Consider the following 57,429-nt stretch of genomic DNA (forward strand, 5'->3'; position numbering starts at 1 on the left):
GCGCCATGGCCCCGGCGGGGTCTCCCGGCCGGGGTGCGGCAGCGCCGCCAGCACGTGAGCCAGGTGGTGCGAGGTGCTCCACGCCGCCCAGTTGCTGGCCGACCCGGCTCCCGCGCCGCGCCGGGCACGCCGGACGAGTTCGTGGTCGCCCCACGAGAAGTCGGCCCCGGCGGCGGGCCAGTGCGGCGCCGACACCAGCGCCCGGCACAGGTCCGCGAACCGGTCGTCGCCCCGCCCGCCCCGCCGGGACCAGCGGTACACCCACCAGGCGTCGTCTGTCGTGTAGCGCACCGTCGGCAGCCGGTCGCCCGGCTGGTCGGCGCCCGGCACCGCCGAGCCGACCCCGTAGTCGCCGTACCCGACGTCGAGGTCGGCCAGCCGGAGCCAGAGCCGCCAGTCCCAGCGGTCGAGGCGTACCGGCTCGTCGGTGGGGAGGCGGGCCAGCGACGGCGGCATCCCGCCGGCCGCCACGCTGACCGAGCGCCAGGCGTGCCGGCACGCCCAATCCCGCAGCCGGCGCAGCCGCGGCTCGGCCACCCGCACGTCCGCGGCGCAGCACACGTCCCCGGCGTCGAGGAGCAGGTCGCACTGCTCGGGGTCCAGGCGGGTGAACCGCCAGATCCGCTCCACCGCCGCCGTGGCCGCGTCCGGCCCGGCCCGGTCCCGGCCGACGCGCAGCCGGACCAGCGCCCGGTGGGCGTGGGCCCGGGCCGCCGCACCGTGCGCCACCAGCCGCCGGTCGCTGTCGCCGAGCCCGACCACCGGCACCAGCGGTACGCCCCAGCGAACCAGCTCGGTCTGCGGGGCGTCGGGCAGGTCGGTGACGTCGACGCCCGGGAGCAGCCCGGCGGGCAGCCGACCGAGGACGTCCAGTGTGTACGGATCGAGGACGGAGACCTGGAGGACCGGGGCGAGCAGTGGGGCGACCACGTCGTCGAGATGACCGAGCGCCTCCAGCTCGCCCCGCCGGTTGGCGAGGATGGGGCGGTAGACCGGTTCCGCCGCCCGGCCCTCGTGGGCGGGCACCATACCCCAATGTAGCCAGACATCGGTGTTCGTCACAGGGCCGATCGGACGCGACGCGTCGGGCCGACGCCGCCGCCCCGCGACCGGGGGCGGCGGCACCGGTTCAGTCGTCGTCGCCGGAGTCGTCCTCGTCGTCGTCCTTGTCGTCGTCCTCGTCCTTGTCGTCATCGTCGTCGACGGGCTCCTGCTCGGCCTTGACCACCGTGCCGTTGTCCCGGTCGACGTCGATCTCGTGCTCGGTCTGCCCGACGACGATCTCGACGCTCCACACCGGGCGGTCGTTCTCCCGCTCGGCCTCGATCTCGACGACCTCGCCACCGCCCGCCCGGGCCAGTGCGATCTCCCGGGCCCGCTGCTCGGACACGGCGTCCCCGCCGGACGCCGGGGCGCCGCTGCCCGACGGCGTGGCGCTGCCCGACGGCGTGCCGGGGGCCGCCGACGTGCCGCCGGTCGCCGGCGCGGTGCCGGGGGCGCCGGTCGGGGCGCCGCCCGGGGTCGCGGGGGTGCTCGGGGCGGTCGTCGCGGCGGCCAGCGTGGTCGCCCGGGCCGGGCCGCCGTCGGCAGCCGCGAGGCCGAGGGTCGCACCGGCCACGGCGAGCGCGGCAACGCCGCCGACCGACGCCAGGATCAGGGGATTGCGCTTCATCTCGGTTCGCCTTTCCTCGGTTTCGTTTACGAGGATCGCGTCCGGCCGGATAGCGCCACGCTGCCCGAACGCTAAGCCCGGGTTAAGCCTCGCCCGGAGCAGGGCCTGGGCGGGGGTCAGGGCCTGGGCGGGGGTCAGGGCCTCGGCGGGGGTCAGGGCTTCGGCGGGCCGAGTTCCAGCCGCACCTCGGCGCCGCCGGAGGGCGATTCGTGAAGGGTGAGGCGACCGCCGGTGGCCTGGGCGGCGCGACGGGCGATGTCCAGGCCGAGCCCCGTGGAGCCGGCGGTGCTCGCGCCCCGGCCGACGGTGTCGGGCGGGATGCCCGGCCCCTCGTCCGCCACGGTCAGCGTGACCCGGCCCGCCTCGGCCACGAGCCGGACGGCGAACGCGGTGCCGTCGGGGGTGTGCGCGAAGACGTTGCCGAGCAGGGCGTCCACCGCCGCCGCCAACTCGTCGGCGGGTACGCCCACCGGCAGCGGCCCCGGCGCCAGGTCGAGGGTGACGGCGCGTCCGGTGTCCTCGGCCAGCACCGACCAGAACGCCACCCGCTCGGCCACCACGGCGGCCGCGTCGGCGGCGGCCGCCCCGGCTGTCGGCGCCCGCCACCGGGCCTGCCGGATCAGGCCGGTGACCGCGCGTTCCAGCCCGTCCACCGCCGCCGTCACCCGGGCCGCGTCCTGCGGGTCCCGCAGCGACTCGGCCTCCAGCCGCAGCGCGGTCAGCGGGGTGCGCAGGCGGTGCGACAGGTCCGCGACCTCCTCGCGTTCCTGCACCAGCAGCACCTGGATCCGATTGGCGAGGTGGTTGAGGGCGCCGGCCACCTCACGCAGCTCGGGCGGCCCGGCGGGCGTGACGCGTGCGTCCAGTTCGGCGTTCGCGAGGCGGTGCGACACGGCGGAGAGTTCGCCGATCGGCCGGACCAGGGTACGGGCCAGCCGGTCGGCGACGGCCAGCCCGATCAGCACCAGGAGCACGCCCAGCAGGGCCAGGACCAGCCAGGACCGGGTCACCCCGGCGGTCAGCTCCGCCGGCGGGACGATCGTCCGGATCACGCCGGTGCCGTCCGGGCGGCCCTGCACGGCGATGACCACCTCGCGTCCGCGCTCCGACTCGGCGGTGAGGCTCTGCCCCCGGGCCGCCAGCGCCACGGCGGGCGTCCGGAGGGCGGGGGCGCCGAGCACGGTGCCGTCGGGCAGGAACACGCTGACCGGCCGGTCGGACTCCGCGGCCAGTTGCTCGACGGTCAGCCGGATCGTGGCGGTGTCGGCGGTGCCGACGACGGTCACGAGGCTCTGCGCGTCGGCCGTGGCCCGCACGGTCGCCCGGTCCTCGGCGACGGTACGCACCAGCAACGCCAGCGGCACCAGGAAGGCGACCAGGGTGAGGACGCTGACCGCGGCCACCAGCAGCGCCAGCCGGGCCCTCACCCGGCGCTCCCGGGCACGTCCAGCCGGACCCCGACGCCCCGAACGGTGTGCAGGTAGCGGGGTGCCTGCGCGCTCTCCCCGAGCTTGCGGCGCAGCCAGGACAGGTGCACGTCCACGGTCTTGTCGGCGCCGCCGTACGGGATCTGCCACACCTCGGCGAGCAGTTCCCGCTTGGTCACCACCCGGCCCGGCCGGCCCGCCAGGTGGTGCAGCAGGTCGAACTCGCGCGGCGTCAGCTCGACGGGCTCGCCGTCCAGGGTGACCTGCCGGGACCGGGGATCGACCCGCAGCCCGCCGACCACGAGCGCCGGGTCCTCGGGCGCCGGGCCCGCCCCGCGGCGCAGCACCGCCCGGATCCGCGCGTCGAGCTGCGCCGCCGTGAACGGCTTGACCACGTAGTCGTCGGCCCCGGCGTCGAGCACCCGGACGATCTCGGTCTCATCGTCGCGCGCGGTGGCCACGATCACCGGTACGACGCTGACCGCGCGCAGCATGCGCAGCAGCTCCCGGCCGTCCAGGTCGGGCAGTCCCAGATCCAGCACGACGAGGTCGGGCCGGTCGTCGAGCGCGTCGCGCAAACCGGCCATCGCCGTCGAGGCGGCCGCCACCGCGTGTCCCCGTTCGCGCAGGGCCCGCAACAGCGGCGTACGGATCGTCAGGTCGTCCTCGATGAGCAGCAGGCGGGCCACAGGTGGCAGGCTATCCGCCGCGCGACGTCCCGGCCCGGGTCTTAACCGTCCCTTAGCCTCGTCCGGGGCTCGGCCCAGCCGGGGATCGGGGACACTCGGTGGATGCGCCGCCGTTCGCTTCTCGCCGTCGCCGGCTGGCTGGTCACCGCCGTCGTCGCCACCCTGATCGGGGTGGCCGCGATCAGGTGGGTGGGGGAGAGCATCGCCGGCACCCCGGGCGGGGTGCTCAGCCAGGAGGAGGTCGAGCGCGCCCTGGCCGCGCCCGCGCCGACCACTCCGGGTGCGGGGCCGACGTCGACGGCGTCGGCGGGCTCCGCGCCGCAGGGGGAGCGCAGGGCGTTCGCCACGCGGGGCGGCACCGCGGTCGCCGAGTGCGGGCCGGACGGGGTACGGCTGGTCTCCTGGGCGCCGGCGCAGGGCTACCGCGTCTCCGACTTCGACCGGGGGCCGGACGACGACGTGGAGGTCGCGTTCACCGGGCCGGCCGGCGAGTTCGAGCTGAAGGTCCGCTGCGTCGGTCGGGAGCCCGTGGCGGCCGACGACGACTGAGCCGGCGTCGACCGGAGGCCGTGGCGACCGGCTCGGCGCCGGCCCGGCCGGGCACCGCCGCGTGGCGAGAGTTTCCGCAGGTCAGCGTGGGTGGTGCGGCGCGGCGACTGTCCATGATCGGACATGCGCGCGAGTGGCCGCCGGCGCTCGGCGCGACATACGTTCGACCACAAAGGGTGCCGATCGGCGCTGATCCCCCTCAGTCAGCCAACTACCTCGTCGCGACCCTGCCAGGGGCCGGAGAGGAAGGACCGCGATGCCCAGCCCCAGATCCCGGCACCCCACCGCGGCGCAGCCCGAACCGGGGGACGGCGACGCCGCCCTCGCCGACGCGGAGGCGACCACCTGCGCCACCGTCGGCCTGCCCGCCACCGCCCGGGTGCTCTTCGCCGTGGTCAACGCCAAGGGCGGCCTGGTCCGGGGGCTCGGCGTGGCCGCGGCCGGCCGGTTGGGCACCGGGATGTACCAGGTCGTGTTCGACCAGGACGTGACGGCCGCCGGCTACGTCGCCACGCTGGGCCTGCCCGGCAGTTCGGGCGTCGCGCCCCCGGGAGAGATCGCGGTCGCCGGGCGCACCGGCATCCCCAACGCGGTCTTCGTCTCCACCTTCGCCAGCGACGGCCGGCCCGCCGACCGCCCATTCCACCTGGCCGTACTGGCCTGACCCCCACCCCGCCCCTCGCCCCGCCCTCGCCCCCGCTCGATTCCGCGATCTTGCACTTATGGCCCCCGTTATGCGCGATTTACCCACTTTGTCGGGGCGGTAAGTGCAAGATCGCCGGCGCGAGGGCGCGAGGGCGCGAGGGCGCGAGGGCGCGAGGGCGCGAGGGCGTGAGGGCGTGAGGGCGTGAGGGCGCGAGGGCGTGAGGGCGTGAGGGCGTGAGGGCGTGAGGGCGTGAGGGCGTGAGGGCGCGTGCCTGGTGGGCGGTGTTGGCGGCGGACATGAGCGCGCGGCGCCGCTGGAGATCCGGTGGGATCCGCAACGTCGCCGCGCTCTGGCCGTCTCCCACCGCCGCAGCCGTACGGCGGTACGTCGGCGGGGACCTGGCTCGACCGGCGCCCTGCGCCCGTCCCCCTGTCGATCCCCGCTCACCGGGACGGCAAACCTCGGATCAGTGGGGAATTCCACCATCTGCGTGTCCCGGCGTGGCGTGCCGCCGAAGCGGGTATGTGCGTCGGCATGGAGCATTTCACGATCGCGACCGTCGCCGAGAAGAGCCCGGATTTCCGGCGGGTGCTGTGGACCGGTGAGCACACCCAGCTGGTGATCATGACGATCCCGCCGGGCGGCGAGATCGGCGAGGAGGTCCACGAGGGCATCGACCAGATCCTCACCTTCGTCAGCGGCAGCGGCGAGGCCAGGGTGGCCGGGGAGAAGCGCGAGGTCGTCCAGGGCGACCTGGTGGTGGTGCCGGCCGGCACGAAGCACAACTTCGTCAACACCGGCCCGAACCCCCTGGTGCTCTACACCGTCTACGGCCCGCCGGAGCACGCCGACCAGGCGGTGCACCGCACCAAGGAGGAGGCCGACGCGGCGGAGGAGGCGGGCGAGGACGAGCCGCCGACCTCCTGACCGGTCGGCGCGGCCCGTCCGTACTGAGGCAGGCGGAACCGGGTACCCGCAGCGGGTGGACCAGCCGGCGATCTCCGACTACGGATTCCTCTCCGACTGCCGCTCGGGTGCCCTGGTCGGCCGGGACGGCTCGATCGACTGGTGGTGCCCGGACCGGTTCGACGCTCCGTCCGTCTTCGGTCGGCTGCTGGACCCGATGGCCGGGCACTGGCGGCTGGCGCCCGTCGCCGCCGGGCTGCCGGGGCACCGGGCGGAGCGGGCGTACGTCGCCGACACGCTGGTGTTGCGCACCGTGCACCACACCCCGGAGGGCAGCGTCGCGGTCACCGACGCGCTCGCCGCCGAGCTCGGCGCCCGGGGCCACGAGCTGGGGATGAACTCGCCGGCGGTGCTGCTGCGGGTCGTGGAGGGGCTTACCGGGCGGGTGCGGATGTCCCTGGACTTCTGCCCCCGCCCGGAGTACGGCCTGCTCACGCCCTACCTGCACGCGCAGCTCGACGGCGGGGTCCTCGCGGCGGCCGGGCCGGTGGTGCTGACCCTGCGCGGCGACGGGATCCCGCTGCCCGTCGACCGGGACCGGGCCCGGCAGGACTTCGAGGTCGAGGCCGGGCAGGTGGTCGGCTTCGACGCGGCGTACGGGCGGGCGTACGGGGCGGCGCCGGTCCGGCTCGACCCGGTGGCCGCGCTCGCCGAGACCGTGCGGGCGTGGCAGGCGTACCGGGAGTCGCACCGCTACGACGGCCGCTACCGCGATCAGGTCCGGCACAGCGCGACGGTGCTCACCGGCCTCACGTACGCCCGCAGCGGTGCGGTCGTCGCGGCCCCGACCACGTCGCTGCCGGAGCGCATCGGCGGCGACCGCAACTACGACTACCGCTACTCGTGGCTGCGCGACTTCGCGATGACCCTGCGGGCGTTCTGGGTGGCGGCCTGCCCGGCCGAGGCGTCGCGCCTGTTCGCCTGGGCGGCCCGCTCGATCGGCCGGGTCGGCCCCGACACCGTGCCGGTGCTCTTCGGTCTGGAGGGCGAGCGCGACGTCTCCGAGTACGCGTGCGCGCACCTGCGCGGCCACGCCGACAGCCGCCCGGTGCGGATCGGCAACGACGCCTGGCAGCAGCGTCAGCTCGACGTGCCCGGCGAGGTGCTCGCGGCGGTCTCGCTGCTGCGCGACCACCTCGGCGAGACGCTCGACGGGGAGCTGCGCGAGATGGTGCTCGGGCTGGCCGAGCAGGTGGCCGCCACCTGGCACCTTCCCGACCGGGGCATCTGGGAGACGCGGGACGCCGACCGGCACTACCTGACGTCGAAGGTGCTCTGCTGGGTGGCGATGGACCGCGCGGTGACGCTCGCGCCCCGGCTCGGCGACCGGGCCGACCCGCGGCGCTGGGCGGCGATCCGCGACGAGATCCGGGCCGCGGTGCTGCGGGAGGGCTGGAACGAGCGGGTCGGCGCGTACACGGGGGCGTTCGGCTCGCCCGAGCTGGACGCCTCGGCGCTGCTGCTGCCGCTGGTGCGTTTCCTGCCGGCGACCGACCCCCGGATGCGGGCCACCATCGAGGCGGTCGAGCGCGGGCTGGGCAGCGGCGACGGTCTCGTCCGGCGGTGGGACACGGATCCGGCCGGCTTCCTGCCCTGCTCGTTCTGGCTGGTGGAGTGCCTGGTCATGGCCGGCGAGCGGGGCCGCGCCGAGGCGCTCTTCGAGCGGGTGCTGGGGCACGCCAACGACGTCGGCCTGTTCAGCGAGCAGATCGACCCACGCACCGGCGCGCAGCTCGGCAACACCCCGCAGGCGCTGTCGCACATCGGCCTGATCAACGCCGCCTGGCGCCTGACCGACCCCGCCACCGCCTGACCGGGCGTGGGCGGCTCAGGCCGGCAGCACCGGCACACCACCGCCTGACCGGGCTTGGGCGGCTCAGGCCGGCAGCACCGGCACGTCGGCGACGTCGACGGTCTCCGGGTACTTCACCCCGGCCCCGGTGTTGAGCACCACCACCCGCTCGCCGGCGCGGATCCAGCCGCCGGCGCGCAGGTGCCTGGCGGCGGTCAGGCAGGCGGCCCCCTCCGGGCAGAGCAGCAGCCCCTCCCGGGCGGCGAAGTTCCGCAGGTCGGCCAGGATCTCGGCGTCGTCGACCGCGATCGCGGTGCCGGCGCTGGCCCGCAGCGCGTCGAGGATCAGCTCGTCGCCGAGCGGGGCCGGCACGGTGATGCCGTACGCCACCGTGCGCGCGTCGGCCCAGGGTCGCGCCCGCTCCTCCCCGGCGGCGAAGGCGCGGACGATCGGCGCGCAGCCGGTCGACTGCACCGCGACGAGGCGGGGCGGCCGGTCGGAGATCCAGCCCAGCTCGCGCAGCTCGTGCAGCGCCTTCTGGATGCCGATCAGGCCGACGCCGCCCCCGGTGGGATAGATGATGACGTCCGGCACCTGCCAGCCGAGCTGCTCGACGATCTCGTACCCCATGGTCTTCTTGCCCTCGAGCCGGTACGGCTCGCGCAGGGTGCCGGCGTCGAAGACCGCGCCGCCGGACTCGGCGACCAGCTCGGCGACGTGCCGCCCGGCGTCGCTGATCAGCCCGTCGACCAGGCGCAGGTCGGCCCCGGCGGCCACGCACTCGCGGCGGCAGATGGCGGGGGCGTCCAGCGGCATCACGATCGTCGCGCCCAGCCCGGCCCGCGCCGCGTAGGTGGCCCAGGCGGCGCCCGCGTTGCCGTTGGTGGGCATGGCGATGCGCTCCACGCCCAGCTCGCGGGCCCGGCTGACGCCGACGGCCGCGCCGCGCGCCTTGAACGAGCCGGTCGGGGTCAGCCCCTCGTCCTTGACCATCAGGTCCGCCACGCCGATCTCGGCGCCGTAGGCCGGGGCGCGCAGCAGCGGCGTCCAGCCCTCGCCGAGCGTGGTCTCGTGCCGCGGGTCGGCCACCGGCAGCAGTTCCCGGTAGCGCCACAGGTCGGCCGGGCGCAGCGGGAACCGTTCCGGGGTGAGCACCTTCGCCACCGCCGCCAGGTCGTAGCGCGCCAGCAGCGGCGAGCCGCAGTCGCAGAGGTTGGTCGGCGTGCCGGCGTCGTGCTCGCGCCCGCAGCGCGGGCACTCCAGGTGGGTCAGGTACACGCTGCTCCTCGTCGTCTCAGCTCGTGTCTCGGCCCGCGTCGATGCTCAGCCAGCGCCGGCTGCGGCGGCCGGGCTCGTAGGCCGAGTCCAGCCGCTTCGCCACGACGCCGTGCAACCCCTGCTCCCGCCCGGCCCGCAGGGCCTCCGGGCCCGCGCCGGGAAACCAGGGCGGAGTCTGCCAGTGCGGGCCGGCGAGCGCCAGGGAGTCGAGCAGCTCCCGGCGCTGCGCGTAGGGCAGGTCCGTGCTGGTCACGCCCTCCAGCCAGAGCAGGTCGAAGATCAGGAACTGCGCGTCCGGGGTACGGCGGCCGCCGCGGGCCGGGCGCACCCGGCCGGCGGTGTCGATGCGGACCAGCACGCCGTCCAGCACGGCCTCCGTCGGGGCCAACTCCTCGGCCATCTCGCGCAGCCAGGGGTACGTCCCGGAGATGTCCTCGTCGTCCTCCGAGAGCAGCCGCAGCCGGCCCCCGGAGACGTACGCGACCGCGCGCAGCCCGTCCCAGCGCAGCTCGTAGCCCCACTCGGCCCGGTCCCTCGGGAGCTTCGCCGCGCGGGTGGGACGCATCGGGCGGACCAGCTCGGGCATGCTCGTCCAGCCCTCCGGCGGCGGGTCGGTGCGCCGGACCATCCAGTCCCGGCCGCCCTTCCCGCCGGCGGCGAAGAGGACGTACCGCCCGGCGGTGCGCTCCCCGTCGAGCACGACGATCACCTCGTCGTCGCGCCACTTCTCCAGGCGGTAGGTGCCCCGGTCGTGGATGGTCATCCGGCCGCCGCCGTACTCGCCGGCCGGGATCTCGCCGTGGAAGTCCAGGTATTCCATCGGGTGGTCCTCGGTGTGCACGGCGAGGTGGTTGCGCCCGGTGTCGCGGGGCAGCCCGCGCGGCACCGCCCAGGAGGCGAGCACGCCCTCGTGCTCCAGCCGCAGGTCCCAGTGCAGGCTGCGGGCGTGGTGCTGCTGGATGACGAACCGGGCCGTGCCGTCGGCGGGTCTCTTCCGCCGCGGGGGGCGCTTCGGCACGGGCTCCGGGGTGCGTGCCGCGTCCCGTTTGCGCCGGTACTCCTCCAGCCGGTCAGCCACCCCCGTATTCTCCGGCACACCGCGCCCGTCCGCCGCCCGCCGGCGCTCCCGGCTTGTCGGCCGCCGCTCCGACCGGCTCGTCGGCCCGGCGGCCGGCGCGCGGGGTCCGGTGGCTGTGCCGGATCGGCGGAGCATGTCGGCGGCCAGCACGGGTAGACGGCGGCATGGACCACGAGGAGCAGCCCACGGTCACGCTCCCCGGCGAGGTGCGGATGCCCCTGCTCGGCTTCGGCACGTGGCAGGCCACCGGCCAGGCCGGGTACGACGCCGTGCTCGCCGCGCTGGACGCCGGCTACCGGCACGTCGACACCGCCACGATGTACGGCAACGAGGAGGAGGTCGGCCGGGCGGTCCGGGAGAGCGGGCTGCGCCGCGAGGACGTCTTCGTCACCACCAAACTTCCGCCGGACCGGGTCGGCCGGGAGCGGGAGACCATCGAGGCGAGCCTGACCGCGCTCGGCATCGACCACGTCGACCTGTGGCTGGTCCACTGGCCGCCGTCGAACCCCGCCGACGGGATCCCGGTGTGGCGGGAGATGCTCGCCGCCCGCGACGAGGGGCTCGCGCGGGCGGTGGGGGTGAGCAACTACAGCACCGCCCAGATCGACGAGCTGATCCAGGCGACGGAGGAGAACCCGGCCGTCAACCAGATCCGGTGGAGCCCGTCGCTGTACGACCGGCAGCGACACCGGGAACACCGGGACCGGGGCGTGGTGCTGGAGGGCTACAGCCCGTTCAAGACCAGCGACCTCGCCGACCCGGTGCTGACCCGCATCGCCGCCGCGCACGGCGTCTCCCCGGCGCAGGTGGTGCTCCGCTGGCACGTCGACCACGAGATCGTGGTCATCCCCAAGTCGGTGACACCGGAACGGATCCGCGTCAACGCCGACATCTTCCACTTCTCGCTGACGGCGGAGGAGATGCGCGACATCGACGCCCTCGGCAACCCCTGAGCCACCCCTGCCTGTCCCGGCGGCCACCACCGCGAGCCGGCCGGTGGCCGGACCCGGGCCCGCCACCGCGCGACCCGTGCCCGCCGCTCCGCCGCGCGCCGGGCCGCGCTCCGCCGCGCACCGTGCCCGCCGGTCCACCCCGCACCGGGCCGGACCGGCGTTGCCAAATTCCTTCAGTCTGAATAGGGACGATGAAGGGTATCGACATAGACGCCCGTAACGATATATCGTGCGCGTCACTGATCCACCGATCAGTCGGACCCCTCCGCCCCTCGCTGAAGGAGCCCCATGAACGCGTCACGACCCGCCCGCCTGCGCCGCCGCAGGCTGCTGGGCATGTCGGCCCTCATGGCCACCGCGGTGGCCGTCGCCGCCAAGCCCGCCGCGGCCAGCGCCGCGCCGCTCGCCGCGCCGAAGGCAGAGTGCCTCGCCGACCTGCTCGGAGAGGACGCCTGATGGCCACGATTCCCTGGCTGGTGGACGTCCTGCGGGGGGCCGGCGTCCAGGTCGTCGTCGAGGGCGACTGGCTCAACCGGATGCGCCCGGGTGACTTCAACCCGATCGGGGTGCTCTGGCACCACACCGCCGCCACCTCCAGCGCCACCAACCCGCACCCGGCGCTGAACATCTGCATCAACGGCCGTTCCGACCTGCCCGGCCCGCTCTGCCAGGCCCTGGTCGACTACCACGGCGTCTTCCACGTCATCTCCGCCGGCCGCTGCAACCACGCCGGCACCGCCCGCGCCAGCGGGCCGATCCCGGCCGGCGACGGCAACACCATGCTGATCGGCTGGGAGATCGACTACAACGGTGTCAACCAGGAGATGACGGCGGCGCAGTACAACGCGTCGATCGCCGCCACCGCCGCCGTTCTCAAGCGCCTCGGCAAGGACTCCAGCTATGCCCGGGGGCACCGCGAGACCAGCACCAGCGGCAAGATCGACCCGTCCTTCATCGACCTGAACACGATGCGCGCCGACGTCGCCGCGAAGATGGGCAGCGGCACCCCCACGTGGAGCTCCATCGTGGACAACTCCACCGCGGGCCGGTTCACCGCCAGCGCCAACTGGGGCACCTCGACGTATTCGGCCCAGCGCTACGGGGCCGACTACCGCTTCGCGGACCCGGTCGCCGCGAGCGACGCCGCCTGGTACAAGTTCAACGTCCCGGCGACAGCCAACTACCGGGTCGACGCCTGGTGGCCGGCCGTCAGCGGCTACAACTCCGCCACGCCCTACATCGTCTCCACCACGACCGGCAACCGGACGATCACCGTCGACCAGCGGGCGACCGGTGGGCAGTGGCGCACGCTCGGCACCTTCACGCTGCCGGCGGGCGACGCCAACCGGGTCGCCGTCAGCCGGTGGAGCTCCGCCGCCGGCCTGATCATCGCCGACGCCGTCCGCCTCACCCGGGTCTGACCGCCGGTCCGACCCGCACGACGCCCGCCAGGCTCCGGGGGTGGCCTGGCGGGCGTCGCGCGGACGGGTCCCGCCGGGGAGTGGAAGCTCGACGGGCGGCCGGCCGTCCTGCGCGACCAGGTCGAGCAGGCGCTGCGCCGGCTGCGCGTCGAGCGGATCGAGCTGCTCCAGCTGCACCGCGTCGATCCGGATACGCCGCTCGCCGACCAGCTCGGCACGCTGCGGGACCTGCGGGACGAAGGCAAGATCGGCCGGATCGGGCTGTCCGAGGCCACCGTCGACGAACTCGGCCAGGCACGGGAGATCGTCGACATCGCGAGCGTGCAGAACCACTACAACGTGCTCGACCGCGAGCACGAGCCCGTCCTCGCGTCCTGCGCGGCGGCCGGGATCGCGTTCCTGCCGTGGCGGCCCGTCGCCTGGGGGAAGGCGGGGGCGACGGCCGAGGTCGCCGCCGTGGCGGGGGAACTCGACGCGACCCCCACGCAGGTCGCGCTCGCCTGGCTCCTCGGCCACTCTCCGGTCGTTCTCCCGATCCCGGGGACCGCGCGGATGGATCACCTGGAGGAGAACCTCGCCGCGGAACGTCTCCACCTGCCGGCCGCCCACCGCGACCGCCTCGACCGGCTCTCCGCGCCGGCGTAGCGACGCGCCGGCACGGGCCGGTGCGAAGGACGGGCGCCTGGCTGGCGTCCGGATCGCCGGACGCCAGCCAGGCCCGCCCGCGGCCGTCGCACGTGCCGCGGACCCCCGACGCGCCGCACCGCCGCCGCCGGCGGGCGGCCCGCCGCGTCCGCGTGGGTCAGGAGCGCGAGCAGGCGACCCCGTTGAGGGTGAAGCTGCTCGGGGACGAGTACGCCCCGCTCAGCGTGCCCTGGTAGCCGAAGCTGGCCGTGCCGCCCGGGGCGAGCGTGCCGTTCCAGCTGATGTTGCGGGCGGTGACCGCCGACCCGCTCTGGCTCACCGTGGCGTTCCACGAGCTGGTGATCTGCTGCCCGGCGGGCAGGTTGTAGTTCAGGGTCCAGCCGGTGATCGTGCTCGACCCGGTGTTGGTGACCTGCACGTCGGCGGTGAAGCCGTTGTTCCACGAGTTCGGCGTGTACTTCACGGCGCACCCGCTGCCGCCCGGCGGCGGCGTGCTGGGCGGGGGAGTGGTCGGCGGCGGGGTGGTCGGGTTGCCGCCGCCGTTGACCGCCGCGCTGAACGAGGTCACGGCGAGGCCGGCGCCGCCCTGCCACGGCTCGAAGCCGGCCTGGATGCTGGTCAGGTACCAGGAGCTGGTGATCGCGCCCCGGTTGCGGGTGTCGGCGATGAACGCCAGCAGGTTGAGGTTGGCGCTGCTGATCGCCGACGGGGCCAGGTACGAGATGACGTTGTTGGAGCCGTTGCTGCCCCGCCACACCTCCCAGCTCCGCCCGTCGATGGTGGCGGTGCCGACCGGGGAGCCGATGGGCTGGATCGGGCCCTGCCGGTTGAGCCAGATCATGATCTCCATCTGGTTCACCCCGTCGCGCTTCGGGGAGGGGTCCAGCCAGATGTCGTACGAGGCGTTGTAGACGGCGTTGCTGACGTACCGGTAGGAGATGCTGCTGGTGGCGCTGCTGATCTGGCTGACCTGGATCGGCAGGTTGGTGCCGGGGGAGCAGTTGGTGTAGTGGCAGCCCAGGAAGATCGACGGGTACGCCGTCGGCGCGCCGTTGGTGGGGTTGCTGCCGTTCTGGGTGGTGATCTCGAAGCCGCTGTCGGTGACGTTGATGCACTGCTGGGCGGTGGTGCCCCAGCGGTTGTTCTGCACCACGTAGCGGCCCTGGACGGTGGTGGAGCCGTACTGCTCGCAGATCAGGGTGTCGGCGCTGGCGGTGCCGCCGAGGGCCACGGCGACGATCGTGCCGGCGGCCACCACGGCGGCCGCCGCGAGGGCCCGGAGTGGACGTTTCATGACGCTCCTTGCTTCGGCGTGGAGACGCCGGACGGGTCGGACGGATCGGTTCGGGAGCGCTCCCACGTTCGCCGACACATTTACATCTCTGAAACCCTCGCGCAACGGGGCCGGGGTAATAGGGTGGAAAGTGAGGTTTGTCACGCACGAGCCCGACGGTGGGCAGTCGGTGGCCGAGCGCCGCATCCGCCGCCCCCGAGGAATGTTTCAGATGGGACGATTGACTCTGGTGTGCGCTGATTGCGCCGAGTAGTGTCTTGCCTCCAACGCGTGCCGAATCCCTCCGGAGGCGTACACCACCATGGGTGGCTCCCCCCTGCGCATCCTCGTCGTCGGCGCGGGCATCGCCGGTCTGGCCGTGGCCCGGGCGCTGCGGATGGTGGGCTTCCGGCCCGACGTCACCGAGAAGCTCCCCCCGGGCGAGAACGCCGATACGGGGCTCTACCTCCCCGGCAACGCCGCCCGGGCGCTGCGCCGGCTCGACCTCGACGGGCCGGTCCGGCCGCTCGGGCAGGTCATCCACCGACAGCGGTTCCTCGACGCCGCCGGCGCGCCGCTGTGCGACGTCGACCTGGACGCGCTCTGGGCCGGCGTCGGCGAGTGCCGGGCCCTGCCCCGGGCGGAACTGCACCGGGTGCTGCTCACCGGCGCCGGCGGGGCCGTCCGGCACGGCGCGGAGGTGCGCACCATCGACCTGCTGCCGCAGACCGTCGGCGTCACCTTCGTCGACGGCACCGCCACCGAGTACGACCTGGTGGTCGGCGCCGACGGGCCGCGCTCCTCCATCCGGGCCCTCGCCGCGCTCGGCGGCCCGCCCAGCCCCGCCGGCCAGGTCGTCTACCGCGCCGTCGTGCGCGGCGGCCCCCGGCTCGCGGAGTGGACCGCCCTGCTCGGCCAGCGCGCCGGCTTCCTCGTCGTGCCGCTGGGCGCCGGCCGCCTGCACTGCTACGCCGACGAGGCCGGCACCACCCCGCCGGCCGACCCCGTGGCCCGGCTGCGCGAGCTCTTCGGCGACTACGGCGGGCCGGTGCCCGAGGTGCTGGAGGCGCTGGAGCGGGTGCACGTCGGGGTCACCGAGGAGGTGGAACTGGGACGCTGGTTCCGGGGACGGGTGCTCCTCGTCGGCGACGCCGCGCACGCCACCGCCCCGACCCTGTCCCAGGGCGCGGCGATGGCGCTGGAGGACGCCGTCGTGCTCGCCGAGTCGCTGCGGGCGGCCGGCAGCGTCGAGGCCGCGCTGACGGCGTACGAGAGTCGTCGTCGCCCGCGTACGCGATGGGTGCGGGACCGGACCCGGGACCGCAACCGGACCCGGGACGTGCCGCCGGCGCTGCGCGACCCCCTGCTGCGCGGGCGCGGCGACCGCATCTTCGGCGAGCACTACCGGCTGCTGCTCGGCCCGCTGTGACGCCCGCGCCCGGAAGCGCTCCGGCACGGGGTGCGGCAGGCTACCCGACCACCCCACGCGGCGTGGTCACCTGCAGGGGACTATCCTCCTTGCGGATGACGGCCCGCAGATAACCAGCGCGTGCCGAGCGGGACAACCCAGAACCGGAGGCCACTCGTGACCACCGTCGCACCCAAGCCGGTCGTGACCCGGCCCTGGCCGGTCCGAGCGCCGGTCAAGGGGTCGGCCATCGCGCGGCTGCTGCGGACCACGGACGCGAAGCAGATCGGGATCATGTACATGGTCACCGCGTTCGTGTTCTTCATGATCGGCGGCCTGATGGCCCTGATCATGCGGGCCGAGCTGGCCCGACCCGGGCTGCAGTTCCTGTCGCCCGAGCAGTACAACCAGCTCTTCACCATGCACGGCACCGTCATGCTGCTGTTCTTCGCGACGCCGATCGTGTTCGCCTTCGCGAACTACGTGGTGCCGCTGCAGATCGGCGCGCCCGACGTGTCGTTCCCCCGGCTGAACAGCTTCGCCTACTGGCTGTTCCTCTTCGGCGGCTCGATGACGATGGTCGGGTTCCTCACCCCCGGTGGCGCCGCCGACTTCGGCTGGACCGCCTACGCGCCGCTGAGCGGCGTCGAGCACTCCCCGGGCGTCGGCGCCAACCTGTGGGTGATCGGTCTGGTCATCTCCGGTCTGGGTTCGATCCTCGGCGCGGTCAACCTGATCACCACGATCCTGACCCTGCGCGCGCCGGGCATGACCATGTTCCGGATGCCGATCTTCACCTGGAACATGCTGGTCACCAGCCTCCTGGTGATCCTGGTCTTCCCGCTGCTGGCCGCCGCGCTCCTGGCGCTGGCCGCGGACCGCATCCTCGGCGCCCACGTCTACGACCCGGCGACCGGCGGGCCGATGCTCTACCAGCACCTCTTCTGGTTCTTCGGCCACCCCGAGGTGTACATCATCGCGCTGCCGTTCTTCGGCATCGTCAGCGAGATCATCCCGGTCTTCTCCCGCAAGCCGATCTTCGGCTACAAGGGCCTGGTCGCCGCCACCATCGCCATCGCGGGCCTGTCGATGAGCGTCTGGGCGCACCACATGTTCGCCACCGGCCAGGTGCTGCTGCCCTTCTTCAGCTTCCTGAGCTACCTGATCGCCGTGCCGACCGGTATGAAGTTCTTCAACTGGATCGGCACCATGTGGCGGGGCCAGGTCAGCTTCGAGACGCCGATGCTCTTCTCGCTCGGCTTCCTGGTGACCTTCCTCTTCGGTGGTCTCACCGGCGTGCTGCTCGCCAGCCCGCCGCTCGACTTCCACCTGCACGACTCGTACTTCGTGGTGGCGCACTTCCACTACGTGCTCTTCGGCACGATTGTGTTCGCCGTCTTCGCCGGCATCTACTTCTGGTTCCCGAAGATGTTCGGCCGGATGCTCGACGAGCGGCTGGGCAAGGTGCACTTCTGGCTGACCATGATCGGCTTCCACACCACGTTCCTGGTGCAGCACTGGCTGGGCAACGAGGGCATGCCGCGCCGGTACGCCGACTACCTGCCCTCCGACGGCTTCACCACGCTGAACATGATCTCCACGATCGGCGCGTTCATCACCGGTATCTCGACGCTGCCGTTCATCTGGAACTGCTGGAAGTCGTACAAGGCCGGGCCGGTCGTCGAGGTCGACGACCCGTGGGGCCACGGCAACTCGCTGGAGTGGGCGACCAGCTCCCCGCCCCCGCTGCGGAACTTCGACCGGATGCCGCGGATCCGCTCCGAGCGGCCGGCCTTCGACCTCAAGTTCCCGGAGCTGGCCGCCGGGCAGTCCCTGGCCGGCCCGCCGGAGGGCGGTGCCAAGCCGCTGACCAGCGAGTCCGACGGCGGCGCGAGCTACCGGGAGGACACCGCCTCCGACATCGACCGGCACTGACGCTCCGCATCACGTACGACGGGCGCCACCCCCACCGGGGGTCGGCGCCCGTCGCCGTCCCCGCCTCCTGCGCGCACTCCTACCCCCTCTCCGCGCTCTCCGCGCTCCGCGCTCTCGCCGGTCCGCCAGCAATTTCGGGGAAACTGCCGCTTCGATGCCTGCTGAGGCAGCAGCTTCCCTGATGTTGTGACATTGCTTGGGGCGGACGCGGGGGCGTCGGACGGGCCCGGGTCGAGGTGGGCTGTCGGGGTGGGACCGGGGTGGAACCCTCCGAGGGTGGCGGCTCGGATGGGAGCCGGGCGGCAGGGGCGAGCTGATGGCCTTGCGAAGGCCCGAGGGCGGCGGATCGCGTGGCGCCCGGCGCGTGGCGTGGGCAGGCCGCCGGCGCGCACGGCCGGGGGTGAGCGGCTGCGGACTCCTCGGGTGGCCAGAGCGCCTGGCACGGCCCGTCCGGCCCGGCCCGTAGGGGCGCTGCGTCGAGTGGGTCGGGCGGGAGTCCGGCCGGTGCGGTGCGGGTCGGGGTGGCGTCAGCCGACGGCGGGGGCCAGGTCCGGCTCGGCCGGAACCGGCGCGGCGGCGCGGCGGCGGCGCAGCTCGATCGGGAGCACGGCCAGCGCCACCAGCGCGCCGATCGCGCCGGTGACCGCGAAGCCCCAGGCCGGCGCGGAGGCGTCGATCACGGCGCCGGCGAGCGGGGCGCCCACCGCGATCCCGACGGTCACCGCCGAGCCGTGCAGGCCCATCGCCTCGCCGCGTACGGAGGCGGGGGCGAGCCGGCTCACCTCGTCGGCGGTGGCCGCGAGGGTCGGCGCGCAGAGCGCCCCGGCGGGGATCAGCGCGAGGCAGAGCAGCCACCAGTGTGCCCCGCCCAGCCCGACCGGGATGGTGCAGAGGCTGAGCGCGGCCATCAGGACCAGCGGCGAGAACGAGCGGCGGACGGCCCCGTACGCGAAGCCGCCGACCAGCGAGGCGACCGCCCAGACGGCGAGGACGGCGCCCGTCCACCCGACGTCGCCGCTCTCCCGGAGCACGGCGACCACGGCGACGTCGGTGCCGCCCAGCACCAGCGTGCCGGCGGTGCTGATCGCCAGCACGGCGAGCAGCCGCGGGGTGAGCCACGCCCGGCGCGGCACCTTCGGCTGGGGCCCCGCCGGCTCGCCGCCGCCCCGGGTGGGCGGATTGAGCACCCAGAACGCGATGCCGGCGGCGACGATTCCCGCGCCGACCAGGTAGAGGGTGGTGCGGGCGGAGATGGCGGTGACCGCCGCCACGGCGAGCGCGGGGCCGACCATGAACGACAGCTCCACCGACATCGAGTCCAGGGCGTACGCGGGGCGGCGCCGCTCCGGCGGCACCAGCGCGGCGACGGACTGCCGCACCACCGAGAAGATCGGCAGGGCCAGCGAGCCGGCGAGGAACGCGGCCGGCAGCAGCAGCGGGTAGGGCAGCATCGGCGCGGTGGACCAGAAGAGCGCCTCGACGATCCCGGTGAGCACGAGCACCGGTCGCAGCCCGTGCCGGTCGATCAGGCGGCCGAGCAGCGGACCGCCGATCGCGGCGCCCACGGTGATGGCCGCGCCGACGAGCCCGGCCGCCCCGTAGCCGCGCCCGAGGTCGAGCACGACGTAGAACGTCAGGGTCACCCCGGTCGCGGTGAGCGGGATGCGGGCGAGCACCGACACCAGCAGCAGCGAACGGAGACCGGGCAGGGCGAGCGCCTCCCGGTAAGGCTTCAGGTTCATGTCGGTGCGTACCTCCGCCGGACATCCTCGACCCGGGGTACGACACCCGCCAACGAATTACCGCCTCATGCGGCCCTGATCACAGGCTCCCCGCGCAGCGTGACGCCGGCGCCCTCCATCGCCCGCAACGCCACGTCGGTGGTCTCCGGCGCGACGCCGGCGGTCAGGTCCAGCAGCACGGTGGTGGCGAAGCCCTCCCGGGCGGCGTCGAGGGCGGTGGCCCGCACGCAGTGGTCGGTGGCGATGCCGACCAGTTCGACCGTGTCCACCCCGTGCCGGCGCAGCCAGTCGGCCAGGCACTCGCCGTCGTCGGCGTGCCCCTCGAAGCCCGAGTACGCCGCCGCGTGCTCGCCCTTGTGGAAGATCGCCTCGATCCGGTCGGTCGCCAGCTCCGGGTGGAACTCGGAGCCCGGGGTGCCCACCACGCAGTGCCGCGGCCAGGAGTCCACGAAGTCCGGCGGGTCGCCGAAGTGCGCCCCCGGGTCCACGTGGTAGTCCTTCGTCGCCACCACGTGGTCCCAGCGGCCCGGTTCGGCCGCGAGCAGCCGGGTGACGCCGGCCGCCACGCCGGCCCCACCGCCGACGGCCAGCGAGCCGCCCTCGCAGAAGTCGTTCTGCACGTCCACGATGATCAGCGCGTTACCCACCGGAGTGTTCCTTTCAGTCGGCCGGTACGACCGTGACCGGGATGGCCGGGTCGCCGGCGGAAAGCTTCAGCCCCTCCCAGGGGATGGAGATCAGACACTGTCGCAGGTGCTCCCGCGACTCGTCGAGGGTCGGGCCGTCGACCGGCTCGCCGCCGACCAGGAAGGGGCGCTGCAACAGGCGGTCGTTGGGCCGCCGGTCCGGCACGCCCTGCGGCACGATGACCTCCTCGGTGGCGGTGCCGGTCGGCTTGTGCCGGCGGACGGCCACCTTCCGGCCGCCGATGGTGGACTTGTGCTCGGAGCGCTTGACCACCGCGCGCCCGTCGACCTCGACCAGCTTGTAGACCAGCCCGGCGGTGGGCGCGCCGGAGCCGGTGACCACGGCGGTGCCGGCGCCGTACATGTCGACGGGCTCGGCGGCGAGGGCGGCGATGGCGTACTCGTCGAGGTCGCCGGAGACGATGATCTTCGTCTCGGTGGCGCCGAGCGAGTCGAGCAGCTCGCGGGACTGCTGGGCGATCACGGCGAGGTCGCCGGAGTCGATCCGTACCGCCCGCAGGTCGGGCCCGGCCACGGCGATGGCGTTGCGGATGCCCTGGCTGATGTCGTACGTGTCGACGAGCAGCGTCGTCTCCTTGCCCAGCGTGGCGACCTGGGAGGCGAACGCGGCCCGCTCGTCGTCGTGCAGCAGGGTGAACGCGTGCGCGGCGGTGCCGGCGGTCGGGATGCCGTACCGCTGCCCGGCGGCGAGGTTGGAGGTGAACCGGAACCCGGCCAGGTACGCGGCCCGCGCCGCGGCCACCGCCGCCTCCTCGTGCGCCCGCCGGGAGCCCATCTCGATGAGGGTCCGGCCGCGGGCCGCGGTGACCATCCGCGCGGCGGCGGCGGCCACGGCGCTGTCGTAGTTGAGCACCGAGAGCACCAGTGTCTCCAGCACCACGCACTCGGCGAAGCCGCCGGAGACGGTGAGGATCGGCGAGCCGGGGAAGAACAGCTCGCCCTCGGCGTAGCCGTCGACGTCGCCGGTGAAGCGGTAGTCACGCAGCCAGGCGGCGGCCTGCTCGTCGACGACCCCGGTGCGGAGCAGGAAGTCGATCTCGTCGGCGTCGAAGCGGAAGTCGCGGATCATCTCGATCAGCCGGCCGGTGCCGGCGACCACCCCGTAGCGCCGGCCGGCGGGCAGCCGCCGGTTGAACACCTCGAAGACGCAGCGGCGGTCGGCGGTGCCGTCCCGCAGGGCGGCGCTGACCATGGTCAGCTCGTAGTGGTCGGTCAGCAGCGCGGGGCGAAGGGTGCTCACCGCCCCAGCCTAGAGTTCAGCCCGACTCGTCGCCCTCGTGGCCCGGGATCGCCCGCAGGGCGGACCGCAACTCGGCCCGGCCGGCCACGCCGAGCTTGCTGTAGATCCGCTGGAGGTGGTTCTCCACGGTGCGGGCGGAGAGGTAGAGCCGCTCGGCGATGACCCGGCTGGTCACGCCGTCCGCCGCCAGCCGGGCCACCTGCCACTCGCGCTCGGTCAGCGCGGGCGCCCCGGCCTGCAACGCCGGCGTACGGAGCAGGTCGCAGCGGCCGAGCAGGGCGGCGAGGCGTTCCCGGGCCGCGGCCGCCGACGGCGACCGCTGCCGGCGCAGCCGGTCCAGGGCGGCGGCGGTCGCCTCCGCCGCGTACACCCTCAGGTCCAGCGCCTCGAAGCCATCGGCCACCGCCAGCAACTCCTCGGCGGAGTCGCCCGCGGCGGCCCGGGCGTGCCGGGCCAGCAGCGGCGGCAGGTCGCCGTCGACCCGCTCGGAGAGCTCGGCCAGCCGCTGCGCGACGGTGCGCCGGCTGCCGTCGGAGCAGGTCGGACCGACCGGGGCGGACGCCCGGCCCAGCCGGACCAGGTCGTGCAGCACGTGCACCTCGTGACCGGCGAAGCCGTCCGCCCGGAGCCGGTCGGCCAGCGCGCCGAGGTGCTTGGCGGCGCCGGGCACGTCGCCGCCGACGGCGAGCACCGCCCCCCGGGCCTGCTCCAGCCACGGGTAGAGCACGGCCATGCCGGGGGCGTGGGTGCGGTCGGCCTCCGCCATCGCGTCGGCCGCCTGCGCGGCGTCGCCGCGCAGCGCCGCCGCCTGGGCCCGCTCGGCCTGGGCCAGCCCCGCGTAGACCCGGCTGGTGGCGAGGACCGCGCACGCCTCGAGGCTGGTCCGCAGCGCCGCGTCGCTCTGGCCGCGCAGCCGGGCCGCGTACGCCTGGAGGATGGCCAGGTAGCCGGTGCCGAGCCGGAAGTCGCCGGCGCCGGCCAGGTCGGCGAACTCGTCGGCCACGATCGCGTCGATGCCGGCGAGGTCGCCGGCGAGCGCCAGCCTCGTGCCCCGGGCGAGCTCCAGGGCCAGTTGCAGGTACGGCATGTCGGCCCGCCAGCGGCCCGCCTCGGCCTGCACCTGGTTGACGGCGGTGGCGCTGCGGTGCAGCTGCCCCTGCGCCGCCTGGAGGTAGGCGATGGTGCTGCGCGCGAGCTCCCGGGCCGAGACGCTGGCCGCCGGCCGGTCCAGCACCGTCTGCCCGAGCCGCAGGGCGAGCGCGGTGTCCAGCCGGTGCAGCCGCATGATGCCCTCGAAGGCCAGCACCCGCGCCTGGTCGGCGGAGTCCTCCAGGGCCGCCCTGCGGGCCGCGATCTCCTCCACGGTGGACTCTCGGCTGAGGCCCCAGTAGCTGACCATGCCCCGTACCGTCAGCCAGCGGCTCAGCCGCCGGTCGCACCGGATGTCGGTGGCGACGGCGTCGAGGACCTCGATCGCCTCGTCCGGGCGGTCGGCGAACATCAGGATGGTGGCCAGCAGCTCCGCGGCGTCGAAGCCGCCGCCGGCGTCCAGCGCCGCGCGGGCCAGCCGGGTCGCCAGCGGCACGTCGTAGCGGGCGAACGCCTGCCCGGCCGCGTCGAGCAGCAGGGCCGGGTTCTGCGCGGTGCCGGAGTCGAGCCGCCACACGGCCACCCGGAGCAGGTCGTCGCGGCGCCGCTTGCCGACCTGCTCCAGCAGCTCGGCGAGGCGCGCCTGCAGCCGCCGGGTCCGGCTGACCGGGCAGCGGCGGCGCATCACCTCGCCGTAGAGCGGGTGCGCCAGCCGCACGTTCGCCCGCCGGTCGTCGTGGACCACGACGATCAGCCCCCGCTCCTCGGCGTGTTCCACGTCCGTCGGGTCGACGGCCTGGTTGAGCAGGTGCAGGCCGAGCGGCTCGCCGAAGGCGACAAGCTCGACCACCGCCCGGACGCCCGGGGTGAGCTGCCCGACCCGCGTGTCGATCAGGTCGGTCAGGTTGGGCGCCAGCTCCAGCCGGCCCGTCCACTTCCAGATCCCGTACGTGCGGGTCAGCTCGCCGCGGTCGGCGGCGAAGACCAGCTCCCGCAGCAGCAGCGGGTTGCCCGCGGAGAGGCGGCCCAGCCGGTCGGCGGAGGTGGCGTCGACCGGGCCGTCGAGGATCTCGGAGAGCAGCCGGGTGGTCTCGGCGGGCGGCAGCGGGTTCAGCTCGACGTGGTCGACGAGGTCGTCGGTCCACAGGGCCCGGATCGGCAGCGGGATCTGCTCGCCGTCGCGCAGCGTGCCGATCACCGTGGCGTTCTCGGCGCGGGCGACCAGGTGCACCAGCGCGGCCGACGGCGGGTCGAGCAGGTGCGCGTCGTCGATCGCCAGGACGATCCGGCGGCCGGCGGCCTGTTGTTGCAGCACGTCGACCGCCCAGCGCAGGATGCCGGCGGGGGACAGGCCCTGCGGCTGCTCGGCCGGGAGCACCTGGACCAGCCCGCCGAACGGCAGCGCGGCCGTGGTGGCGCTCGCCGCGATCCACCAGACCGCGTGGCTGTCGCGGGACAGCGCCGCCACCCCCTCGCGCAGCAGGCGGCTCTTGCCGATGCCCGCGCTCCCGCTGAAGAAGAGGCCCCGTCCCTCCGCGCCGGTCACCGCCGACAACAGACGGTTGAGCTCATCCGCCCGGCCGACGAAACTCCACCGACTCATCGAGGCAGCATATCCATCGAAACCCGTCCGCGCTTGTACCGTCACGCAGCGAAGTTGAGTAACCTCGCAGTTACTGCTGAGTATTCGAAGTGTTCGGGTAGGGGCCCTGATCGGCCGTACTCTTCCGGCATCCGGGTGTCGTCACCGGACAATTCCACGCGGCCGCTGCCGGCCGCCTGCCACGGGAGGCCGCTCGCGAATGATGCCGGGTCCTCTCCCCGCGGTCGACGTGCCCGACGACACGGCCGGCGCCGCGAAGCGACCCCACCGGGGCCCCCTGCCGACCAGGCTCGGTGTGACGGAGCCGGGGCCGGAGGAGCCGCTGGCCGTGCTCGCCGTCGGCCCGGCCGGCGGGGGCCGGCCGGAGGTGCTCGCCGGCGTGCTCCGGCTGGAGCCCGCCATGCTGGCCGTTCCCGCCGGCAGCTGGCTGGTCGTACGGCGCTCCCGCGTGCCGACCCGGGCGGCCTACGTGCCCGGCTACCGCCAGCCCCACTCCTACGGCGCCGACCGGTTCGCCGCCGGCCCGGCGCTGGCGCGCCCGCCGCGCCGCGTCGAGCTGAGCCTGCCCGAGCCGCTGCTGCGGCACTTCAGCCTCGTCGACACACCGGACACCGGCGCGCTCGGGGTGGCCGGCATCCGGCTGCTGCTCGACGCGGCGGGCCGGTCCGGCGCGGTGCTCTTCGTGATCGCCGCCGACCAGGCCTTCACCGCCGTCGAGCTGAACCTGCTCGCCGAGGTGGCCCGCGCCCGGGTGGAGGTCTTCTTCGCGGTCACCCCGGGCCCGGCCGGGTGGGCACCGGTTCCCGAGGCGGCGACGACGGAGGGCACGGGGGCGTCCGTCGCGCCGGCCGGGCCGGGTGCCGGCGCGGCCCGGGTGGACCCGGTCGCGGTCACCGTCGAGGCGCACCGGGCGGCCCTGCTGGCCGCCGTGCCGGCGCTCGCCCGGGCGCGCTGGTTCCCGGTGGCCGACGGCGACGGGGCCGACCTGCGCCGGGCCCTGGTGGGCTGGGCCGCCGAGGAAGGGCTGCGGCGGGCCAGCGTCGACCCGCCGGTGCTGCCCGGGGCGCACGGCCGGGTGCCGGTGGCCGCCGACCCGGGCGACTGGTCCGAGCGGCTCGACCGGCAGGCCCGCACCTGCGCCCAGCGCATCCGCCAGCACCTCGCCCTGGAGTTGGCGAACACCCACCTCCGGGTGGTGCGGGAGATCGTCCACGGCGACGGCTGCGCCGGCATGCCGCAGCTGCTCGACCGGGAGATGGAGGCGTTGTCGCTGCTGGCCACGGCCCAGTGCGACCACGCGGTCGACCGGCTCGTCGAGGAGGCCGCCGGCCGGGTCCTGGGCGCGCCGCTGTCCGAGGGCGTCCGCCGGCGCCTCCGCTTCGCGGTGCGCTGGGGCCTGACCGACCATGGCGGCGGTCCCGAGCTGGACCGCGTCCTGCTGGTGACCAGCACCGGGGGCGTGGCCGGGCTGACCGGCGCCGGCGCGAGCGACGCCCTGGCGAGCTGCCCGGGCGCCGAGCGTGCCGAGGTGCTCCCGCCCGTCGCGGTGGCCCTCTCGGGCGGCTGCTGGCAGCATTGGCGCAGCCCCGGCAACCATGATCCCAACGCCGCCCGGGCCTGGGCCCAGCGCGCGCTGCGCGAGGTCGAGCTGGAGCTGTCCCGGGAGGTGTCCCGGCGGCTCGACGTGGTCCGCCTGTCGCTGGACGGGGTGCTTGCCGATGCGGTCGACCACGGCATCCTGCTCGCCTGAGGGCGAGCGGGTCGCCCCTGCCGCCGGTCCCGCCCGGGGGTCGGTGCGGGCCGCCTCCGACGCGCCCGACCAGGCCGGACGCGGCGAACCGCGGCAGGCCGGCGTTCCGGTTCCTCGGTTCGCCGGGTCCGGTGGCACGATGGGGGGCATGGCGGCTCCGCAGGTTGCACCGGTCGAGACGCCGGACACCGATGAGGTGCCGGCGTCCGACCGGCCGTGGGTGACGATCGTGTGGGACGACCCGGTCAACCTCATGACCTACGTGACGTGGGTGTTCCAGAAGCTCTTCGGCTACAGCCGGGAGCGGGCGGAGGAACTCATGCTCGACGTGCACCACAAGGGGCGCGCCGTCGTCTCCAGCGGCGCGCGGGAGCGGATGGAGCACGACGCGTCGCAGCTGCACGCGTACGGGCTGTGGGCGACGGTGGACCGGTCGTGAGCATGTTCCGTCGCCAGGGCGACCGCTACGTCGCCACCTTCGCCGTCGACGAGGTCCGGGTGCTGCGCAAGGTCGCCTCCGAGGTGGTCGGTCTGCTGACCGACGGCTTCGACCACTCGGATCCGGTGGTCGGCCGGCTCTTCCCCGACGTCTACCCGGACGACCCGTCCGGCACCGCCGAGTTCCGCCGCTACACCGAGGGCGACCTCAAGACCGGCAAGATCGACCAGGCCGGCGCGATCCTCGCCGCGCTGCCCGACTCCGCCGGCGGCGAGGTGCGCCTCGACGCGGAGGCCGCCGAGGCGTGGCTGCGGGCGCTCAACGACGCCCGGCTGGCGATGGGCGTCCGGCTGGAGATCAAGGACGGCACCGACCTCGGCGAGGAGCTCGACGACGCGGTCGCGGAGGATCCGACGTCGAGCCGGGTGTTCCAACTGTCGGTCTACGCCTATCTCGGCTATCTCCAGGAGTCCCTGCTCAACGCCTTGATCGACTAGGCGTGACCGGCACCACCTTAGATTGGCGCCGCGCACGAGTTAGGCTGGCACACGTGCTGAGCATCGACCGGTCGATCATCGACGCGATCGTCGCCCACGCGCGCCGGGACCACCCCGACGAGGCGTGCGGCGTGGTCGCCGGTCCCGTCGGCAGCGACACCCCCACCCGGCACATCCCGATGGACAACGCCGCCCGCTCCATGACGTTCTACGAGTTCGACTCGATGGAGCAGTTGCGGGTGTGGCGCGAGATGGACGACCGGGACGAGGAGCCCGTCGTCATCTACCACTCGCACACCGCCACGGAGGCCTACCCGTCCCGGACGGACGTCTCCTTCGCCGGCGAGCCGGGCGCGCACTACCTGCTGGTCTCCACCCGCGAGCCCGACACGGAGGAGATCCGCTCCTTCCGCATCGTGGACGGCGTGGTGACCGAGGAGCCGGTGCGCATCCTCGACGCGGGGGTGGACCCGCACGCCGTGCAGTCCTACATGTTCGGGCAGAGCCCGGCGACGGTCGACTACGAGTGTTCCGGCCGCTGATCCCAGCGCCGCCACACCCGTCCACGTCCCGTCACCTTCCGGCACACCCGATCATCAACGAGGAGCACGACACCATGGCCATCGAGGTCCGCATCCCCACCATCCTGCGCAGCTACACGGGCGGCGCGAAGGTCGTCGAGGGCGCCGGCGACACGCTGGGCGACCTGCTCGCCGACCTGGACTCCCGGCACGCCGGCCTGAAGGCCCGGCTGGTCACCGACGCCGGGGCGCTGCACCGCTTCGTCAACGTCTACGTCAACGACGAGGACGTCCGCTTCCTGGGCGCGCTGGACGCCAAGCTCAACGACGGCGACAGCGTGACCATCCTGCCGGCGGTCGCGGGTGGCGCGTTCGGCTTCGCCGCCGCCGCGGCGATCGCCGGTCACCGCGCGGCCGTCGCCGCCCGCTGAGGCGGCCGCGATGACGCGGTACGACAGCCTGCTCGACGCCTCCGGCGGCACGCCCCTGGTCGGCCTGCCGCGGCTCTCCCCGACGGTGCCCGACGGGGCGCCGCCGGTGCGGCTCTGGGCGAAGCTGGAGGACCGGAACCCGACCGGGAGCATCAAGGACCGGGCGGCCCTGTTCATGGTCCGGGCGGCCGAGGAGGCGGGCCGGCTCCGGCCGGGCGACACCATCCTCGAACCGACCAGCGGCAACACCGGCATCTCCCTGGCCATGGTGGCGAAGCTGCGCGGCTACCGGCTGGTCTGCGTGATGCCGGAGAACGTCTCCACCGAGCGGGTGCAACTGCTCCGGATGTACGGCGCGGAGATCATCTTCTCGCCGGCGGCGGGCGGCTCGAACCAGGCGGTGGCCACCGCGAAGCAGATCGCGGCCGAGCACCCCGACTGGGTGATGCTCTTCCAGTACGGCAACGAGGCGAACGCCCGCGCGCACTACGAGACCACCGGTCCCGAGCTGCTGCACGACCTGCCCACGATCACCCACTTCGTGGCGGGCCTCGGCACCACCGGGACGCTGATGGGCACCGGGCGCTACCTGCGCGACAAGGTCGACGGCATCCAGGTCGTCGCGGCCGAGCCGCGCTACGGCGAGCTGGTCTACGGGCTGCGCAACATCGACGAGGGATACGTCCCGGAGCTCTACGACGCGACCGTGCTGTCCCGGCGCTTCTCCGTCGGCACCCGCGACGCCGTGCTGCGGACGCGGCAGCTGGTGGAGGTGGAGGGCATCTTCGCGGGCTTCTCCACCGGGGCGATCCTGCACGCCGCCCTGGCGGTGGCGCACGAGGCGGTCCGCGAGGGCCGCCGCGCCGACGTGGCCTTCGTGGTCGCCGACGGCGGCTGGAAATACCTCTCCACCGGCGCGTACGGCGGCACGCTCGCCGACGCGGAGGACGCGCTGGAGGGGCAGCTCTGGGCCTGACGACGCCGCTGCGGGGTCACCGCCGCACGCCGGTGACCCCGGCGGCGGCGGTCGGCGGGCCGGCCGTTCCGCTCACTCAGCGCGACCGTGGGGCGCCGCCTCGTCACTCCTCGGCGGCTGCGGCGCGGCGGTCCCGCAGCGGGTGTCACCTTGGTGACAACTTCCGGTGGATGATTCTTGCCGCCCGGTCTGCCAGCGTAGGCTGCGCAGCGTGGCGTACGCGTCGGTAGAGATCATCGAGAGACGGACCGTCGGCGCGAGCACTACGCATCGTGACAGCGAGACCACTCGATGCGCCTGACCGTGCTGGGCTGCGCCGGCAGTTTCCCCGGGCCCGAGTCTCCCTGCTCGGCCTACCTCGTCGAGGCGGACGGCTTCCGGCTCCTGGTCGACTTCGGTTCCGGGTCGCTGTCCAACCTCCAGCGCTACGCGGGGCTGCACGCCCCCGACGCCATCCTCCTGACCCACCTGCACTGCGACCACATCCTCGACGCGGCGGCGTACGTGGTGGTCCGGCGCTACGCCCCGGACGGCCCCTACCCGCCGCTGCCGGTCTACGCCCCGTCCGGCGCGCCCGACCGGCTGGCCGCCGCGTACGGGCAGGAGGACAGCACCGTCGAGGACGTCTACCAGTTCTACGGCCTCCAGCCCGGCACCTTCCCGATCGGCCCCTTCACCGTCACCGTCGACCGGGTCAACCACCCCGTGGAGACGTACGGCGTGCGGCTGGAGCACGGGGGCCGGGTGCTCTGCTACTCCTCCGACACCGCGCCCTGCGACGCGCTGCTGCGGCTGGCCCAGGACGCCGACGTGTTCCTCTGCGAGGCCAGCTACCTCGACGGCGTGGACAACCCGCCCGACCTGCACCTGACCGGCCGGGAGGCCGGCGAGGCGGCGACCAAGGCGGGCGTCGGCCGGCTGCTGCTGACCCACCTCGTGGCCGCCTGGGGCAGCGAGGCGATGACCGTGGAGGCGGCCGGCGCGTCTTTCTCCGGCCCGCTCGAGGTGGTCCGCCCCGGCGCGACGTACGACGTCTGACCCGGCGCCCCGCCGTCCCGGCCGCTCCCGGGTTCCCGACGGGCGGGGGCCCGAAAACCGCGCCGTCCCCCTAGGATCTCGCCGGTGAGCGACTCCCCCTCCGGCGCGGCCGGCTGGCAGCCCCACCCGCCGACGCCTCCCGCGAGCCCGCCCGGTGCGCCCGGTGCGCCACTGCCGCCCGGCCCGGCCGGGCCCTGGCCGGGGCAGCCGGCGCAGCAGCCGCCGGCGGCAGCCGGGCCGTACCCGCCGGCGGGAGCCGGGCCGTACCCGCCGGCGACCCCGGCGCACGGACACCCGTATCCGCCGCACGCGCAGCCGGTCGCCGCGCCGTATCCGCCGCCGCCCGCCGCCGACGGAGGTCCCGGGCCCGCGCCGTTCCCCGCCGGCCCGTACCCGCCGGCCGGCCGGCCCGGCGCGCACCCGCCGGCCGGCCGGCCCGGCGCGCACCCGCCGGCGGCCGCCCTCCCGCCGGCCGGGCCCGCCCCGGCGCCGCCGCGCCGGTCCACCGGGCTGCGGGTGTTCTTCGCGGTGCTGGCCGGGCTGCTCGCAGTGGGGCTCTGCGCCGGCGGCGGCATCGCCGGTTACGTCGGCTGGTGGGCGCCCCGGCAGGACATGGCCGAACGGAGGGCCATCTTCGCGGACTGGGGGCGGCCGCACAGCTTCACCTCCGACGGGCTCGTCGAGGGCGACGACGCGACGCTGCAGGTGTACCGGTTCACCTGCCCGCAGGGGCGCTGCCCGGTGGACCTCGGCGAGCGGGTGCACGAGTGGCTCGTCGCGGCCGGCGCGCAGGACGCGAAGATCGAGGACGTGACGCGCTGTGTGGCGAACGGCTTCCAGTACGGCGGCCCCACCTGCACCTGGACGTGGCGGGTGAAGGCGTGCCGGGCGACGGCGACGACGACGGGGCTGGACAAGGTGCCGCTCGGCTGGGACCGCCCGCTCGTGCTCAACGTCCGCATCCGGGAGTGCGACTGAGGACCGACGCACCGGGCGCGGGCACCCCGCAACGGGCCGGCCGTCGCACCGCATAGGGTGCAGGCATGGCGCGACCTGACGGGCGGCGACCCGACGAACTCCGACCTGTGACGCTGACCCGGGGCTGGAGCACCCATCCGGAGGGCTCGGTGCTCGTGGAGTTCGGCGACACCCGGGTGCTCTGCACCGCCAGCGTGACCGAGGGGGTGCCCCGCTGGCGCAAGGGCTCCGGGCTCGGCTGGGTCACCGCCGAGTACGCGATGCTGCCCCGCGCCACCAACACCCGCTCCGACCGGGAGAGCGTGAAGGGCCGCGTCGGCGGGCGTACCCACGAGATCTCCCGGCTGATCGGCCGGAGCCTGCGGGCGTCGATCGACCTGAAGGCGCTCGGCGAGAACTCGATCGTGCTCGACTGCGACGTGCTCCAGGCCGACGGCGGCACCCGCACCGCGGCGATCACCGGCGCGTACGTGGCGCTGCACGACGCCGTGACCTGGCTGGCCGGGCGCAAGGCGCTGGCCGGCAAGCCGGAGAAGGTGATGCACCGCTCGGTGGCCGCCGTCAGCGTCGGGGTCATCGAGGGCGAGCCCCGGCTCGACCTCAACTACGCCGAGGACGTGACCGCCGAGGTCGACATGAACGTGGTCTGCACCGGCGCCGGCGAGTTCGTCGAGGTGCAGGGCACCGGCGAGGCCGGCGTCTTCGCCCGCGAACAGCTCGACGCCCTGCTCGACCTGGCCGTCGCCGGCTGCGTGGAACTGGCCGAAGCCCAGCGGAAGGCGCTCCTCCTCCCGTGAGCGCGAGGAGTGAGCCTGCGAGCCCCACAGTCGCGAACAAAGGTGGATTCTGATGAACAAGGTGCTGCTCGCCACCCGTAACCGCAAGAAGCTCGTCGAGCTGCAGCGGATCCTCGACGGCGCGCTCGGCGCGCACCGCGTCGCCCTGCTCGGCCTCGACGACGTCGAGGAATACCCGGAGCTGCCGGAGACCGGCCTGACCTTCGGCGAGAACGCCCTGATCAAGGCGCGGGAGGGATGCCGGCGCACCGGCCTGCCGACGATCGCCGACGACTCCGGCCTCGCCGTCGACGCGCTCAACGGCATGCCGGGGGTGTTCAGCGCCCGCTGGGCCGGCCGGCACGGCGACGACCGGGCCAACCTCCAGCTGGTGCTGGACCAGATCGCCGACCTCCCCGACGAGCACCGGGGGGCGTCCTTCGTCTGCACGGTGGCCCTGGTGCTGCCCGGCGGCAAGGAGCACCTGGTCGACGGCCGGCAGCCGGGCCGGCTGCTGCGCGCGCCGCGCGGCGACGGCGGCTTCGGCTACGACCCGATCTTCCTCGGCGACGGACAGGACCGGACCAACGCCGAGCTGACGCCGCAGGAGAAGGACGCGGTCAGCCACCGCGGCAAGGCGCTGCGGGAGCTGGCCAAGCTGGTCGCCAAGGTGCTGCCGCCCGCGAGCTGACGGCCCCGCCCCGGTGGGAGGGGTGCTGACGGGCTTCGCCGTCATCGCCACCGTCATCGCCGTCGGCTACGCGCTCGGTCGCGGCGGGGTGCTGGGGCCGGAGGCGGCCACCGTCCTCTCCCGGGTCGCGTTCTTCGTGGCGACCCCGGCGCTGCTGTTCCAGACGGTGGCCCGGGCCGACGTGCCCGCGATCGTCTCGTCCGCCCTGGTCGTGACGGTGGCGAGCACCGTCGCCGTGGCGTCGCTGTACGTGGCCGTCGCCCGGCTCCGCTGGCGTCGCTCCGTCGCGGAGGCGACCATCGGGGCGTTGGCCTCGTCGTACGTCAACGCGGCGAACATCGGCATCCCGGTCGCCGTCTACGTTCTCGGCGACGCCTCGTTCGTCGCGCCCGTCCTGATGTTCCAGCTGGTCGTCGTGACGCCTGTCGCGTTCACCCTCCTCGAGGCGGCCACGGCGAAGAGGCGACCGTCGCCCGGCGCCGTGGTGCTCCAGCCACTCACCAACCCGGTCACCGTGGCGTGCGCGCTGGGCGTCGCGGCGAGCCTGACGGGCTGGCTGCCGCCGGAGCCGGTGCTGCGGCCGATCGCCCTCGTCGCGGCGATGGCGGTCCCCGCCACGCTGATCGCGTACGGGGTCTCCCTGCACGGCGCGCCGCGGCCCGGCTCCGGCGACACCGGTCGGGACGTACGCCTCGCGGTCGTCCTCAAGACCGTGGCCCAGCCCGCCGTCGCCTACCTCGTCGCGCGCTTCGCGATGGGGCTGCCGGCCACCCTCGTGCTGGCCTGCACGGTCACCGCCGCACTGCCGACGGCGCAGAACGTCTTCGTGTACGCGGTCCGCTTCGACCGGGGCGCGGTCCTGGCGCGCGACTCGATCCTGCTGTCGACGGTGACCGCCGTGCCCGTGCTGATCGGGGTCGCGGTGCTGGCGGGCTGACCACCGGCGGGCGCCGGGCCACCGTGTCGCCACGACGGCCCGGCGCGGACCGTCAGTCCAGGGGGCCGATCTCGCGCTCGATGGCGGCGCGCAGCTCGGGCCCGGCCACCACGGCCCGGGCGGCCTCCATCAGCGGGGCGAGGAAGACGTCCGGCCCGGGCTCCCCGGCGACGCCGGCGAGCGCCGCGACGGCGGCCCGCCCGGCCGGCGACGGCTCCAGCGGGGCGCGCAGCTGCAGACCGCGCACCGCGGCCAGCAGCTCCACCGCGAGCAGGCTGGTCAGGTTGTCCAGCAACGTACGCAGCTTCTTGGTCGCCGCCCAGCCCATCGAGACGTGGTCCTCCTGCATGCCGCTGGTGGGCAGCGAGTCCACCGACGCGGGCGCGGCGAGCCGGCGGTTCTCCGCGACGATCCCCGCGGCCGTGTACTGGGCGATCATCAGCCCCGAGTTGACCCCGGCGTCGGGAGAGAGGAACGCCGGCAGCTCCCGGGACCGGGTGACGTCGAGCAGCCGGTCCACCCGGCGCTCGGCGATCGCGCCCACCTCGGCGGCGGCGATGGCGAGGAAGTCCGCGGCGAAGCCCAGCGGCGCGCCGTGGAAGTTCCCGGTCGACTCGACGCGGCCGTCCGGCAGCACCACCGGGTTGTCCACCACCGAGACCAGCTCCCGGCCGGCCACCGTGCGGACGAAGTCGAGCGTGTCCCGGGCCGCCCCGGCGACCTGCGGCGCGCAGCGCATCGAGTACGCGTCCTGCACCGCGTGCGCCAGGTCGTCCCGGTGCGAGTCCATCACCCGGGAGTCCTGGAGCAGCCGGTGGATGTTCGCCGCCGAGGCCGACTGGCCGGGGTGCGGCCGGATGGCGTGCAGCTCCGGCAGGAACGGCCGCTCCGAGCCGAGCATCGCCTCGATCGCGAGGGCGGCGGTGACGTCGGCCATCGCGAAGAGGTGCGCGGCGTCGTGGATCGCCAGCAGCAGCATGCCGAGCATGCCGTCGGTGCCGTTGATCAGTGCCAGGCCCTCCTTGGCGGCCAGCTCGACGGGCGCCAGCCCCGCCTGGCGCAGCGCGTCGGCGGCGGGCACCCGCTCGCCGGCCGGGCCGAGCACCCACCCCTCGCCGAGCAGCACCAGCGCGCAGTGCGCCAGCGGCGCCAGGTCGCCGGAGGCGCCCAGCGAGCCGTGCTCGGGCACCCACGGCGTCACGTCGCGGTTGAGCAGGTCGACGAGCGCCTCGGCGACCAGCGGCCGGACCCCGGAGCGGCCGAGCGCCAGCGAGCGGACCCGCAGCAGCATCATCGCCCGCACCACCTCGCGCGGCATCGGGGCGCCGACCCCGGCGGCGTGCGAGCGGATCAGCGCGTGCTGCAGTTCGGCCCGCCGCTCCGGCGCGACGAAGGTGTTCGCCAGCGCGCCGAAGCCGGTGGAGACGCCGTAGACCGGCCGGCCGGCGGCCTCGATGCCGTCCACGATGGACCGGCTGGTCCGCATCGCGTCCACGGCGGCCGGGTCGAGCACGACCTTGGCGGTGCCGCGCGCCACGGCGAGCACGTCGGCGGGGGAGATGCCGGTGGGCAGGATGGAGACAGACGTCATTGTGGGACTCCGTTGCGCAGGACCTGGCGGATCAGTGGCACACCCGGCCGGTAGGCCAGGTGCAGGTGGGAGGGGGCGTCGAGGATCACGAGGTCGGCCCGGGCCCCGGGCCTGAGCACCCCGACGTCGTCGCGGCGCAGCGCCCGCGCGCCGCCGGCGGTCGCCGCCCAGACGGCCTCCGCCGGGGTCATCCGCATCTCGCGTACGGCGAGCGCCACGCAGAACGGCATCGACGAGGTGTACGACGAGCCGGGGTTGCAGTCCGTCGCCAGCGCCACGGTCACGCCGGCGTCGAGCAGCCGGCGGGCGTCCGGGTACGGCGAGCGGGTGGAGAACTCGGCGCCGGGCAGCAGGGTCGCCACGGTGGCGGTGTGCCCGTCCTCGTCGGCGGTGCCGTCGACCCGGGTCGAGGCGAGCGCGTCGACGTCGGCGTCGGTCAGGTGGGTGCAGTGGTCGACGCTCGCCGCGCCGAGTTCCACGCCGAGCCGGACGCCCGGCCCCGGCCCGAGCTGGTTGGCGTGCACCCGCACCCCCAGGCCGGCGGCCTGCCCGCAGGTCAGGATCGCCCGGGTGTGGTCGGCGTCGAAGGCGCCCCGCTCGCAGAAGACGTCGATCCAGCGCGCGTGCGGCGCGGCGGCGGCCAGCATCGGCCCGCACACCAGACCCACGTAGTCGTCGGGGCGGTCGGCGTACTCGGCGGGGACGACGTGGGCGCCGAGGAAGGTGGTCTCCTCGCTGACCTCGGCGGCGATCGCCAGGGAGCGGGCCTCGTCGGCGACGGTGAGGCCGTACCCGCTCTTGATCTCGATGGTGGTGGTGCCCTGCCGCAGCGCCTCGTCGCGCAGCCGGCGCACGTTGGCCCGCAGTTCGTCGTCGCCGGCGGTCCGGGTGGCGCCGACCGTGGTCCGGATGCCGCCGCCGGTGTACGGCTGCCCGGCCATCCGGGCGGCGAACTCGGCGGCCCGGTCCCCGGCGAAGACCAGGTGGGCGTGGCTGTCGACGAAGCCGGGGAGCACCGCCGCGCCCCGCGCGTCGACGCGCCGGTCGGCGGCCGGCGCGTCGCGGGCCGGCCCGATCCAGGCCACCCGCCCGTCCTCGACCAGCAGCGCGACGTCGCGCCGGATGCCCAGCGGGCCGCCCTCGCCGCCCCGGTCGTTGGTCACCAGCTCGCCGATGTCGTCGACCAGCACACTGCTCATGAGGTCACCTCCTCGATCGCCGCGGTCAGCTCGGCCGGCACGTCGACGGTCAGGTGCCGGCCGTCGCGGACCACCACCCGGCCGTCCACCACGACCTGAGTGACGTCCGCCGCGCCCGCCGCGAACCAGACCCCCACCGGGGGTACGCCGGCCGTGCGGGGGCTGTCCAGCCGTACGGTCACCAGGTCGGCGCGGGCGCCCACGGCGAGCCGCCCGGCGTCGCGCCAGCCCAGCGCGGCGTGGCCGCCCACGGTGGCGGCGTCGCGCAGCTCGGCGGCGCCGAAGTGGCCGCGGCGGCGGGTGCGCAGCCGCTCGTCCAGCTCGACGGCGCGCGCCTCCTCGAAGAGGTCGACCACGGCGTGGCTGTCGCTGCCGAGGCTGAGCGGCAGGCCGACGTCGGCCATCCGCCGGGCCGGGCCGATGCCGTCGGCCAGGTCCCGCTCGGTGGTGGGGCAGAGGCAGACGCCGGTGCCGGTGTCGCCGAGCAGGGTGAGGTCGCCGCTGGTCAGGTGGGTGGCGTGCACGGCCGTGGTGTCCGGGCCGAGCGCCCCGTGGTCGGCGAGCAGCCGGGTGGGGGTGCAGCCGTGGGCGGCCCGGCAGGCGTCGTTCTCGGCGGGCTGCTCGGACAGGTGCACGTGCAGGGGCGCGCCCCGGCTGTCCGCCCAGTTGGCCACCGTGGCGAGCTGTCCGGCCGGCACCGCGCGCACGGAGTGGATCGCGGCGCCCACGCGGGCGTGGCCGTCGGTGGGCGTGAACGCGGTGGCCCGCTCCGCCCAGCGCAGCGCGTCGCCGTCGCCGAAGCGCCGCTGCGGCCCGGCGAGCGGCTGCCCGTCGACGGTGGCGGTGAGGTAGCAGGTGTCGAGCAGCGTGATCCGGATCCCGGCGTGGGCGGCGGCCTCGACCAGCGCCTCGCCCATCGCGTTCGCCTCGGCGTACGGGGTGCCGTCCGGGTTGTGGTGCAGGTAGTGGAACTCGCCGACGCAGGTGATCCCGGCCAGCGCCATCTCGGCGTAGACGGCCCGGGCCAGGGCCAGGTACGAGTCCGGGTCCAGGCGGGCGGCGACCGCGTACATCCGGTCGCGCCACGTCCAGAAGTCGCCGCGCCCGCCGTGGGTGCGCCCGCGCAGCGCCCGGTGGAAGGCGTGCGAGTGCGCGTTGGCGAGCCCCGGCAGGGTCAGCCCGGGCAGCCGCTCGGCATCGGTCATGACCTCGACCCCGGCGGGCGGCGTGCTCCCGGCGGTCAGCGGCGTGACCCCGGTGATCCGCCCGTCGGCCGTCTCGATCAGCACGTCGGCGGTCGGCTCGGCGTGCTCGGGCAGCCAGGCGTACTCGGCCAGCCAGCGGGTCCCGGTCATGTCGTTCGCCCCCTGTCGAGCTGAGTCGTCTGCGACATCAGTCGATCACCGCCGGGGCGAGTCGTCTGCGACATCAGCTCGACAGGCCGCCGACGGCGGCTTCGGACCCCGGTCAGCGGCATGTCAGCTCCTCCAGGACCCGGGCCAGGGCGGTCACCCCGGCGGCGCAGTCGGCGTCGCTGGCCGACTCGGCCGGGGAGTGCGACACCCCGGTCGGGTTGCGCACGAAGAGCATCGCCGTGGGCACGTGCGCGGCGAGCACCCCCGCGTCGTGGCCGGCGCCGGTCGGCAGCACCGGCGCGTCCAGCAGGGCCGCCAGCCGGCCGGCCAGGCCGCCGTCGAAGGCGACCAGCGGGGTGGCCGACTCCTCGGTCAGCGCCACCTCCGTACCGTCGCGGCGGGCCCGCTCGGCGGCCTTCGCGCGCACCGCGTCGACCAGCCCCGTCAGCGTCTCCGGCTCGGCGGCCCGGGCGTCGAGCCACCCCGTCACCCTCGACGGGATCGCGTTCGTGGCGTTCGGCTCCACCGACACCCGGCCGACGGTGGCGTGGGCGCCGCGCAGCCGGGCCTCCTTGTTGGCCGCCAGCACCGTGAAGGCGTACGTCAGCATGGGGTCGCGGCGGTCGGCCATCCGGGTCGTGCCGGCGTGGTTGCCCTCGCCGGTGAACTCGAAGCGCCAGCGGCCGTGCGGCCAGATGGCGCTGGCGACCGCGACGGGCGCGTCGGCCTCGACCAGCGCTCGGCCCTGCTCGACGTGCAGCTCGACGAAGGCGGCGAAGCGGCCGACCAGCTCCGGCCGGGCGCCCGCCGGCCGGTCGCCCAACGCCTCGGCGAAGCTCACCCCGTCGGCGTCGCGCAACCCGGCCGCGCGCTCCACCGCGATCTCCCCGGCGAGCAGCCGCGACCCGAGGCAGGGTACGCCGAACCGGGCCCCCTCCTCCTCGACGAACGCGGCGACCGCCACGGGCCGGGCCGGCGCGACGCCCGCCGCGCGCAGCTCGTCGACCGCGAGGAACGCGCTGACGATGCCGAGCGGCCCGTCGTACGCCCCGCCGTGCGGCACCGAGTCGAAGTGGCTGCCGGTCAGCACCGCGCCGCCGGCCTCCGGCTCGCCCCACCAGGCGAAGAGGTTGCCGTTGCCGTCCTCGGTGACCGGCATGGCCCGGCGGTCGGCCTGACCGCGGAACCACTCCCGCAGCCGCAGCTCCGGCCCGGTCAGCGCGTACCGCAGGTAGCCGCCGCTGCGCTCGTCCCGCCCGACCGGCGCGATCTCGTCCCACAGCGCCCGGAACCGCTCGGCGAGGTCACTCACGGGGCACCTCCGTTGTTCGCGACTGCGGGGCTCCGCTTCGCTGCACTCCTCGCGCTCACGGGTTGCCCCGCTCCGCCATCGGCACCCGGACGCCGGTGGCCTCCGCGACGTCGCGGGCGGCGTCGTAGCCGGCGTCCACGTGGCGGATGACGCCCATCGCGGGGTCGTTGGTGAGCACCCGCTCGATCTTCTGCCCGGCCAGGGCGGTGCCGTCGGCCACGCAGACCTGCCCGGCGTGGATCGACCGGCCGATGCCCACCCCGCCGCCGTGGTGGATCGACACCCAGGACGCCCCGCTGGCGGTGTTGACCAGCGCGTTGAGCAGCGGCCAGTCGGCGATCGCGTCGGAGCCGTCGGCCATCGCCTCGGTCTCCCGGTAGGGGCTCGCCACGCTGCCGCAGTCCAGGTGGTCCCGGCCGATCACCACGGGCGCGGAGAGCTCGCCGGAGGCGACCATCTCGTTGAACCGCACGCCCGCCTTGTCGCGCTCGCCGTAGCCGAGCCAGCAGATCCGCGCCGGCAGGCCCTGGAAGGCGACCCGCTCGCCGGCCATCCGGATCCACCGGGCCAGGGACTCGTTCTCGGGGAACAACTCCAGGATCGCCCGGTCGGTGGCGGCGATGTCGGCCGGGTCGCCGGAGAGCGCCGCCCACCGGAACGGGCCCTTGCCCTCGCAGAACAACGGCCGGATGTACGCGGGCACGAAACCGGGGAAGTCGAAGGCCCGCTCGAACCCGCCGAGCTTCGCCTCGCCCCGAATCGAGTTGCCGTAGTCGAAGACCTCCGCGCCGGCGTCGAGGAACCCGACCATCGCCTCGACGTGCTTCGCCATCGACGCCCGCGCCCGGTCGGTGAACTCGGCCGGCTTCGCCGCCGCGTAGTCCCGGGCGTCGGCCAGCTCCACCCCCTCCGGCAGGTACGACAGCGGGTCGTGCGCGCTGGTCTGGTCGGTGACGACGTCGATGTCGACGCCCCGGCGCAGCAGCTCCGGGAAGACCGTGGCCGCGTTGCCGACCACGCCGACGCTCAGCGCGCGGCGGTCCCGCTTCGCGGCGAGCACCCGCTCGACGGCGTCGTCCAGGGAGTCGGCGACCTCGTCGAGGTAGCGGTCGTGCACCCGGCGGTCCAGCCGGGTCCGGTCCACGTCGACGATCAGGCAGACGCCGCCGTTCATGGTGACCGCGAGGGGCTGCGCCCCGCCCATCCCGCCGCAGCCGGCGGTCAGCGTCAGCGTGCCCGCCAGGGTGCCGCCGAACCTCTTGGCGGCGACGGCGGCGAACGTCTCGTAGGTGCCCTGGAGGATGCCCTGGGTGCCGATGTAGATCCACGAGCCGGCGGTCATCTGCCCGTACATGGTGAGGCCGAGCTGCTCCAGGCGGCGGAACTCCGGCCAGGTGGCCCAGTCGCCGACCAGGTTCGAGTTGGCCAGCAGCACCCGGGGCGCCCACTCGTGGGTGCGCAGGACGCCCACCGGCCGGCCGGACTGCACCAGCATGGTCTCGTCGTCGCGCAGGTCGGTCAGGGTGCGCACCAGCGCGTGGTAGGACGGCCAGTCCCGCGCGGCCCGGCCGGTGCCGCCGTAGACCACCAGGTCCTCGGGGCGCTCGGCCACCTCCGGGTCGAGGTTGTTCATCAGCATCCGCAGCGCGGCCTCCTGGGGCCAGCCTCGGGCGGTGCGTTCGGTGCCGCGTGCGGCGCGGACGGGCTGGGACATCTCGGGTCTCCTCTCAGCCGAGGAACAGCTGGCGGCGGGCGGCGGACGCCTCGAAGGCCTCCAGCCGGCGTTGGGTGTCGGCGGGGTCGGCGTCACAGATGGCCTGGAGCAGCACCATGGCCAGGGTCATCGGGGCGGTGTGCAGGTCGAAGACGAGCTGCGCGCCGACGGCGGCGGGCAGCACCACGTCGGCGTGCTCGGTGGCCGGGCTGACCGGCGAGTCGGTGATGGCCACCACCCGGAGGCCGGCGGCCCGCGCCTCGCGCAGCGCGTCGAGGGTCTCCCGGGGGTAGCGGGGCAGCACGAAGGCGAGCAGGGCGCCCGCCCCGGCCTCGGCGGCCTGCTCGAGGCGGTCGGTGAGCAGGCTGCCGCCGACGTCGAGGACCCGCACGTCGGGGTGCACCTTGGCGGCGAAGTACGCGAAGTACGCGGCCAGCGGCGCGGCGGCCCGCAGACCGAGCACCGGGAGGGGACGGCTGGCGGCCAGCAGCCGGCCGGTCTCGGCGATCCGCTCCCGGTCGGCGAGCTGCCCGGCGAGGCGGTCGAGGTTGCCGATCTCGGCGCGTACCGCCTGCTGGAGCTCGTTGCCGGCGTCGGCGGGACCGTCCGGCGCGCCGGCCGTCAGCTCGCGGAGCCGGCGGCGCAGCGCGGGGTAGCCGTCGTGGCCGAGCGCCACCGCGAACCGGGTGACCGACGGCTGGCTGACGCCCGCCAGCTCGGCCACCTCGGCGGCCGACAGGTATGCCACGGCCGGCGCGTGCTGCACCAGGCAGTGCGCGATGCGGCGCTGGGTGGGGGTGAGCCGGACCCCCTGGAACAGGCCCGACACCTGGTCGGTGGGCGCCGCGACGGCTCCTTCATTCACGTGCTGACTGTATGCATGAAAACTTTCACGGACAAGCCTGGTGTCCGGCTTCGTCGTGCGGTCGACTGGTACCCCGCGGAGACACACGCTGGCCCTTTGCGGCGTCCCAGCAAGTGTCAGGCCCGCGACCGGCGGGCGAGGACGCTGGCGCGACCTCTGTAGGATCCGCACGGCGGTTGAGCAGAGGAGTTGGCATGCAGCCGGGAGGTCCCTACAGGTTCACCCACGTGCTGGGCAGTTCGCCCGTCGGCAAGGCGTGGGCAGCCATCGACGAGCAGGGCCGCCTGGTCACCGTTGCCGTCCTGGACGCCGCCGTCGCCGCCGCCCCGGGCTGGCGGGAGGCGTTCGCCGGGATGACGAACTCCCTGGCGCAGGCGGCGAACCCCCTGCCCTACGCGTACGCCGACTTCTCGGCCGCCGCGCCCTGGGTGGCCTACTCGGCGGAGGTCGGGCCGGGCGCGGAGAAGCTGTTCCGTGCGCTCGGCGTGGAATACACCCCGGATCCGACGGTCGACCGTCCGGTCTCGGGGATGCCCCAGCAAGTCAGCGGGGTGCCGCATCCCGTCTCCGGTGTTCCACAGCCCGTGTCAGGGATGCCACACGCGCCGTGGGCGGCGCAGGTGACCCCGGTCTCCGGCCAGCCGGTGTCGGCGTCCCCGACGCCGGTGTCGGCCGCTCCGGCCTCGCCGGCCGGGTCTCAGGATGACCCGGTGCCCGCGGACGGTGCCACGGCCCAGATGCCGTTCGGGGGGCCCAACCCCTCGACGGTCTCGCCCCCGACCGACCCGTTCGCCCCGCAGGACCGTCGCATCACACCCTCGAAGCCCCGTCGACGGACCGGGCTCGTGGTCGGGATCGCCGCGCTGGTCCTGGTGCTGCTCGCCAGCGCCGGTGGCGTGTATTTCTGGGCGGGGTCGGACGACCCGGCACCGCCGCAGGTGGAAGCGTCGCCGAGCAGCAGCGGAAGCAGCACGGCCGGACCGCCGGCGTTGCCGACGTCGCCGCCGCAGTCACCCGGTATCGAGCCGCCGAAGTCCGGAGCATGGCCGAGCCAGTGGCCGAAGTTCGGTGCCCGCGACAACGTTCGCACGGTGACCGGCCTGGAGGGTCTCCCCTTCCCGGTCAAGGTTCCGGTGGACTGGGAGTGCACGCTCGCCGGCCGGGGCGAGGAGTTTGTCAAGTACAACTGCGGCACGCCCGCGACCGGGGCCGACGCGATCGGCGGCGAGTTGATCGTTCGGGACTGCCTGCAGCCCTGCGACGCGAAGCGGCAGACCGCCATGCGTCAGGCAGAGGAAGCCTGGAACCTGCAGTGGACGCGTGGTGGAGAGAATGTCGCCTTCGCCGAGTCCAGCCAGCTGCAGATCGACGGTGAGCAGCGGTACGGCCTGGTGATCGTCGCCTACTGGCGAGGAGGCGACAGCGGCCGCGTCGACCGTCAACTCGTGTTCCGGATGACGGCGCCGGTCGACGGGGCCAACCGGTTGCGCCGGGTTGCCAACTACCTCCGCGACGTCGCCCTCTTCTGACGCGCCAGCCGGCGCCTCCGCCACTTCCGGCCGGGCCTCCTCCGCCCGGCCGGTTCGGCCCTTCTGAGCAGGGTGACACCCGCTCACGGCCCCGCCCGGTCAGCCTGTGCCGGTCGCACGAGGGCAGCGCCGTTCGCACGGGCGGCCGGGGCGGGATCGCCTACTGCTCCGCGGTCGTGGGCATCGGCACCGACAGGCGTCCTCGGACGACCGTCGGCTGCTCCGGCGACCGCAGTGCGCTGGGCGCGCCCGCATCCGGGGGGACCGGTGCCGTGGGCCGGCCGGCCAGCGCGATCGCCAGTATCGGCAGCCAGGTCACGTAGCCGGTCAGCGTCGTCGACACGTGAGACGCCTCCAGCCACGACACCTGCGCGAGCGCGACGAGGAAGAGCAGCGGGGCCGGCTGACCGCCGGCGGTGAGCGCGGCGGCTCGCTTCCAGGCCAGGACGCACAGCAGCACGAACGGCACGAGGGCCACCAAGCCGCCGATGACGAGCAACTGCACCATGACGTTGTGGCCGTGGTTGAACTGGCCGCCGATCAGGGCGGTGACGGCCGGATCCTGGAAGACCTCCGGACCCCAACCGACCAACGGGCTCTCGCTCCACCGATCGAGCAGGCCGCCCCAGATCTGGCCCCTCTCGCTGAAGCTCGTCGGGTCGCTGGTGACCAGCGGCACCACCCCTACCAGCAGCGCTCCGGCGGCGAACAGAACAGAGGCCGGCCAGCTCCGCCCCCGGAGCAGCCGGATCGCGAGGTACGACCCGACCACCGCGACTGCGGCGAGCTGGCTGGTTCGCGAACCGGTCCAGTACAGGGCGACGAGGATCAGGGCGAGGCACGACCAGCGGAGCACGGGATGGCGCAGGTGGAAGACGAAGGCGACGCCGAGCGCCAGTGCCAGACCGAGCACGTTCGAGTGCAGGTACGGCCCCGTGAGCAGGCCGCCGAGCAGGACCGTCTTGTCTCCCGCCGCGGCTCCTGTGAGGAGCGCCAGGTCGGGCCGCACGACGGCGAAGATCATCGAACCGAGGGCGGTGAGCCCGGCCAGGACGCCGATGACGCCCAGTACCGCTGTCCGAGGACGCTGCGCCCAGATCGCGATCGCGGTCAGCGGAAAGGCCGCCGCGACGGCACCGGGCGCCTGCCCGTGCAGCAGACCGGCGCACTCGATCGCCAGCAGTGCGGCAAGGGCGACGGCCAGCCATCGGTACCCGGTCGGCCGGTGGCGCCAGAATCCGTGCGCGGCGAGGCCGGCGGCCAGGAGGAGGTACAGCAGCGTGAGACCGTCGCCGATCAGGTCGGCCACGGGCGACCCGCCCACCTCGCGGGAGTTGAACGTCGGCCGTCCGGCGGTGAGGAGCTGCATCGTCTGCGCGGACACGATCCGCAGCCAGGCCAGTACGATCAGCGCGGCCACCCCGATGGTGCCCGGGCCGAGCCGGCGACCCGTGGCCATGGCACGGCCCAGGAGTGAGGTGTCGTGCGGCTCAGCCGGCGATTCCTCGACTGGCTCGGACTCCGTCACCTTGGACCGACCGAGCCGAGCCGTCATCGTGGCGACCTTGTCCCGGATGAGACGCAGGTCGTCGTCGTAGGGCACCGTCAGCATGCGTAGCGAGCGTATTTCCGGCACCCGGCCGACCCCCAACGCTGTGATGATCATGGTGACTGCGTAGCCGATGAAGCTCGCCACCGCAGCTCCCACGGCGCCGAACCGGGCGAGCGCGAGCAGCGCCGCTACGCCGGCCAGGGAACCCGTCACCAGTGCGGTGGACGACCAGGCGGGACGGTTGTGCGCCAGCAGAGCCGCCGAGTAGATGGTCATGCAGGCGTACAGGACGGTGGCGGCGCAGAGGATGATGGTCGGCGCCACGGCTGGCGTGAACGCGGTGCCGAAGACCAGCGGCACGGCGAACCCAGCGATGAGCGCCAGCACGCTGCACGCCACGCCGGACGTCAGGACCGCGAGCCGGGCGACCTGGGTCGCTGCCCGTACGTCGCCACTGGCCTGACGGCCCATCAGCATCGACCTGGCGGCGGTGGCGATGACCATCGGAATCTCCGCGACACTGACCGCGACGGCGTAGTAGCCGAGTTCGCGGGCGCCGATCAACGGCAGCCCGATGATCTGACCCAGGCGGGCGCTGGAAACTGCGGCCAGCACGCCGGGCAGGCAGAGCAGGGCGTAACGGATGAGTGAGCCGGTGGGTACCCGTGGCTCCGCCTCCACCGAACCCGCGTCGGGCGCCGCCCAGAGCCGTACCAGCCCGAAGACCACCCCGGTCAGGACCGAGCCGGCGAAGATGAGTCCGGCTTGGTACGCGTTCACGTCGAACGCCAGGCAGGCGAAGATGACCAGACCGGTCCGGACCATCGCCGGCACGACCTTGACCAGATTCAACCCGCTGATGTCCGAGTTACCGGTCAGCGCACCGATGAAGAGGTTCGCCATCACGTGCAGGGGGGCGAGCAGCGCCAGGACCAGGAACTCGCGGTACTGGTCGGCGTCCGAGAACAGGAGGAACCCGAGCACCCCCAGCAGGCTGACGGCGAGCAGGCTGAGCGGCGCCATGGCCACGAGGCTCACCTTCGCCGCGGCGCGGCTGGACAGTCGGCCCTGCCGGACGTGGTAGCTGAGCGCGTCCTGGAGGCCGAACGTCCCGATCCAGCCCCACACGACGATCGGCAGAGTCAGCGCCGCGTAGACGCCCCGACCCTCGGGACCCAGCTCACGGGAGAGAAACGGACTGACCAGCAGGCCGCTGATCGGGATCAGCAAGTTCGCGAAGGACGCGGACACGAGCTTCCGCGTCGACATCACGGGCCCTCGTGCGGAACGGCGTCACCCAGCAGGCCGTAACGGCCGAGTGAGCCCACCAACTGGTCCGCGAAGTGCGCCTCCGAGAACCGGCTCCGCACCAGGTGTTGCGCCTCGGCGGCCATCCGGTCGAGCTGCGCGGAGCCGGCCGCGAGGAGTGCGGCGGCGAGCCCTTCGGGAGTGTCGGCCACGCGGACCGCGTCGGTCGGAGGGACGCCCTCAAGGCCCACCGGTGTGCTGAACACGGGTACCCCGTGTGCCAGAAGGGTGAGCGTCTTCAGCTTCACCCCGGCTCCGCTCCAGAGCGGCACGACGGAGGCTCGGGCCCGGGCGAGCACCGGCCGGAGATCGGGGGCCCAGCCAATGACTTCCAGGCCTTCGATCCCGGTCAAACTGTTACGAATCGAGTCGGTGAGACCCGAGCCGACGAGTTCGAGAGTGAACCCGGCGCGGCTCAACCGCGGCCAACCCTCGGCAAGGAACCGCTGCAGGCCGAGGAGGTTCGACTGGTACGAGAAGCTGCTGAGCCAGACCAGTCGCCGATCGAGCGGGCGGGGCGCGTAACCGTCGGGCAGCGGCACACAACTGGGCAGGATGAAGTCCGGCGTGCGACCGTACGTCCGTGCCAGTCGCGTCGCCTCTTCCTCGCTCGTGACCGAGACCGTTGTCGCATTCCCCAGGGCCTGCTCCTCGAAGCGGGTGGAGATCCGGGCCAGGTAGTGCGCCCTGAGGTGGTGGGCCACACCGGCGGCCTCGTCGATGTCCTGGCGACTACTGGTGGCCAGCACGTTCGCCTTGTCCCAGTGCCACCGCAGAGAAGTGTCCCGGATGTACGCCCCCGCAGCCTCGCCGATGGCCAGACCGGCCCCGGTGCGGGCGCGGAGCGCCTCGTGCAGTTCCTGGCTGTAGCGCGTGCGTACCCACGGCGGCATGCCGTCGCGCAGGGATTCCTGGTAGCGGCCGAGCGGTCCGAGCCGGTTCAGCCGATACGGCGCGGCAGCGAAGTCCCGCACTGTGACACCGGGCAGCAGGGCACGTAGCTCAGTCACCTGTTCGGCAGTGGTCTCCGGGCGGCGGACCACGAACAGTGTGTAGGGCCGAACCCGTGCCAGGGCGCGCAGCATCATCAACACCCGAACCGGGTCACCGCGGTCCTGGGGGATCGGGAAGAAGGTGACGACGACCGTCAGGTCCATCTCGTCCCAGCCTCCTCGGCGTTTGCGCCCTGCGGACCCGCCCCGATCGCCGGTCCGGCGGCGCCGGCCCCGTCGCCGGCGCCGGCGGGAGCGACATCTCGCTGGCCCGCCAGCCGATTCCATACGGCGAGCAGCCGCTGGGCCTGCAACCCGGGGGAGAACTCCTCGCGGAGCCGGACAGCGAGGTTGGCTGCCCGTCGCCACCGCTCCTCCGGGCTGTGGACGAGTTGGCGCACCGCGTCGGCCAGGGACTGCGGGTCGTCCGGTGGCACCTGCCAGCCGCCGACCGGGCCCATCAACTCGGGGATTCCCGATACGGCGGTCGTGACGACCGGCACACCCCGGCTGGCGGCCTCCATGAGGAAGACGGGTATGCCATCCAGGTCACCGTCCGCCGCCCGGCGGCACGGCAGCACAGCGGCGTCGGCGTCGGCGAGTGCGGCAGTCGCCACTCGGTGGCTCACCGCGCCATGAAAGGCGACCACGTCGGCGAGGCCTGCCGCGCTGGCCCGCTCCTGCAGCGTCGTCCGGAGCGGCCCGTCGCCGTACACGTCGTAGCGCACCGGGAGGCCGCTGCGGACCAGTTGGGCGACGCTGTCGATCGCGGTGTCCACACCCTTCTTCTCCACCAGCCGCGCGACGGTGACCAGGCGGGTCACGTCACCGCTCGAACGCTGCCGGGGCTCCGTGATCTCGCCGTCGAACGCCGCCCGGACCACCCCGTGCGGGATCGTCGACAGATTCGCCCCCCGCTCGCTCAGCTGTTCCGCGGCGGCCTGCGAGATGACGAAGAGATGGCTGAGCAACCGGAGCCGGCGGTCCAGGGCTGCGCCGTTCGGGTCCAGCAGGAAATCGGCGGCGTGCGCCATCGCCGTCACCGGGACCCCGATCCGCCGGCCCACCAGGACGGCGACGGCGGTTGGCAGGTTCACGAAGTGCGTGTGCAGCACGTCCGGGCGGAAGTTGGCGACCGGGCCGGCCAGCCGGTCGGCGTGACCGGTCGCGAGTACGGCCCGGGGCAGGTATGACGTGCCGAGCGCCCGCACCTCCTCCTGCGCGCGGAGAGGGTGCCGCAGGAGCGTGCCGGCGGCCTGATGCACCTCGGCGTTCCGGCCGCCCCGTCGCGCGACGAAGACCTCGACGATCGCGCCGGTGGCCCGGACCGCCTCGATCTCGGATGTGATGAAGGTCTCGCTGTAGCTCGGGTCGCGCAGCAGGACGTACGCAACTCGCAGTGGGTGACGGGGAGCGCCCATGCCTACCGCCTTTCCGTCAACGAGGAGCCAGTTGCCGGGGCGAACGCCTGGAAGAAGGCGGCATGGGCCCGTGTGCACTCGGCGTCGGAGAGGATACCGGGCGTCGCGGCGGCGCCGGCTGCGAGTTCCCTGCGCGTCTCGCGGGAATCGGCGAGCTTACGCAGGGCCGCCGCCAGGGCGTGCGGTTGGTCCGGCGGTACGAGCAGGCCGTTGGCTCCGCTGCGGATCCACTCGCTCGGTCCGCCGCCCTCGGTCGCGACCAACGGCTTGGCACGGGCCAGCCCCTGAAGGACGGTCTGGCCGAGCGGTTCGGGCCGGACGGATGCGTGAACCAGCACGTCGACCGAGTCGACGAAGGCGGCTACGTCGTCCACATGCCCGAGGAAGTCGACCTGGCCCGCGATGCCCAGCTCGACGGCGAGCGTCCGCAGTTCCTGCTCGTAGGCGGCTTCGTCGAACAAGGGAGCCCCGGCGAGACGGGCGCGTACGTCCGTGCCGCGGAAGACGTTGGCGAACGCGCGCAGGAAGACGTGCTGGCCCTTCCATCGTTGCAGGCGGCCGACCATGCCGATGGCTCGGACCTGGTCACGGACGTGCGGCTGGGTGACCCGCTCCAGTAGGCCGCTGGGACTCTGGAGCACCACCCGTCGGGCACCGGCCGGAAGCCGGTCAGCGGCGGAGGCGAGGGTCGTCTGGGAGTTGGCGATCACCCCGGCGACGTGTGGGAGTGCCAACCGGGTGAAGGCGGCATACCCGAACCGACCCATGCTCTCCGGTGTGACCAGGTCGCGGAGGTGGACCACCAACGGAACCGATCGGCCTCGGTTCGCCAGGGCCGAGATGATGGCGGCGGCGGCGGTGTTCGCGTGAATCACGTCGGCCGCGCCGAACAGCGCACTGCCCCGCAGGGCGCCGGCAGCGGCGCGGAGCGACGTCAGGTACCGCGCCGCGAGCATCGGGCTGCGGCTGCGGGTCCCGCCCACCGGAAGCTGCGGAAGGCGAGGATCGAGGGCCACCCCGTGCCCGGCCAGCCCGCCGAAAGCATCTCCGACAGGCGGAAGACAGAGACCCGCCGTCCAGGACGGTCCGGCCGCGAGGAGCCGGGCAAGGGCCAGTTCGGCGCCGCCCCGGTGCCCGGTGTGACTGACGTGCAGGATCCTCATCGGCCGAGCCGGACGATCCCGGTCAGCGGCACTCATCGTCGATCCACGCGGTCATCTCCGTGGCGAAGCGGGCGGGGGAGAACCCGGTGGCGTGAGCGGCGACCCGTTCGGCGGACAGCTCGTCGAGTCGCCGGACGAGGGCGGCGTGGTCGGCCGGTTCCGTCGAATCCGTCAGGAAGCCGGTCTCGCCGTCGACCACCGTCTCCAGCAGGCCGCCCCGGCGCAGGCCGATGACCGGGGTGCCGCACGCCTGCGCCTCGACGGGGATGATGCCGAAGTCCTCGTGGACCGGGAACAGCAGTGCGCGGGCACCCCAGAAGAGCTGACGCAGCCGCTCCCGGTCGGGCCGGACCTCGAAGACGACGGGAACGTTCGCCCGCTCGGCCAGCTGCCGCAGCTGCGTCTCCTGCGGGCCGGACCCGGCCAGCACGAGCGGCATCCCGGCGGCCTCCGCGATCGCGATGATGAGGTCGAAGTTCTTGTACGGGATCCACCGTCCCACCCCGAGCAGGTATTCGCGGGCCTGGACGCGGTCGGCCGGCGGCGCGGCGGCGAACCACTCCACGTCCACCGGCGGGTTGATGACCACCGCGTCCCGCCGCCAGTACCGCCGGATCCGCGTCTGCACCTCACGTGAGTTGGCGGCGTAGCCGCGCACGTGGTCGCTGAGGCGGACGTCGACGCCCTGCAAGATCCGCCGGGGCACGCTCAGCAGCGGATTGGAACCCCGGCCGTCGAACGCCGGGCTCCAGATGTACCGCGCCGGGGCGTGGACGTAGCTGAGATGGATGGTCGTCTCCGGGGCGCCCAACCTGACGGTGTGCGCGAAGGCGTGGCTCGACGAGATGACCACGTCGAATCGTTGTCGGCTGAGGGTACGCCAGACCAGCGGCATCAACGGCAACGCGACGGCTTTGCTGTGGCGCAGGGGGGTCCGGGCCAACCACGACTCGCGCAACCCCGGCTCGCCGGCGTCGTGGTCCTTCCAGAGCACGAACCGCTCGCCGTGTGGCACGAGGTCGGCGATCTGCCGGAAGACCTGCTCGGATCCGCCGGTCGCGCCGAACCACTCGTGGACCAGGGCCACCGAGCGGTCGACCAGCGTGGCCGGTGTCCGCGCCGAGGCTGGCTGACCCGGGGGTGGTGGCGATGCACCGGAAACCGGCAGCGGTTGCTCTGACATGACGATCCACCCAACACCGTTTACGACCGGCACTCCGACGGCGGGATGCTACCGAACTCGCATCGTCACCGGGACGCCCGTCGGCGCCTGCGGCGGGCCTCGGGACGGGTTCGTCCGCGCGTACCGCCTGACGGCCGCGAGCCAGGGCCAGGGGTTCGCCGGCCCGCGTGGTCGCCTGACGACGGCTTACTGACCAGATGGGACGCGGATTGTGCTCGGGTCGGCGTCGCCTATGGTTGGCGTATGACCGACGATGTGGCGCTGCTGCTCCGCCGCGCCGGTTTCGGACCCACGGCGGCGGAGCTGGCGGCGGCGACCAGGGTCGGCTACGAGGCCACCGTGCTGCGGCTGACCACGCCGTCAGGCCCGGACATCGGTGCCATGAGCGCCCCGTTTCCGCAGTTCGGTCCGGATCCCTACGGTCGTATGTCGAATCCTAGCGACGGGCAGCGGACGGCCGCCGACAAGGCCCGCGAGGAGCAGTCGGAGCAGCTGACGCGGTGGTGGCTGGACCGGATGACCGTGGCTGATCACCAGGCGGTCGAGAAACTGCTCTTCTTCTGGCACGGCCACTGGGCGACGTCCATCCGCAAGGTCAAGAGCCCGCAGCTGATGCTGGCTCAGCATCGCACCCTCCGCCTGGCACCGAACATCGCCGAGATGGCCCGCCGGATGGTGGTCGATCCGGCGCTCGTGCATTGGCTGGACGGGCAGTACAACACACGGAAAGCCCCCAACGAGAATCTCGCGCGGGAGCTCTGCGAGCTTTTCCTGCTCGGCATCGGAAACTACACCGAGGCCGACGTCAAGGAGGCCGGTCGCGCGCTGACCGGCTGGCGCATCGACCTGCACGCCGAGCGTGCGACGCTGGACCCCGACGACCACGACGGCGGTGACAAGACGATCCTCGGCGTCACCGACGCCTTCACCGCCCGCGGTCTCGTCGATCTCCTGCTCCGGCAGCCGGCCTGCGCCGAGTTCATCGCCACCCGCCTGTGGTTCCGCTATGCCTCGTCGACCGAGCCGATCCCACCGGCCACCCGGAAGCGGATGGTCGCGGCCTTCCCGGCGCCGAATGCGATGCTGCGGGCCCTGTTCACCGACGACGCCTTCCGGGCCACCGCCGGCACGATGGTCAAGCAACCGATCGAGTGGATGGTCGGCGCCATGCGCCAGTTGGGCTTGCGGCCAGCCAAGATCCCTCGTGAGACGCTGATCCAACTCTTCGACGGGCTGGGCGGCCTTGGGCAACGGCCCTTCGCTCCGCCGAGCGTCGGGGGTTGGCCGGCGGGCGCCGCGTGGCTCACCTCCGCGGCAGCCCGACTGAAGCTCAGCCTCGCCGGAAAGCTGGCCAGCCAGGTCCGGCCCGGCCGTCTCACCCCGGAGGAGCTAGCGGCCATGCTCTGCGTCGACAGGTGGACCAACCGGACGTACGAAGTCCTGCGGCGGGCGGACAATCCCCGCATGATGCTGACTCTGGGCCTGGTCAGCCCGGAATACGTGGTGACCTGAGATGGACGCTGTTACCCGTCGTCGGTTCCTGCTCGCCTCAGGGGTGACCGGAGCGGCAGCGTTGGCCGCCGGAAGCGGCGCGTTCGCCTACTCCCGGCTGATCGGCACCGCCGGACGTACTGAGGGGCCACCCGCCGAGACACTCGTGCTGGTCACCCTGTACGGCGGCAACGACGGCCTCAACACGGTCATCCCGTACGCGGACCCGGCCTACCACGACAGCCGGCCGGATCTGGCGTATCCCCCCGAGAGGACGCTGCTCCTCAACGAGACGCTGGCGCTGAATCCGGTCATGACCGGCCTGAAGCGGCTGTGGGACGATCGACGCCTGGCGATCGTCCAAGGGGTCGGTTACCCGCGTCCCGACCGCAGCCACTTCCGCTCCATGGACATCTGGCAGACGGGCTCGCCCGCGAATCCCGCCAGCACCGGCTGGATCGGCCGGTGGCTGGACGACATCGACGCGCCAGTGGGCACGGCGGTCAGTTTCGAGCCGGTGCTGCCGCCGTTGCTGGTCGGGCGGCGACGGATCGGTTCCTGCGTCAGCTACCAGGGTCTGGAGCTGCCGCCCTGGATCGACGCCGACCTGGTGGCCGACCTCGGACAGGTGGAGCCGGGCGAGCCTGAGTTGCAGGCCCGAGCCGCCGCCGCCTACGCCGAACTGCTCGCGCTGCGTCAGGTCATCCGAGGCGCGGGCGAGGCCACGGCAGCGCCGCAGGCAGACATGGAACCCACCATTCCGGCCACCGGTACGGGAGGCGAAAGCGCGCTGTCGGCCCAGCTCGCCCTGGTCGCCAGATGCGTGGAGGTGGGGGTTCCCACCCGGGTCTACTCGGTCAGTCTGGGCGGCTTCGACACCCATGCCGACGAGCTGTCGACGCAGGAACTGCTGCTCGGGCAGCTCGACGCCGCACTGTCGTCATTCGTCGACCGGATGGCTCAGTCGGAGGCCGGCCGTCGGGTCACCGTCGTCGTCTACAGCGAGTTCGGCCGCAGGGTGCGCGCCAACGCCTCGGACGGCACCGACCACGGCACTGCAGGTCCGGTGCTCGTCCTGGGCCAGCGCGTCGCTGGCGGTCTTCACGGCGAGCACCCGAGCCTGACGGATCTGGACCAGGGCGACCTCAAGGCCACGGTCGACTTCCGGGACGTCTTCGGGAGCGTGCTCGAATCGGTGCTGCACGCCGACCCGAGCCGCTACTTCGAGGGGTACCGGCCCAAGTCGATGCCGCTCCTGGGCAGCGGCTAGCGGCGTCGCCGGCTCACCCGACTGGGTCCACGCTGTGCCGCCTGGACCGCGATGGTCAGCGACCGCCGCCCCGGAACACCTCCGTGACCGTGCGAAGCACCACTTTGACGTCGAGCCAGAGGGACCAGTTCTCGACGTAGTAGTTGTCGAACCGCGCCCGGTCGGAGATCGGGGTGTCGCCCCGCAGGCCACTGACCTGAGCGAGCCCCGTCAGCCCGACGGGGACCCGATGGCGTGCCGCGTAGGTCGGGTACTCCGCCGAGAACTTCTCGACGAAGTACGGCCGTTCCGGCCGCGGCCCGACCACGCTCATGTCGCCGCGCAGGATGTTCCACAGCTGCGGCAGCTCGTCCAGCGATGTACGGCGCATGAACCGACCGATCGGGCCGACCCGCTTGTCGTGCGCGATAGACCAGTTCGTCTGGGATTCCTGCTCGTTCACCGGCCGCATCGAACGGAACTTGATCACCTTGAACGGCTTGCCGTAGCGGCCGATCCGCTCCTGGTAGAAGAAGATGCCCCGGCCGCCGTCGATGAATGTGGCGATGGCGCAGAGCAACAGCACCGGACTCAACGCGATCAACGCGACCGAGGCGAACAGCACGTCGGAGGCCCGCTTTATCGCCCACCGTGGGCCGGAGAGCGAGATGTCGCTGATCTTGACGATCGGGATGGCACCGATGTGATCGGGGTATCCGCCCTGTGAGCGGGAGCCCCACAGGCGCGGCACCGCCCAGAGGTCACAGCGCGAGCTGCGAGGCCGCAACAGGACATCCATGAGAGCGGATTCGAGGCAGTCGGGGTCGGCGATCACCAGCACCTCGCACTCCGACAGCCGGACCAGTTGTTCGAGGTCGTCGAGGGTGCCGATGAGCGGAAGCGTTCCGGTGCCCTGGCGCGACGCCGCGTCGACGCAGCCGACGAACCGAAGACCGTACTGCGGGTAGCGGCGCAGCAGCCGGGCGAGCTCGAGCCCGATGGGCCCACTGCCGATGATGATGGCGTTGTGCTCGACCCACCGACGTTTGCGCAGGAGGAGGGTGAGCGCCCTGCTGAGCGCCCGGCCGACGATCACCAGCCCTGCTGAGAGCGCGACGCCCCGCATGAACCCGCCGACGTACGCCACCGAGGAGTGCCGCTCCGCCGCGATGATGGCCACCACCGCGGCGGAGGCCAGCAGCCGCCCACAGAGACTCGGCAGCTCGTCGAGGATGCTCACGTGCCGGCGCGGCCGGTAGAGGCCTCCGGTCGCGAAGATGACGACGGTCAGGGCGGCGTTGGCCAAGGTTCCGCGCCAGTAGCTCTGGCTGAGCAGCAGCGGAGCGAGCAGCGCGGCCACGTCGATGGGAACCGTCATCATCCACGCTCGTAACCCGCGTGTCCGAGACGATGCCTTGGAGCTGGCGTACGGCAACACCGCGGTCGTGTCCAGACCGGCCTGGGGGGCCGACTGCGGCTCGCTGGTTACCGGTCCGGTGGGCAGCCGGTTCGTGGAACCTTCGCCACCGACGCTGTCCTGCTGTGGGGCGAACGTCCGCGCAGCCGACCCGCCGAGGTGTGGCGGGGACGCAGCATGATCAGTCGCCGGTTGGCTTGACATGGTCGACCTTTCCCCGTGGACGCCTCGTGGTCACGAACATGACTCACAGGGCGACCGCAGGATATGACCAGGCCGAACGCGGCACCATAGCCGGCGAGCCAGTTCCTGGTCCTACTTTGCGGCGGACAGGATCTCCGGCACCGCGTCGCGGCGGACGGCGTCGAAGAGGCGCTTGGCCCTCTGCGTGTCGGCCAGTACGACGCTCTCGCTGCCCATGCGGCCCGTCCCCTTCGTAGGGCAGGTGAAAAACCCCAGGTTGCCGCTGCGCAGGTGGCGGAGCTCCATTGCCAGGTCCAGCAGGGACATTGACTCGTCCACCGCTACTGCGTTCGTCGTGGCCTTCACGAACGAGTTCAGCTTCGCGGGATTGGCGAGCACACCGCCGGTGGCAGCCTTGTCCAGGATCGCCTTGATCACCTGCTGCTGATGCTTGATCCGCCTGAAGTCGCCGTCGGCAAAGGCGTAACGCTCCCTCGCGTAGTCGAGCGCGGCAGCCCCGTCCATGGTCTGCGGGCCCGCCACGAACTCCCGCCGACCGTCGGGGTTGAGCGAGTGGGTCGAGGTGAAGCCCTTGTCGACCGTGATCTCGATGCCGCCCAAGGCGTCGACGATCTCCTTGAAGCCGGCGAAGTCGACCATCGTCACGTGGTCCACCCGTACGCCGGTGAACTTCTCGACGGTCTGCACCATCAGCGGGACGCCGCCCCACGCGTACGAGGCGTTGATCTTCGCGTCCCGGCCGCCGCGCCCCTGCGGGGACTTGGGCACGCTGACCCAGGTGTCGCGGGGGATGGAGATGAGCTGAGCGCTCGACCGGTCCTTCGGTAGGTGGGCCAGGATGATCGTGTCGGTCCGGGAGCCGGAGCTGCTCTCCGGGTCGCGAGAGTCGCTCCCCAGGATCATGATGTTCATGGCGCCCTTCGCCACGACCTCCGGGCGGGACTCCTCCGGCACACCTCCGAAGGCGTCGACACGCTCGATGTCGGACTCCACGGATCGGAGGTAGAGCCCGCCGGCGATCAGTCCGCCGCCGCCGAGCACCGCCAACACCACGATCGTGATCAGGACGACGCGTTGCCACCGCGGACGTGGACGCCGCCGCCGGCGCCTGCCGGTCGCCTGCTCCCCTGTGGGGGAGAGGTCGAGAGGCTCGGTCTCGGGCTCCGCGTACGACTGGCGATGGGGCATGGCGTGATGCTACTTATCCCGGTTCCCGCGCGCGTACCCCCGTCCGTGCCGGTCCGGTCAGCCGCTCGACCGAAAGTTCCCTCACCTCTGCCTCCCTTCTCCTGGTAGAACCCTCTCGTGGACGCAACGAAGCTCCGGCGGGCCATCGCCCGCACCCCGCTCGCCCCCGTCGCCGCCTTCCCCAAGCGCCTGGCCCGGGTCGCCCGCCACGACGCCAAGGTGCTGCGCGCGTCCGCCCGGTGGCTGGTCACCTCTCGGGAGCACCACAACTACACGTACGACCTGACCAAGCTGAGCCGGCACCACCTGGCCTGGTTCGTCAGCGTCGTCTGCGACGTCCCCGTCAAGCAGGTCCGCGCGTACTTCGACGAGATCGAGTCGGACGACGCGCTGCGCTCGCACATCGAGTCCGCCACCGCCGGCGCGGCCCGCCGCGGCCTCGCCGACCGGCACGTCCGCTACGCCCGGCGGATCGGCTGGTACGCGATCGTCCGCGCCACCCGACCGGGGCACGTCGTGGAGACCGGTGTCGACAAGGGACTCGGCAGTTGCGTCCTGGCCGCCGCGCTGCTGCGCAACGCCGCCGACGGGCACCCCGGCCGGGTCACCTCGCTGGACATCAACCCCGAGGCGGGGTACCTCGCCAAGGCCGCGCCCTGGTCCGAGGTGGTCGACCTGGTCATCGGCGACTCCATCGCCTCCATCGCCGCGCTGGACCGGCCCGTCGACCTCTTCCTGCACGACAGCGACCACAGCCGGGCCCACGAGAAGCGCGAGTTCGAGGCCGTCGAGGGCAGGCTCGCGCCCGGCGCGATGCTGCTGACCGACAACGTCACCGCCACCAACGTCCTCGCCGAGCACGCCGAGCGCACCGGCCGCCGGTTCCTCGCCTACCGGGAGACCCCGGCCAACCACTGGTACCCCGGAGACGGCATCGGGGTGGCATGGTGACCGGGTGCGGCTGACCGCGATCCACACGTACCCCGTCAAGGGCTGTCACCGGCTCGACCACGACGACGCCCGCGTGCTCCCCTGGGGCCTGGCGGGCGACCGGCGCTGGATGATCGTCGACGCCCACGGCGTCGGCATCACCCAGCGCGAGGCGCCCGGGCTGACCGGGCTCCGCGCGGTGGGCCGCGACGGCGCCCTGCTGCTGCGCGCCCGGGGCCGCCCCGACCTCGACGTGCCGGAGCCGGCGGCCGGCGAGCCGGTCCCGGTGCGCACCTTCCGCGGCCGACCGCACCCCGTGCCCGCGCTGCCCGCCGGGCCGGCGGCGGACGCCTGGGTCGCCGCGTTCCTCGGCCGCCCGGCCCGCCTGGTCTGGCTCGCGCGGCCGAGCCGGCACATCCCCTCCGGCGACCGGAGGTACGACACCGGCGACCAGGTCAACTTCGCCGACGCCTACCCGCTGCTGCTGACCACCGTCGCCTCCCTCGACGCGCTCAACGGGTGGCTCGCCGACGCCGGGGAGGAGCCGGTGCCGATGGCACGGTTCCGGCCGAACCTGGTGGTGGACGGCCCGGCGGCCTGGGCGGAGGATGCCTGGGCC

Annotated in this window: 50 protein-coding genes (1 of these 50 only partly in view); 26 read left to right on the forward strand and 24 right to left on the reverse strand. The window is 73.8% G+C overall.

From position 1 onward, the window contains the following. From ACWENR_RS04475 to ACWENR_RS04490, 4 genes are all read right to left on the reverse strand, one after another. Window positions 1-1,062, reverse strand: a 1,062-nt coding sequence (locus ACWENR_RS04475) for a beta family protein (RefSeq protein ID WP_452275657.1), incomplete at its 3' end; no start/stop codon positions are given. Window positions 1,063-1,129: 67 nt separating this feature from the next. After that, entirely contained in the window at window positions 1,130-1,672 is a 543-nt protein-coding gene (locus tag ACWENR_RS04480; protein WP_452275658.1) for a PepSY domain-containing protein, read from the reverse strand. Between the two features lie 152 nt (window positions 1,673-1,824). After that, entirely contained in the window at window positions 1,825-3,099 is a 1,275-nt protein-coding gene (locus ACWENR_RS04485) for an ATP-binding protein (RefSeq protein ID WP_452275659.1), read from the reverse strand. Further along, window positions 3,096-3,788, reverse strand: coding sequence for a response regulator transcription factor (locus ACWENR_RS04490; protein WP_452275660.1), 693 nt, complete (start codon window positions 3,786-3,788; stop codon window positions 3,096-3,098). Before ACWENR_RS04490 ends, ACWENR_RS04485 begins: the two co-directional genes overlap by 4 nt. 102 nt (window positions 3,789-3,890) lie before the next feature. Between ACWENR_RS04490 and ACWENR_RS04495 the strand changes: the two genes are divergently transcribed. The 4 genes from ACWENR_RS04495 (at window position 3,891) to ACWENR_RS04510 (ending at window position 7,762) form a co-directional block, all read left to right on the forward strand. Next, window positions 3,891-4,337, forward strand: coding sequence for a septum formation initiator (locus ACWENR_RS04495; RefSeq protein WP_452275661.1), 447 nt, complete (start codon window positions 3,891-3,893; stop codon window positions 4,335-4,337). A gap of 256 nt (window positions 4,338-4,593) precedes the next feature. Further along, window positions 4,594-5,001 carry a hypothetical protein gene (locus ACWENR_RS04500; protein WP_452275662.1) on the forward strand — a complete coding sequence of 136 codons (408 nt, stop codon included), beginning with the start codon at window positions 4,594-4,596 and terminating at the stop codon, window positions 4,999-5,001. A gap of 516 nt (window positions 5,002-5,517) precedes the next feature. Beyond that, window positions 5,518-5,910, forward strand: coding sequence for a cupin domain-containing protein (locus ACWENR_RS04505; protein ID WP_452275663.1), 393 nt, complete (start codon window positions 5,518-5,520; stop codon window positions 5,908-5,910). 55 nt (window positions 5,911-5,965) lie between these two features. Further along, window positions 5,966-7,762: a glycoside hydrolase family 15 protein gene (locus tag ACWENR_RS04510; protein WP_452275664.1), complete on the forward strand. Its 1,797-nt coding sequence runs from the start codon at window positions 5,966-5,968 to the stop codon at window positions 7,760-7,762. A 63-nt stretch (window positions 7,763-7,825) separates the two neighbouring features. Here ACWENR_RS04510 and ACWENR_RS04515 read toward each other — a convergent pair whose 3' ends face one another. Next, entirely contained in the window at window positions 7,826-9,019 is a 1,194-nt protein-coding gene (locus tag ACWENR_RS04515; protein WP_452275665.1) for a threonine synthase, read from the reverse strand. A 16-nt stretch (window positions 9,020-9,035) separates the two neighbouring features. Next, window positions 9,036-10,097 carry a DNA polymerase ligase N-terminal domain-containing protein gene (locus tag ACWENR_RS04520; RefSeq protein WP_452275666.1) on the reverse strand — a complete coding sequence of 354 codons (1,062 nt, stop codon included), beginning with the start codon at window positions 10,095-10,097 and terminating at the stop codon, window positions 9,036-9,038. Window positions 10,098-10,261: 164 nt separating this feature from the next. Here ACWENR_RS04520 and ACWENR_RS04525 point away from each other — a divergent pair, with 164 nt between their 5' ends. The 4 genes from ACWENR_RS04525 to ACWENR_RS04540 all read left to right on the forward strand — a co-directional run bounded on the left by ACWENR_RS04525 (window position 10,262) and on the right by ACWENR_RS04540 (window position 13,116). Next, window positions 10,262-11,050: an aldo/keto reductase gene (locus ACWENR_RS04525; protein ID WP_452275667.1), complete on the forward strand. Its 789-nt coding sequence runs from the start codon at window positions 10,262-10,264 to the stop codon at window positions 11,048-11,050. A 288-nt stretch (window positions 11,051-11,338) separates the two neighbouring features. Continuing rightward, on the forward strand, window positions 11,339-11,506 hold the full coding sequence (locus ACWENR_RS04530) for a hypothetical protein (protein WP_452275668.1): 168 nt from the start codon (window positions 11,339-11,341) through the stop codon (window positions 11,504-11,506). Continuing rightward, window positions 11,506-12,471, forward strand: coding sequence for a golvesin C-terminal-like domain-containing protein (locus tag ACWENR_RS04535; protein WP_452275669.1), 966 nt, complete (start codon window positions 11,506-11,508; stop codon window positions 12,469-12,471). The genes ACWENR_RS04530 and ACWENR_RS04535 overlap by 1 nt, the downstream gene beginning before the upstream one ends. A gap of 45 nt (window positions 12,472-12,516) precedes the next feature. Beyond that, entirely contained in the window at window positions 12,517-13,116 is a 600-nt protein-coding gene (locus ACWENR_RS04540; RefSeq protein ID WP_452275722.1) for an aldo/keto reductase, read from the forward strand. 157 nt (window positions 13,117-13,273) lie between these two features. On the opposite strand, the gene ACWENR_RS04545 is transcribed toward ACWENR_RS04540, so the two are convergent. Next, complete coding sequence (locus ACWENR_RS04545; RefSeq protein WP_452275670.1) at window positions 13,274-14,410, reverse strand: GH12 family glycosyl hydrolase domain-containing protein; 1,137 nt, start codon at window positions 14,408-14,410, stop codon at window positions 13,274-13,276. A 301-nt stretch (window positions 14,411-14,711) separates the two neighbouring features. Here ACWENR_RS04545 and ACWENR_RS04550 point away from each other — a divergent pair, with 301 nt between their 5' ends. Beyond that, entirely contained in the window at window positions 14,712-15,818 is a 1,107-nt protein-coding gene (locus ACWENR_RS04550; protein ID WP_452275671.1) for an FAD-dependent monooxygenase, read from the forward strand. 156 nt (window positions 15,819-15,974) lie between these two features. After that, window positions 15,975-17,732 carry an aa3-type cytochrome oxidase subunit I gene (ctaD, locus tag ACWENR_RS04555; protein WP_452275672.1) on the forward strand — a complete coding sequence of 586 codons (1,758 nt, stop codon included), beginning with the start codon at window positions 15,975-15,977 and terminating at the stop codon, window positions 17,730-17,732. A 527-nt stretch (window positions 17,733-18,259) separates the two neighbouring features. Here ctaD and ACWENR_RS04560 read toward each other — a convergent pair. The 4 genes from ACWENR_RS04560 to ACWENR_RS04575 all read right to left on the reverse strand — a co-directional run bounded on the left by ACWENR_RS04560 (window position 18,260) and on the right by ACWENR_RS04575 (window position 24,113). Then, window positions 18,260-19,474, reverse strand: a complete 1,215-nt coding sequence (locus ACWENR_RS04560; protein ID WP_452275673.1) for an MFS transporter — start codon at window positions 19,472-19,474, stop codon at window positions 18,260-18,262. Window positions 19,475-19,539: 65 nt separating this feature from the next. Continuing rightward, window positions 19,540-20,121 (reverse strand): isochorismatase family protein, encoded by a 582-nt coding sequence (locus tag ACWENR_RS04565; RefSeq protein ID WP_452275674.1) that lies wholly within the window; start codon window positions 20,119-20,121, stop codon window positions 19,540-19,542. A gap of 13 nt (window positions 20,122-20,134) precedes the next feature. Continuing rightward, window positions 20,135-21,421, reverse strand: coding sequence for a nicotinate phosphoribosyltransferase (locus tag ACWENR_RS04570; protein WP_452275675.1), 1,287 nt, complete (start codon window positions 21,419-21,421; stop codon window positions 20,135-20,137). A 16-nt stretch (window positions 21,422-21,437) separates the two neighbouring features. After that, a complete protein-coding gene (locus ACWENR_RS04575; protein ID WP_452275676.1) occupies window positions 21,438-24,113 on the reverse strand; it encodes a LuxR C-terminal-related transcriptional regulator in 2,676 nt (891 codons plus the stop codon). Window positions 24,114-24,312: 199 nt separating this feature from the next. On the opposite strand from ACWENR_RS04575, the gene ACWENR_RS04580 reads away from it, so the two are divergent. The 11 genes from ACWENR_RS04580 to ACWENR_RS04630 all read left to right on the forward strand — a co-directional run bounded on the left by ACWENR_RS04580 (window position 24,313) and on the right by ACWENR_RS04630 (window position 33,147). After that, window positions 24,313-25,863 carry a hypothetical protein gene (locus ACWENR_RS04580; RefSeq protein ID WP_452275677.1) on the forward strand — a complete coding sequence of 517 codons (1,551 nt, stop codon included), beginning with the start codon at window positions 24,313-24,315 and terminating at the stop codon, window positions 25,861-25,863. A gap of 148 nt (window positions 25,864-26,011) precedes the next feature. Next, window positions 26,012-26,302, forward strand: coding sequence for an ATP-dependent Clp protease adapter ClpS (gene clpS / locus ACWENR_RS04585; protein WP_452275678.1), 291 nt, complete (start codon window positions 26,012-26,014; stop codon window positions 26,300-26,302). A 2-nt stretch (window positions 26,303-26,304) separates the two neighbouring features. Continuing rightward, window positions 26,305-26,799, forward strand: coding sequence for a DUF2017 domain-containing protein (locus ACWENR_RS04590; RefSeq protein ID WP_452275723.1), 495 nt, complete (start codon window positions 26,305-26,307; stop codon window positions 26,797-26,799). 53 nt (window positions 26,800-26,852) lie between these two features. Next, on the forward strand, window positions 26,853-27,341 hold the full coding sequence (locus tag ACWENR_RS04595) for a Mov34/MPN/PAD-1 family protein (protein ID WP_452275679.1): 489 nt from the start codon (window positions 26,853-26,855) through the stop codon (window positions 27,339-27,341). Between the two features lie 74 nt (window positions 27,342-27,415). Continuing rightward, a complete protein-coding gene (locus ACWENR_RS04600; RefSeq protein ID WP_452275680.1) occupies window positions 27,416-27,751 on the forward strand; it encodes a MoaD family protein in 336 nt (111 codons plus the stop codon). Window positions 27,752-27,761: 10 nt separating this feature from the next. Then, window positions 27,762-28,727 (forward strand): PLP-dependent cysteine synthase family protein, encoded by a 966-nt coding sequence (locus ACWENR_RS04605; RefSeq protein ID WP_452275681.1) that lies wholly within the window; start codon window positions 27,762-27,764, stop codon window positions 28,725-28,727. 291 nt (window positions 28,728-29,018) lie between these two features. Next, a complete protein-coding gene (locus ACWENR_RS04610) occupies window positions 29,019-29,765 on the forward strand; it encodes an MBL fold metallo-hydrolase (RefSeq protein ID WP_452275682.1) in 747 nt (248 codons plus the stop codon). 84 nt (window positions 29,766-29,849) lie between these two features. After that, a complete protein-coding gene (locus ACWENR_RS04615; RefSeq protein WP_452275683.1) occupies window positions 29,850-30,743 on the forward strand; it encodes a hypothetical protein in 894 nt (297 codons plus the stop codon). Between the two features lie 65 nt (window positions 30,744-30,808). Next, the gene (gene rph / locus ACWENR_RS04620) at window positions 30,809-31,540 is read left to right on the forward strand and encodes a ribonuclease PH (RefSeq protein WP_452275684.1); all 732 of its coding nucleotides are present in this window, start codon (window positions 30,809-30,811) and stop codon (window positions 31,538-31,540) included. A 52-nt stretch (window positions 31,541-31,592) separates the two neighbouring features. Continuing rightward, window positions 31,593-32,210, forward strand: a complete 618-nt coding sequence (rdgB, locus tag ACWENR_RS04625) for an RdgB/HAM1 family non-canonical purine NTP pyrophosphatase (protein ID WP_452275685.1) — start codon at window positions 31,593-31,595, stop codon at window positions 32,208-32,210. Window positions 32,211-32,232: 22 nt separating this feature from the next. After that, window positions 32,233-33,147, forward strand: coding sequence for an AEC family transporter (locus ACWENR_RS04630; RefSeq protein ID WP_452275686.1), 915 nt, complete (start codon window positions 32,233-32,235; stop codon window positions 33,145-33,147). Window positions 33,148-33,199: 52 nt separating this feature from the next. Here ACWENR_RS04630 and hutH read toward each other — a convergent pair whose 3' ends face one another. The 6 genes from hutH to ACWENR_RS04660 form a co-directional block, all read right to left on the reverse strand. Further along, window positions 33,200-34,738 (reverse strand): histidine ammonia-lyase, encoded by a 1,539-nt coding sequence (hutH, locus tag ACWENR_RS04635; RefSeq protein ID WP_452275687.1) that lies wholly within the window; start codon window positions 34,736-34,738, stop codon window positions 33,200-33,202. Continuing rightward, on the reverse strand, window positions 34,735-35,937 hold the full coding sequence (gene hutI, locus ACWENR_RS04640; RefSeq protein WP_452275688.1) for an imidazolonepropionase: 1,203 nt from the start codon (window positions 35,935-35,937) through the stop codon (window positions 34,735-34,737). The genes hutH and hutI overlap by 4 nt, the downstream gene beginning before the upstream one ends. Beyond that, window positions 35,934-37,292 (reverse strand): formimidoylglutamate deiminase, encoded by a 1,359-nt coding sequence (locus tag ACWENR_RS04645; protein ID WP_452275689.1) that lies wholly within the window; start codon window positions 37,290-37,292, stop codon window positions 35,934-35,936. The genes hutI and ACWENR_RS04645 overlap by 4 nt, the downstream gene beginning before the upstream one ends. Window positions 37,293-37,404: 112 nt before the next feature. After that, window positions 37,405-38,604, reverse strand: coding sequence for an allantoate amidohydrolase (locus ACWENR_RS04650; protein WP_452275690.1), 1,200 nt, complete (start codon window positions 38,602-38,604; stop codon window positions 37,405-37,407). A gap of 55 nt (window positions 38,605-38,659) precedes the next feature. Next, window positions 38,660-40,318, reverse strand: a complete 1,659-nt coding sequence (hutU, locus tag ACWENR_RS04655; protein WP_452275691.1) for a urocanate hydratase — start codon at window positions 40,316-40,318, stop codon at window positions 38,660-38,662. Window positions 40,319-40,331: 13 nt separating this feature from the next. Then, a complete protein-coding gene (locus ACWENR_RS04660; protein ID WP_452275692.1) occupies window positions 40,332-41,183 on the reverse strand; it encodes a MurR/RpiR family transcriptional regulator in 852 nt (283 codons plus the stop codon). Window positions 41,184-41,377: 194 nt separating this feature from the next. On the opposite strand from ACWENR_RS04660, the gene ACWENR_RS04665 reads away from it, so the two are divergent. Continuing rightward, window positions 41,378-42,712, forward strand: coding sequence for a hypothetical protein (locus ACWENR_RS04665; RefSeq protein ID WP_452275693.1), 1,335 nt, complete (start codon window positions 41,378-41,380; stop codon window positions 42,710-42,712). A gap of 160 nt (window positions 42,713-42,872) precedes the next feature. Here the strand turns inward: ACWENR_RS04665 and ACWENR_RS04670 are convergent, their stop codons facing one another. Genes ACWENR_RS04670 through ACWENR_RS04690 form a run of 5 tightly spaced genes read right to left on the reverse strand, consistent with a single transcriptional unit; the run spans window position 42,873 to window position 50,331 of the window. Further along, window positions 42,873-45,533 (reverse strand): O-antigen ligase family protein, encoded by a 2,661-nt coding sequence (locus ACWENR_RS04670; RefSeq protein ID WP_452275694.1) that lies wholly within the window; start codon window positions 45,531-45,533, stop codon window positions 42,873-42,875. Then, window positions 45,533-46,729, reverse strand: a complete 1,197-nt coding sequence (locus ACWENR_RS04675) for a glycosyltransferase (protein WP_452275695.1) — start codon at window positions 46,727-46,729, stop codon at window positions 45,533-45,535. The genes ACWENR_RS04670 and ACWENR_RS04675 overlap by 1 nt, the downstream gene beginning before the upstream one ends. Beyond that, a complete protein-coding gene (locus ACWENR_RS04680) occupies window positions 46,720-47,985 on the reverse strand; it encodes a glycosyltransferase (protein ID WP_452275696.1) in 1,266 nt (421 codons plus the stop codon). Before ACWENR_RS04680 ends, ACWENR_RS04675 begins: the two co-directional genes overlap by 10 nt. A gap of 2 nt (window positions 47,986-47,987) precedes the next feature. Next, window positions 47,988-49,184 (reverse strand): glycosyltransferase, encoded by a 1,197-nt coding sequence (locus ACWENR_RS04685; RefSeq protein ID WP_452275697.1) that lies wholly within the window; start codon window positions 49,182-49,184, stop codon window positions 47,988-47,990. After that, window positions 49,171-50,331 carry a glycosyltransferase gene (locus ACWENR_RS04690; RefSeq protein WP_452275698.1) on the reverse strand — a complete coding sequence of 387 codons (1,161 nt, stop codon included), beginning with the start codon at window positions 50,329-50,331 and terminating at the stop codon, window positions 49,171-49,173. The genes ACWENR_RS04685 and ACWENR_RS04690 overlap by 14 nt, the downstream gene beginning before the upstream one ends. 243 nt (window positions 50,332-50,574) lie before the next feature. Here ACWENR_RS04690 and ACWENR_RS04695 point away from each other — a divergent pair, with 243 nt between their 5' ends. Further along, window positions 50,575-51,843, forward strand: a complete 1,269-nt coding sequence (locus tag ACWENR_RS04695) for a DUF1800 domain-containing protein (RefSeq protein WP_452275699.1) — start codon at window positions 50,575-50,577, stop codon at window positions 51,841-51,843. A 145-nt stretch (window positions 51,844-51,988) separates the two neighbouring features. Then, a complete protein-coding gene (locus tag ACWENR_RS04700) occupies window positions 51,989-53,092 on the forward strand; it encodes a DUF1501 domain-containing protein (RefSeq protein WP_452275700.1) in 1,104 nt (367 codons plus the stop codon). Between the two features lie 55 nt (window positions 53,093-53,147). Here ACWENR_RS04700 and ACWENR_RS04705 read toward each other — a convergent pair whose 3' ends face one another. Further along, on the reverse strand, window positions 53,148-54,452 hold the full coding sequence (locus tag ACWENR_RS04705; protein ID WP_452275701.1) for a sugar transferase: 1,305 nt from the start codon (window positions 54,450-54,452) through the stop codon (window positions 53,148-53,150). Window positions 54,453-54,803: 351 nt separating this feature from the next. After that, window positions 54,804-55,880: an LCP family protein gene (locus tag ACWENR_RS04710; protein WP_452275702.1), complete on the reverse strand. Its 1,077-nt coding sequence runs from the start codon at window positions 55,878-55,880 to the stop codon at window positions 54,804-54,806. A gap of 117 nt (window positions 55,881-55,997) precedes the next feature. Here ACWENR_RS04710 and ACWENR_RS04715 point away from each other — a divergent pair, with 117 nt between their 5' ends. Then, window positions 55,998-56,831 carry a CmcI family methyltransferase gene (locus tag ACWENR_RS04715; protein WP_452275703.1) on the forward strand — a complete coding sequence of 278 codons (834 nt, stop codon included), beginning with the start codon at window positions 55,998-56,000 and terminating at the stop codon, window positions 56,829-56,831. 4 nt (window positions 56,832-56,835) lie between these two features. After that, window positions 56,836-57,429: the 5' portion of an MOSC domain-containing protein gene (locus ACWENR_RS04720; protein WP_452275704.1), read on the forward strand. Its footprint extends 225 nt past the window's final position; only the first 594 of its 819 coding nucleotides appear in the window; it begins with the start codon at window positions 56,836-56,838; its stop codon lies off the right edge, out of view.

It is taken from the genome of Micromonospora sp. NPDC004336, assembly GCF_053602615.1.

Excerpts from the sequence above, each read along its gene's own strand:
- rdgB (WP_452275685.1), top strand. The coding sequence starts at position 31,593 with ATGAACAAGGTGCTGCTCGCCACCCGTAACCGCAAGAAGCTCGTCGAG.
- hutI (WP_452275688.1), bottom strand. The coding sequence starts at position 35,937 with ATGAGCAGTGTGCTGGTCGACGACATCGGCGAGCTGGTGACCAACGAC.
- rph (WP_452275684.1), top strand. The coding sequence starts at position 30,809 with ATGGCGCGACCTGACGGGCGGCGACCCGACGAACTCCGACCTGTGACG.
- ACWENR_RS04675 (WP_452275695.1), bottom strand. The coding sequence starts at position 46,729 with ATGGACCTGACGGTCGTCGTCACCTTCTTCCCGATCCCCCAGGACCGC.
- ACWENR_RS04605 (WP_452275681.1), top strand. The coding sequence starts at position 27,762 with ATGACGCGGTACGACAGCCTGCTCGACGCCTCCGGCGGCACGCCCCTG.
- ACWENR_RS04480 (WP_452275658.1), bottom strand. The coding sequence starts at position 1,672 with ATGAAGCGCAATCCCCTGATCCTGGCGTCGGTCGGCGGCGTTGCCGCG.
- clpS (WP_452275678.1), top strand. The coding sequence starts at position 26,012 with ATGGCGGCTCCGCAGGTTGCACCGGTCGAGACGCCGGACACCGATGAG.
- ACWENR_RS04645 (WP_452275689.1), bottom strand. The coding sequence starts at position 37,292 with ATGACCGGGACCCGCTGGCTGGCCGAGTACGCCTGGCTGCCCGAGCAC.
- ACWENR_RS04695 (WP_452275699.1), top strand. The coding sequence starts at position 50,575 with ATGACCGACGATGTGGCGCTGCTGCTCCGCCGCGCCGGTTTCGGACCC.
- ACWENR_RS04685 (WP_452275697.1), bottom strand. The coding sequence starts at position 49,184 with ATGAGTGCCGCTGACCGGGATCGTCCGGCTCGGCCGATGAGGATCCTG.
- ACWENR_RS04705 (WP_452275701.1), bottom strand. The coding sequence starts at position 54,452 with ATGATGACGGTTCCCATCGACGTGGCCGCGCTGCTCGCTCCGCTGCTG.
- ACWENR_RS04550 (WP_452275671.1), top strand. The coding sequence starts at position 14,712 with ATGGGTGGCTCCCCCCTGCGCATCCTCGTCGTCGGCGCGGGCATCGCC.
- ACWENR_RS04525 (WP_452275667.1), top strand. The coding sequence starts at position 10,262 with ATGGACCACGAGGAGCAGCCCACGGTCACGCTCCCCGGCGAGGTGCGG.
- ACWENR_RS04690 (WP_452275698.1), bottom strand. The coding sequence starts at position 50,331 with ATGTCAGAGCAACCGCTGCCGGTTTCCGGTGCATCGCCACCACCCCCG.
- ACWENR_RS04680 (WP_452275696.1), bottom strand. The coding sequence starts at position 47,985 with ATGGGCGCTCCCCGTCACCCACTGCGAGTTGCGTACGTCCTGCTGCGC.
- ACWENR_RS04560 (WP_452275673.1), bottom strand. The coding sequence starts at position 19,474 with ATGAACCTGAAGCCTTACCGGGAGGCGCTCGCCCTGCCCGGTCTCCGT.
- ACWENR_RS04505 (WP_452275663.1), top strand. The coding sequence starts at position 5,518 with ATGGAGCATTTCACGATCGCGACCGTCGCCGAGAAGAGCCCGGATTTC.
- ACWENR_RS04500 (WP_452275662.1), top strand. The coding sequence starts at position 4,594 with ATGCCCAGCCCCAGATCCCGGCACCCCACCGCGGCGCAGCCCGAACCG.
- ACWENR_RS04665 (WP_452275693.1), top strand. The coding sequence starts at position 41,378 with ATGCAGCCGGGAGGTCCCTACAGGTTCACCCACGTGCTGGGCAGTTCG.
- ACWENR_RS04530 (WP_452275668.1), top strand. The coding sequence starts at position 11,339 with ATGAACGCGTCACGACCCGCCCGCCTGCGCCGCCGCAGGCTGCTGGGC.
- ACWENR_RS04495 (WP_452275661.1), top strand. The coding sequence starts at position 3,891 with ATGCGCCGCCGTTCGCTTCTCGCCGTCGCCGGCTGGCTGGTCACCGCC.
- ACWENR_RS04535 (WP_452275669.1), top strand. The coding sequence starts at position 11,506 with ATGGCCACGATTCCCTGGCTGGTGGACGTCCTGCGGGGGGCCGGCGTC.
- ACWENR_RS04545 (WP_452275670.1), bottom strand. The coding sequence starts at position 14,410 with ATGAAACGTCCACTCCGGGCCCTCGCGGCGGCCGCCGTGGTGGCCGCC.
- ACWENR_RS04575 (WP_452275676.1), bottom strand. The coding sequence starts at position 24,113 with ATGAGTCGGTGGAGTTTCGTCGGCCGGGCGGATGAGCTCAACCGTCTG.
- hutU (WP_452275691.1), bottom strand. The coding sequence starts at position 40,318 with ATGTCCCAGCCCGTCCGCGCCGCACGCGGCACCGAACGCACCGCCCGA.
- ACWENR_RS04610 (WP_452275682.1), top strand. The coding sequence starts at position 29,019 with ATGCGCCTGACCGTGCTGGGCTGCGCCGGCAGTTTCCCCGGGCCCGAG.
- ACWENR_RS04600 (WP_452275680.1), top strand. The coding sequence starts at position 27,416 with ATGGCCATCGAGGTCCGCATCCCCACCATCCTGCGCAGCTACACGGGC.
- ACWENR_RS04580 (WP_452275677.1), top strand. The coding sequence starts at position 24,313 with ATGATGCCGGGTCCTCTCCCCGCGGTCGACGTGCCCGACGACACGGCC.
- ACWENR_RS04670 (WP_452275694.1), bottom strand. The coding sequence starts at position 45,533 with ATGTCGACGCGGAAGCTCGTGTCCGCGTCCTTCGCGAACTTGCTGATC.
- ACWENR_RS04710 (WP_452275702.1), bottom strand. The coding sequence starts at position 55,880 with ATGCCCCATCGCCAGTCGTACGCGGAGCCCGAGACCGAGCCTCTCGAC.
- hutH (WP_452275687.1), bottom strand. The coding sequence starts at position 34,738 with ATGACGTCTGTCTCCATCCTGCCCACCGGCATCTCCCCCGCCGACGTG.
- ACWENR_RS04590 (WP_452275723.1), top strand. The coding sequence starts at position 26,305 with ATGTTCCGTCGCCAGGGCGACCGCTACGTCGCCACCTTCGCCGTCGAC.